The sequence below is a fragment of the Meridianimarinicoccus aquatilis genome, from assembly GCF_004358675.1.
GTDB lineage: Bacteria > Pseudomonadota > Alphaproteobacteria > Rhodobacterales > Rhodobacteraceae > Meridianimarinicoccus > Meridianimarinicoccus aquatilis.
The window spans coordinates 56896-113723 of record NZ_SMZO01000005.1 but is presented as its reverse complement, the minus strand read 5'-3'; the positions used below and the strand labels follow the sequence as shown (position 1 = coordinate 113723).

At 57.6% G+C, this 56828-nt stretch carries 54 protein-coding genes and 3 pseudogenes (2 of these 57 only partly in view); 34 read left to right on the top strand and 23 right to left on the bottom strand.

What is annotated here, in order from left to right; translation table 11 throughout:
- From E2L05_RS03725 to E2L05_RS21410, 5 genes and pseudogenes are all read left to right on the top strand, one after another.
- A protein-coding gene (locus E2L05_RS03725; RefSeq protein WP_133341545.1) for an ABC transporter ATP-binding protein crosses the window boundary here: on the top strand, positions 1-88 show its 3' end. 1802 nt of this gene lie to the left of the window's left edge; the window shows 88 of its 1890 coding nt (coding positions 1803-1890); its start codon lies beyond the left edge, outside the window; it ends in the stop codon at positions 86-88.
- Positions 85-624, top strand: a complete 540-nt coding sequence (locus E2L05_RS03720) for a ricin-type beta-trefoil lectin domain protein (RefSeq protein WP_133341544.1) — start codon at positions 85-87, stop codon at positions 622-624. The genes E2L05_RS03725 and E2L05_RS03720 overlap by 4 nt, the downstream gene beginning before the upstream one ends.
- A gap of 122 nt (positions 625-746) precedes the next feature.
- The gene (locus E2L05_RS03715; RefSeq protein ID WP_133341543.1) at positions 747-1283 is read left to right on the top strand and encodes a cytochrome b; all 537 of its coding nucleotides are present in this window, start codon (positions 747-749) and stop codon (positions 1281-1283) included.
- 140 nt (positions 1284-1423) lie between these two features.
- Positions 1424-1651, top strand: coding sequence for a hypothetical protein (locus tag E2L05_RS20960; RefSeq protein ID WP_208016216.1), 228 nt, complete (start codon positions 1424-1426; stop codon positions 1649-1651).
- 110 nt (positions 1652-1761) lie between these two features.
- A pseudogene (locus tag E2L05_RS21410) lies at positions 1762-1968 on the top strand (DDE-type integrase/transposase/recombinase); the annotation flags it as partial.
- 187 nt (positions 1969-2155) lie between these two features.
- Here E2L05_RS21410 and E2L05_RS03700 read toward each other — a convergent pair.
- The 3 genes and pseudogenes from E2L05_RS03700 to E2L05_RS03690 form a co-directional block, all read right to left on the bottom strand.
- Complete coding sequence (locus tag E2L05_RS03700; RefSeq protein ID WP_133341542.1) at positions 2156-2707, bottom strand: hypothetical protein; 552 nt, start codon at positions 2705-2707, stop codon at positions 2156-2158.
- 2 nt (positions 2708-2709) lie between these two features.
- Positions 2710-3897 (bottom strand): DUF3500 domain-containing protein, encoded by a 1188-nt coding sequence (locus E2L05_RS03695; RefSeq protein WP_243721853.1) that lies wholly within the window; start codon positions 3895-3897, stop codon positions 2710-2712.
- Positions 3898-4056: 159 nt separating this feature from the next.
- Positions 4057-4248 (bottom strand): annotated as a pseudogene (locus E2L05_RS03690) (IS5/IS1182 family transposase); the annotation flags it as partial.
- Positions 4249-4647: 399 nt separating this feature from the next.
- Here E2L05_RS03690 and E2L05_RS03685 point away from each other — a divergent pair.
- Both E2L05_RS03685 and E2L05_RS21320 read left to right on the top strand, forming a co-directional pair.
- A complete protein-coding gene (locus tag E2L05_RS03685; protein ID WP_133341541.1) occupies positions 4648-6573 on the top strand; it encodes a PhoX family protein in 1926 nt (641 codons plus the stop codon).
- Positions 6574-6618: 45 nt separating this feature from the next.
- On the top strand, positions 6619-6864 hold the full coding sequence (locus E2L05_RS21320; protein ID WP_394346533.1) for a 3'-5' exonuclease: 246 nt from the start codon (positions 6619-6621) through the stop codon (positions 6862-6864).
- A gap of 43 nt (positions 6865-6907) precedes the next feature.
- Here the strand turns inward: E2L05_RS21320 and E2L05_RS03675 are convergent, their stop codons facing one another.
- The gene (locus E2L05_RS03675; protein WP_133341539.1) at positions 6908-8053 is read right to left on the bottom strand and encodes a Fic family protein; all 1146 of its coding nucleotides are present in this window, start codon (positions 8051-8053) and stop codon (positions 6908-6910) included.
- A gap of 314 nt (positions 8054-8367) precedes the next feature.
- On the opposite strand from E2L05_RS03675, the pseudogene E2L05_RS03670 reads away from it, so the two are divergent.
- Positions 8368-8574, top strand: a pseudogene (locus E2L05_RS03670) (transposase); the annotation flags it as partial.
- A 62-nt stretch (positions 8575-8636) separates the two neighbouring features.
- Here E2L05_RS03670 and E2L05_RS03665 read toward each other — a convergent pair.
- Genes E2L05_RS03665 through E2L05_RS03655 form a run of 3 tightly spaced genes read right to left on the bottom strand, consistent with a single transcriptional unit; the run spans position 8637 to position 11864 of the window.
- Positions 8637-9806 (bottom strand): hypothetical protein, encoded by a 1170-nt coding sequence (locus tag E2L05_RS03665; protein WP_133341538.1) that lies wholly within the window; start codon positions 9804-9806, stop codon positions 8637-8639.
- A 24-nt stretch (positions 9807-9830) separates the two neighbouring features.
- Positions 9831-10934 carry an NAD(P)/FAD-dependent oxidoreductase gene (locus tag E2L05_RS03660; protein WP_133341537.1) on the bottom strand — a complete coding sequence of 368 codons (1104 nt, stop codon included), beginning with the start codon at positions 10932-10934 and terminating at the stop codon, positions 9831-9833.
- A gap of 36 nt (positions 10935-10970) precedes the next feature.
- Entirely contained in the window at positions 10971-11864 is an 894-nt protein-coding gene (locus E2L05_RS03655) for a pirin family protein (RefSeq protein ID WP_133341536.1), read from the bottom strand.
- Between the two features lie 103 nt (positions 11865-11967).
- On the opposite strand from E2L05_RS03655, the gene E2L05_RS03650 reads away from it, so the two are divergent.
- On the top strand, positions 11968-12861 hold the full coding sequence (locus tag E2L05_RS03650; protein WP_165971680.1) for a LysR family transcriptional regulator: 894 nt from the start codon (positions 11968-11970) through the stop codon (positions 12859-12861).
- Positions 12862-13144: 283 nt separating this feature from the next.
- Here the strand turns inward: E2L05_RS03650 and E2L05_RS03640 are convergent, their stop codons facing one another.
- Entirely contained in the window at positions 13145-13666 is a 522-nt protein-coding gene (locus E2L05_RS03640; RefSeq protein WP_133341534.1) for a winged helix DNA-binding protein, read from the bottom strand.
- 170 nt (positions 13667-13836) lie between these two features.
- On the opposite strand from E2L05_RS03640, the gene E2L05_RS03635 reads away from it, so the two are divergent.
- Genes E2L05_RS03635 through E2L05_RS03610 form a run of 6 tightly spaced genes read left to right on the top strand, consistent with a single transcriptional unit; the run spans position 13837 to position 19252 of the window.
- Positions 13837-14808 (top strand): TRAP transporter substrate-binding protein, encoded by a 972-nt coding sequence (locus E2L05_RS03635; RefSeq protein ID WP_133341533.1) that lies wholly within the window; start codon positions 13837-13839, stop codon positions 14806-14808.
- Positions 14809-14867: 59 nt separating this feature from the next.
- Positions 14868-15416, top strand: a complete 549-nt coding sequence (locus tag E2L05_RS03630; RefSeq protein ID WP_133341532.1) for a TRAP transporter small permease — start codon at positions 14868-14870, stop codon at positions 15414-15416.
- Positions 15417-15427: 11 nt separating this feature from the next.
- Positions 15428-16723, top strand: a complete 1296-nt coding sequence (locus E2L05_RS03625) for a TRAP transporter large permease (protein WP_133341531.1) — start codon at positions 15428-15430, stop codon at positions 16721-16723.
- A complete protein-coding gene (locus E2L05_RS03620; protein ID WP_133341530.1) occupies positions 16720-17460 on the top strand; it encodes a 5-oxoprolinase subunit B family protein in 741 nt (246 codons plus the stop codon). Before E2L05_RS03625 ends, E2L05_RS03620 begins: the two co-directional genes overlap by 4 nt.
- On the top strand, positions 17457-18482 hold the full coding sequence (locus E2L05_RS03615) for a 5-oxoprolinase subunit C family protein (protein WP_133341529.1): 1026 nt from the start codon (positions 17457-17459) through the stop codon (positions 18480-18482). Before E2L05_RS03620 ends, E2L05_RS03615 begins: the two co-directional genes overlap by 4 nt.
- Entirely contained in the window at positions 18479-19252 is a 774-nt protein-coding gene (locus tag E2L05_RS03610) for a LamB/YcsF family protein (protein WP_133341528.1), read from the top strand. Before E2L05_RS03615 ends, E2L05_RS03610 begins: the two co-directional genes overlap by 4 nt.
- Here the strand turns inward: E2L05_RS03610 and E2L05_RS03605 are convergent.
- Positions 19218-20174, bottom strand: a complete 957-nt coding sequence (locus E2L05_RS03605) for a LysR substrate-binding domain-containing protein (protein ID WP_133341527.1) — start codon at positions 20172-20174, stop codon at positions 19218-19220. The genes E2L05_RS03610 and E2L05_RS03605 overlap by 35 nt on opposite strands.
- Positions 20175-20289: 115 nt before the next feature.
- Here E2L05_RS03605 and E2L05_RS03600 point away from each other — a divergent pair, with 115 nt between their 5' ends.
- From E2L05_RS03600 to E2L05_RS03580, 5 genes are all read left to right on the top strand, one after another.
- Entirely contained in the window at positions 20290-20943 is a 654-nt protein-coding gene (locus E2L05_RS03600) for a pyroglutamyl-peptidase I (protein WP_133341526.1), read from the top strand.
- A gap of 13 nt (positions 20944-20956) precedes the next feature.
- The gene (locus E2L05_RS03595; RefSeq protein ID WP_133341525.1) at positions 20957-22798 is read left to right on the top strand and encodes an ABC transporter ATP-binding protein; all 1842 of its coding nucleotides are present in this window, start codon (positions 20957-20959) and stop codon (positions 22796-22798) included.
- Between the two features lie 40 nt (positions 22799-22838).
- The gene (locus E2L05_RS03590; RefSeq protein WP_208016215.1) at positions 22839-24374 is read left to right on the top strand and encodes an ABC transporter substrate-binding protein; all 1536 of its coding nucleotides are present in this window, start codon (positions 22839-22841) and stop codon (positions 24372-24374) included.
- An 85-nt stretch (positions 24375-24459) separates the two neighbouring features.
- Positions 24460-25386 (top strand): ABC transporter permease, encoded by a 927-nt coding sequence (locus E2L05_RS03585; RefSeq protein ID WP_133341524.1) that lies wholly within the window; start codon positions 24460-24462, stop codon positions 25384-25386.
- A 1-nt stretch (position 25387) separates the two neighbouring features.
- Entirely contained in the window at positions 25388-26263 is an 876-nt protein-coding gene (locus E2L05_RS03580) for an ABC transporter permease (protein ID WP_133341523.1), read from the top strand.
- A 506-nt stretch (positions 26264-26769) separates the two neighbouring features.
- Here E2L05_RS03580 and E2L05_RS03570 read toward each other — a convergent pair.
- Positions 26770-28194, bottom strand: a complete 1425-nt coding sequence (locus E2L05_RS03570; protein WP_133341521.1) for a helix-turn-helix domain-containing protein — start codon at positions 28192-28194, stop codon at positions 26770-26772.
- A gap of 146 nt (positions 28195-28340) precedes the next feature.
- Here E2L05_RS03570 and phbB point away from each other — a divergent pair, with 146 nt between their 5' ends.
- From phbB to E2L05_RS03550, 4 genes are all read left to right on the top strand, one after another.
- Positions 28341-29066: an acetoacetyl-CoA reductase gene (phbB, locus tag E2L05_RS03565; protein ID WP_133341566.1), complete on the top strand. Its 726-nt coding sequence runs from the start codon at positions 28341-28343 to the stop codon at positions 29064-29066.
- 24 nt (positions 29067-29090) lie between these two features.
- Positions 29091-30986 (top strand): propionyl-CoA synthetase, encoded by a 1896-nt coding sequence (locus E2L05_RS03560; protein WP_133341520.1) that lies wholly within the window; start codon positions 29091-29093, stop codon positions 30984-30986.
- A 20-nt stretch (positions 30987-31006) separates the two neighbouring features.
- Entirely contained in the window at positions 31007-32188 is a 1182-nt protein-coding gene (gene bktB / locus E2L05_RS03555; RefSeq protein ID WP_133341519.1) for a beta-ketothiolase BktB, read from the top strand.
- Between the two features lie 69 nt (positions 32189-32257).
- On the top strand, positions 32258-34036 hold the full coding sequence (locus tag E2L05_RS03550; protein ID WP_133341518.1) for a PHA/PHB synthase family protein: 1779 nt from the start codon (positions 32258-32260) through the stop codon (positions 34034-34036).
- A gap of 309 nt (positions 34037-34345) precedes the next feature.
- On the opposite strand, the gene E2L05_RS03545 is transcribed toward E2L05_RS03550, so the two are convergent.
- A complete protein-coding gene (locus E2L05_RS03545) occupies positions 34346-37138 on the bottom strand; it encodes a bifunctional aconitate hydratase 2/2-methylisocitrate dehydratase (protein ID WP_133341517.1) in 2793 nt (930 codons plus the stop codon).
- Between the two features lie 138 nt (positions 37139-37276).
- On the opposite strand from E2L05_RS03545, the gene E2L05_RS03540 reads away from it, so the two are divergent.
- Entirely contained in the window at positions 37277-37489 is a 213-nt protein-coding gene (locus E2L05_RS03540; protein WP_133341516.1) for a Xaa-Pro dipeptidase, read from the top strand.
- A 130-nt stretch (positions 37490-37619) separates the two neighbouring features.
- On the opposite strand, the gene E2L05_RS03535 is transcribed toward E2L05_RS03540, so the two are convergent.
- From E2L05_RS03535 to E2L05_RS03520, 4 genes are all read right to left on the bottom strand, one after another.
- Positions 37620-38675 carry a cytochrome-c peroxidase gene (locus tag E2L05_RS03535; RefSeq protein WP_243721852.1) on the bottom strand — a complete coding sequence of 352 codons (1056 nt, stop codon included), beginning with the start codon at positions 38673-38675 and terminating at the stop codon, positions 37620-37622.
- 93 nt (positions 38676-38768) lie between these two features.
- Positions 38769-40301: a DUF1254 domain-containing protein gene (locus E2L05_RS03530; protein WP_243721851.1), complete on the bottom strand. Its 1533-nt coding sequence runs from the start codon at positions 40299-40301 to the stop codon at positions 38769-38771.
- Positions 40302-40747: 446 nt separating this feature from the next.
- Entirely contained in the window at positions 40748-41785 is a 1038-nt protein-coding gene (locus E2L05_RS03525; RefSeq protein WP_133341515.1) for an Ldh family oxidoreductase, read from the bottom strand.
- 24 nt (positions 41786-41809) lie between these two features.
- Complete coding sequence (locus E2L05_RS03520) at positions 41810-42445, bottom strand: helix-turn-helix domain-containing protein (protein ID WP_133341514.1); 636 nt, start codon at positions 42443-42445, stop codon at positions 41810-41812.
- Positions 42446-42539: 94 nt separating this feature from the next.
- Here E2L05_RS03520 and E2L05_RS03515 point away from each other — a divergent pair, with 94 nt between their 5' ends.
- Positions 42540-43499 carry a dihydrodipicolinate synthase family protein gene (locus E2L05_RS03515; protein ID WP_133341513.1) on the top strand — a complete coding sequence of 320 codons (960 nt, stop codon included), beginning with the start codon at positions 42540-42542 and terminating at the stop codon, positions 43497-43499.
- Complete coding sequence (locus E2L05_RS03510) at positions 43490-44404, top strand: 4-hydroxyproline epimerase (protein ID WP_133341512.1); 915 nt, start codon at positions 43490-43492, stop codon at positions 44402-44404. The genes E2L05_RS03515 and E2L05_RS03510 overlap by 10 nt, the downstream gene beginning before the upstream one ends.
- Before the next feature lie 318 nt (positions 44405-44722).
- Here the strand turns inward: E2L05_RS03510 and E2L05_RS03505 are convergent, their stop codons facing one another.
- From E2L05_RS03505 to E2L05_RS20690, 5 genes are all read right to left on the bottom strand, one after another.
- Positions 44723-44995 (bottom strand): type II toxin-antitoxin system VapC family toxin, encoded by a 273-nt coding sequence (locus E2L05_RS03505; RefSeq protein WP_133341511.1) that lies wholly within the window; start codon positions 44993-44995, stop codon positions 44723-44725.
- A gap of 457 nt (positions 44996-45452) precedes the next feature.
- Positions 45453-46496: an AI-2E family transporter gene (locus E2L05_RS03500; protein WP_165971679.1), complete on the bottom strand. Its 1044-nt coding sequence runs from the start codon at positions 46494-46496 to the stop codon at positions 45453-45455.
- Positions 46497-46530: 34 nt separating this feature from the next.
- A complete protein-coding gene (locus tag E2L05_RS03495; protein ID WP_133341509.1) occupies positions 46531-46713 on the bottom strand; it encodes a hypothetical protein in 183 nt (60 codons plus the stop codon).
- 166 nt (positions 46714-46879) lie between these two features.
- Entirely contained in the window at positions 46880-47458 is a 579-nt protein-coding gene (locus E2L05_RS03490; protein WP_133341508.1) for a YqaA family protein, read from the bottom strand.
- Between the two features lies 1 nt (position 47459).
- Positions 47460-47603 carry a hypothetical protein gene (locus E2L05_RS20690; protein WP_165971678.1) on the bottom strand — a complete coding sequence of 48 codons (144 nt, stop codon included), beginning with the start codon at positions 47601-47603 and terminating at the stop codon, positions 47460-47462.
- Between the two features lie 157 nt (positions 47604-47760).
- Between E2L05_RS20690 and E2L05_RS03485 the strand changes: the two genes are divergently transcribed.
- The 4 genes from E2L05_RS03485 to E2L05_RS03470 all read left to right on the top strand — a co-directional run bounded on the left by E2L05_RS03485 (position 47761) and on the right by E2L05_RS03470 (position 49908).
- Complete coding sequence (locus E2L05_RS03485) at positions 47761-48426, top strand: flavodoxin reductase (RefSeq protein ID WP_133341507.1); 666 nt, start codon at positions 47761-47763, stop codon at positions 48424-48426.
- Positions 48427-48503: 77 nt separating this feature from the next.
- A complete protein-coding gene (locus tag E2L05_RS03480; protein ID WP_133341506.1) occupies positions 48504-48704 on the top strand; it encodes a CsbD family protein in 201 nt (66 codons plus the stop codon).
- 233 nt (positions 48705-48937) lie between these two features.
- Positions 48938-49291 carry a hypothetical protein gene (locus E2L05_RS03475; RefSeq protein ID WP_133341505.1) on the top strand — a complete coding sequence of 118 codons (354 nt, stop codon included), beginning with the start codon at positions 48938-48940 and terminating at the stop codon, positions 49289-49291.
- Positions 49288-49908, top strand: coding sequence for a DedA family protein (locus E2L05_RS03470; protein ID WP_133341504.1), 621 nt, complete (start codon positions 49288-49290; stop codon positions 49906-49908). The genes E2L05_RS03475 and E2L05_RS03470 overlap by 4 nt, the downstream gene beginning before the upstream one ends.
- 84 nt (positions 49909-49992) lie before the next feature.
- Here E2L05_RS03470 and E2L05_RS03465 read toward each other — a convergent pair whose 3' ends face one another.
- Positions 49993-51045 carry a LysR family transcriptional regulator gene (locus E2L05_RS03465; protein ID WP_133341503.1) on the bottom strand — a complete coding sequence of 351 codons (1053 nt, stop codon included), beginning with the start codon at positions 51043-51045 and terminating at the stop codon, positions 49993-49995.
- A 19-nt stretch (positions 51046-51064) separates the two neighbouring features.
- Here E2L05_RS03465 and E2L05_RS03460 point away from each other — a divergent pair, with 19 nt between their 5' ends.
- Genes E2L05_RS03460 through E2L05_RS03450 form a run of 3 tightly spaced genes read left to right on the top strand, consistent with a single transcriptional unit; the run spans position 51065 to position 55369 of the window.
- Positions 51065-52723: a GMC family oxidoreductase gene (locus E2L05_RS03460; RefSeq protein ID WP_133341502.1), complete on the top strand. Its 1659-nt coding sequence runs from the start codon at positions 51065-51067 to the stop codon at positions 52721-52723.
- Positions 52713-53921, top strand: a complete 1209-nt coding sequence (locus E2L05_RS03455; protein WP_133341501.1) for a mandelate racemase/muconate lactonizing enzyme family protein — start codon at positions 52713-52715, stop codon at positions 53919-53921. The genes E2L05_RS03460 and E2L05_RS03455 overlap by 11 nt, the downstream gene beginning before the upstream one ends.
- Positions 53922-53938: 17 nt before the next feature.
- The gene (locus E2L05_RS03450) at positions 53939-55369 is read left to right on the top strand and encodes an aldehyde dehydrogenase family protein (protein ID WP_133341500.1); all 1431 of its coding nucleotides are present in this window, start codon (positions 53939-53941) and stop codon (positions 55367-55369) included.
- Between the two features lie 92 nt (positions 55370-55461).
- Here E2L05_RS03450 and E2L05_RS03445 read toward each other — a convergent pair whose 3' ends face one another.
- Positions 55462-56613, bottom strand: coding sequence for a TauD/TfdA family dioxygenase (locus E2L05_RS03445; RefSeq protein WP_133341499.1), 1152 nt, complete (start codon positions 56611-56613; stop codon positions 55462-55464).
- 25 nt (positions 56614-56638) lie between these two features.
- Positions 56639-56828 carry the 3' portion of a class II aldolase and adducin N-terminal domain-containing protein gene (locus E2L05_RS03440; protein ID WP_133341498.1) on the bottom strand. Its footprint extends 563 nt past the window's final position, so the window shows 190 of its 753 coding nt (coding positions 564-753); its start codon lies off the right edge, out of view — the gene reads right to left on this strand; it ends in the stop codon at positions 56639-56641.

Below are 56828 nucleotides of genomic sequence, written 5' to 3'. Positions count from 1 at the left end.
ATACTGGCAGCTCCAGAGCGGGGCGCAGGGTCAGGCTTCGCCATACATCCCTGAGCCCCTCAACACCCTGAAAAGGACTCACCAATGACAAACAGCACCACAATCTACACTGCCCTCATTGCCATTGCACTGGGCCTGACCATCCCCCAAGTTTCGCTTGCCGAGGCTCCGACCATCCAGACCCAAGGCCCGGTGATTCACCTCGCCGACAACCTCGGCGAGGAAGCCATGCTCGGATGGTGCATCGACACCGAGGGTCGGGGCTTGAGCGACCAGCTTCACGCCCATTCCTGCAAGCCGACCGGAGACGACGTGCTCTTCACGTTCACGGCTGACAGCGGCCTGATCCAATCGGCGACGTACGCGGACGTGTGCATGGCCTATAACGCGCCGAACAGTTCCGAAAACCCCTTCGGCCTCGTCGCCTGCGACGCAACGGATGACGCTCAGCTGTTCGCCTACGATGATACCAGCATGGAACTCTCTCTGGCTTCAGATCCGTCGCAATGCGTGACCGTCGCGCCGACCATCGACGACGCCGGCCCCTTCCAGTCACGCGATCTCATACTCGCGGCCTGTGCAGATCTGGACCCGGCCTTCAAGCAATGGGTCATTCAAGAGTAACCTTCTTTCGGTTTCCGGGGGCCGTGCGTTCAGTCACGGCGACCCAGCAACCAGTGGTGGCGTGACGGAAGTATCGTGCGACCGCGTATCAAATGAGACCTTTCAAAAGACGGACACATTCAATGACCAGATTGACCGACAGCCCCGACCGCTATGGCCTTATAAGCCGCGCGTTTCACTGGAGCATGGCCGCATTATTTGCCGCACAATTTGTTTCAGCCGCTGCACATTGGGCCCTGCCGCGCGAAAACGCCCTGCGCGAAACGCTTTGGACGTATCACGTGGATCTGGGCGTGACGCTGCTCCTGCTGGTGCTGTTGCGCGGTGTGTGGGGGCTTTGGAACCTGAGCAAGCGCGCGACGGAGTCCGGTCCGATGGGGTATGCGGCTAAGGCCGGACATGCGGGATTATATGCGCTCATGGTGATCGTCCCTGCGATCAAGATCATTGGGGCCGCTGGCGGCACGCGGGGCTTTAGTTATCTTGGCATCCAGGTCTTTCCGGCGCGCGACGTCGCAATTGCCTGGACGAAGACGATCTCGGAATGGCACGGCACATTGGGGTGGATCCTTGCCGCGTTGGTGATTGGACACATCGCAGCCGCGGTGATCTGGCATCACTTCATCAAGCGTGATGATGTCCTTGCCCGGATGGCGTGACGGGGAAAGCGAAATCACGGCGTCAGCCGAAGTGGTGTTGGAGTTCTCTAAGATCGCTTGTCGGTCCGACGTCGTGTCACCTGTCGCGCAAGCCAGTATGATTTGATCCAGTTCAGGGCTTTCAACCAAGCATGCAGCGCATGTCAAAAGCCCTCGCTGCGCTGGCCGCCTCTTTCGTTGGTTTTGTCGTTGTGGCGCGGGTTATTTTCCCTTTGCCCGACATCTCGCCACGCGAAGTCAGTGCCGCTATTCCCGCTGATCCGGAAACGCATCTTGGTGCTTCCTTTGTGGATGCAGCCGATCGGCAGCCCGGCTTGTCTGGCGTCATTCCCCTCAAAGCGGACAGGATGCGCTTGCAAGCCGGTTAGAGCTTGCGGCTGTCGCTGAACAGTCGTTCGACGCCCAGAATTACATTTGGCATGACGAGACGTCTGGTATCATCTTGCTGAACGCGTTTTGGATACGCGTCGGTGGCATGTGGCGTAACAATCGGATCGAAAGTGATCACGCGGCCATGAAACGGCTGCTCGGGTATTGACTGAGCCCTCGGTCATTGTGATCAGCCAAAGCGACCCTGAGCGGGATTGAGACAATCCGAACAATCAAACGTCGCCACGTTCATCAAAAGCCCCCCGGCGTTCCGGGCGATATCCAGTTTATCAGCGAGCTTTTGCAATCCGTGTAATCCTACCTTTGCAAGGCCCCACAAGTTAAGGCTAACAACTTGGCATACCCAACGCGGAAATTGCTGCCGTTCGCTGCATCGAACACCAAGGCCCGTTTTGATGGAGCGAACATGCCCGCTCTACACCTGCCGTTCGCTTGAGGCTTTGTCGATCCGAAGGACGACGGATCCCGGATCTGGGTCTCGCTCACTCCGAACCAACCGCGGGCGGTTGGAGCGGAATACCATTGGCTGCGCCGAAGTAACCGAACTCTGAAATCTGGCGCGATTCTCCGTTTTGTTCAATCCAGTGAACCGCGGCGCGGTGATTGCGCACCTCGTGCATCACCGCGTCGTATGTCAGTATCAGAGGCGTTGAGCGATCCCCGGCACCCGTCATCTGCCACTGGCTGACGACTAGGGCAAAGTCACCGAGATGGTCATGGTATGTGGATTGAACGCGCGCATCGGTCATTGTCAGGTCCAAAGGGGAAGTTTCTTTTGTCACTGCAAGGTGGCGCCCGAGATAGCGCGCCAACGCCGCGGCCAGTTCCTGCGGCAACGGCTGGCCTGACGGCAACCCCTCCAAAGCAGAAAGTTCGGGTGCCGCGATGATCAGGTCGTCCACCGGGAACTGGACGGTCAGCTGCAACGCCGATCCTTGCTGGCGCAGCAGAAGGACACTCCCGGGCAGGGCATGTGCCAGAACAGCCCCGGTACCGCAAATGAATACCGCGAGCGCGAGCAGGTTGGAGCGCAAGATCACTCTGTCTGTCCGCCGTAATCGTCCGTCAGATCGCGCCAGACCGAATGCGGGTGGTTCCCCACCTTCTCGGTGGACTTGTTCGACTGCAAAGAAAACTCGATCCAGAGCGACGGCCCATGCACCCGCACATAATCGTCCTCCGCGCTCAGCTGCGGCGTGCCGGAATAGCCAAGATAGGTTTCGGGAAGCTCGGATGTGTATCTTTCCATGTAGGCTGCTGCCTCGGCTTCGGAAATATCGCCGACATAGGTCTCTATCGCGGCCAGAAGCAGGGCGGTCTGATCGTCGTCCAACTCGGAGGCGGGCAAGCCTTCGAAGCTTTCAGGAATCGCGTCATCGGCCTGTGGCCCGGCGAGGATGTCGCGGTAGGTTCCTTCCAGTTCGGCAACTGCGCGTTGATCTTCCGACAGTGCGCTGAGCAACGTGGCAAAGGCGTCGCGTTCCTGCGTGAGAGGTTGGTTCACCCGACCGTTCATTTCGAAATAGGGGAAAGGCTCGACGCCCCGGAAGGACGGGGTGGCCCCTGCAAGCTCCCCGTCGACATAGGTATTGGCAAAGGCCATGTGGTGCCCGCCATAGTAAAGCTCCCAGACACCGGTCGGCCCGGGCGTGCCCAGGAAGGCAAACTTGGTGTTGTAGGAGGAATACCCGGCCTTGTAGTCGGTGCTGACGGTGTTGATGTAGTCATCTGCGTTCAGGGTCTGGACCATCTCGTCCCAACCTTCGTCGATTTCACCGCTTGTGGCTTCCATCATGATCGCTTTGACCAGCCCGCGCTGTTTGGTGTTCAACTCGCCCAGCAGAACGCCCGGCCGCTTCGGAAAAGCCCCGGCAGGTAGGTTGCTCCAGTATTCCGCCTCGGTGCGGGAATAGTCCAGTTGCAGGTGTCCGAGGACATCCTCCGACACGTCAGCCTTCAGCAGGTCAATCAAGCACAGCATCCGCCCGTAGCCCGGGGTCTCTCCGCACTCGGCGGCGTCGTCGGGGATCGGTGAGCTTTCCATCAGGGTACTGGTGTCGCCCATACGCGCCTGAAGCGCTTCGCTCAGTGCCTGATCCTCCTCCGACATCGGCGGCGGACCGCCGTCACCGGGCGGCGGGCCATCGTGACCTTGTGCAAAGACCGGTGAGATCAGAAGAGCGGCCAGCGCAGCGACGCCGGCAAGTTCAAGGTGATGAGGCATTGGCGATCCATTTGTTGAGTCACTGTGTTCAGCCCTCAGCATCTGGGGAACCAACAAGAAAAGCAAGGTGATGCCAGGCCATCCACAACACACACCACGAGCTACTAGATCCTACTCAGGCCGACATGGAACGGTTCACGATCATCACCGCACGGGCCTTCGAAACCGCCGATAGCGCGCTGTACCCTTACCGGTCGGGCCACGGTTTAGATCGGAATAGTTCCGGCGCAACTCTTTCAGCTCTCGCCCCTCAGGGCAGACGAATTGGTCATTCTCGGCGTCCCACTCGAAGACCGGAATGTGCGGAGCGATCTTGCGATCGACCAGCCAGCCCAGCATCGCCGATCCTCCCACCCATTGGCCGAATTGAGTCAGGATGATGCTCGTCAATTCAACAAGGGTTTTTCAAAAAATATGCCCAAAGCCGACCTTGGCGCGTCCTCACCCATGCCGCTGTGCGGTTCGTCATTGCCGACATTCGCGGCGACTGCAAAGCCGTAGCATCAGCGAACTCACGCTTCACGGGACATTGCTGCCTCTCGATTTCAGTCGTTCAACGGCCGCTTCGCTCGCATTGTGCATTTGGCAGAGTTCATGCGCGATCGTCACACATGTACGGCAAACACAAAGGTCCATTTCGGCGAAGCCGGTTGTTACGAAACTGATGATCAATTTTCGTAAAAGCTTCACGGGCCGCGTTTATCCGATGCTCCAGCCAGGCCAATTTTCCGGTTCCAGCAGGAGTATGAGATGACCCAAATCAACTATGATGAACTGTCTTTTGATGATGAAGACGAGATGAAGTTCCCCCGCGCCGAAGTTCAAGACTTTGACCGAGTGGTTGAACAAGCGGTTTCGCGGCGCGGCTTTCTGGGTGGTTTGCTTGCCTTTGGATCTGGTGCTGCGGTCATGGGAACGGGCCTTTTGAACGGATCCTCAGCCATTGCACAACAAGCCTCTCGCTTTGCCTTTGAACAGCTTGCGCCACAGACTGACGGAACAGTCCATGTGCCGTCAGGATATACGTGGGATGTGCTCGTGCGTTGGGGTGATCCGTTGTTCAGCGACGCGCCCGCGTTTGACCCGAAAACCGGAATTCCCACAAAGGGCTCCGACCGCGTATTTGGCGAAAACACGGACGGAATGGAGTTGTTCCACAAGCGCGGCACCGAGCTGCTTGTCGTGAATTCGGAATACGTCAACGCGAAGATCAACTTGCCAGCTGAACAAGACGGTCAACCTGCGTCGGCCGACGACGTCACACGCCTTCAGAATTTCCAAGGCGTCACCGTGATGGAAGTTGCCGAAGGCGAAAATGGTTGGGACGTGGTTTTCGACAGTCCCTACAACCGCCGCATCCACCACCGGACACCGATGGCTATCGATGGGCCTGCCGCAGGCCATGACCTTCTGAAAACCGCAGCTGACCCAACTGGGACGCAATCGCTTGGTACCTTCAACAACTGCGGTTCGGGGCGGACCCCGTGGGGCACTTATTTGACCTGCGAAGAGAACTTCAATAGCTACTTCGGAACGACCGAAGAGCTGTCGTTGTCAGATGTCCATGCGGCAGGGTTCAAACGTTACGGCGTCTCAACCAAAGTTGATCCGGGCCGGTATAACTACCATGGCTTTGACGCCCGCTTTGACATTTCTCAAAACCCCAACGAGCCGCACCGCGCAGGGTATATCGTTGAGATTGACCCGTGGAATCCGGATGCGACGCCAGTGAAGCACACGGCCCTTGGTCGGTTCAAGCATGAGAACGCAGCCTATGCGCTCGCGCCAAATGGGCAGGTTGTCGTCTATATGGGCGATGATGAACGTGGCGAATACATGTATAAATGGGTAAGCCGCGACGTCTATGTCCATGGCGGTGATACCTCTACGCTTCTCAGCGAAGGTCAGCTTTTTGTTGCCAAGTTCAACGACGATGGCACTGGCACATGGTTGGCCTTGACACCGGAAGATACGGGAATGACCGAAGCCGAGATTGCGGTCTTTACCCGCATGGCCGGAACGGCGGTCAGTGCGACGACCATGGACCGGCCAGAGTGGATTGCTGTCAATCCAACGGCGGTTGAGGCCTATTGCTGCCTGACCAACAACTCCCGCCGCGGCGCCCTTGATGACGATGGCAACATCCGCACCAACGCCGCAGGAGAGCCCATGGTGCCAAACGCGCCAAACCCGCGTGACGTGAACCGCTATGGTCAGATCGTCCGCTGGCGGCCGCATAATGATGACCATGCTGCGTCGACATTCGACTGGGATCTGTATGTGATGGCCGGCAACCCGGAGGTTTACACCGATGGGCTCTATGCTGGAACGGCCAACATCAACGCGGGCAACATGTTCAACTCTCCCGACGGGATGCAGTTCGACAGCACAGGTTTGATCTGGATCCAAACCGATGGCGACGACGACAACGAAGGCGACTTCCTCGGGATGGGGAACAACCAGATGTTGGCGGGCGATCCGGTGACTGGCGAAATCCGTCGGTTTCTCACCGGGCCAAACGGTTCCGAAGTGACAGGCCTCACATGGTCTGCGGACCGCCGCACGATGTTTGTCGGTATCCAGCACCCGTCGGCACCGTTTCCCGATGGAGAGGGCGCGTTGCCACGGTCCACTATTGTAACGGTGAAACGTGCCGACAACGCGTTGGTCGGATAAACAAGAACGTGCCCCGGGCGGCTTACGCCTGGGGCATGGCACAGCATATGTGTCACGACCATGCACCGCGCAAAGGGATTTAAGTTTTCCGCTGTCGTTAGCCCATTCTTCTCTGACTCAGTCTTCCCGCCGCCAGACGCCTTGAAGGCCGCTGTGGACGCTGCCGACCGAGAAGGTTTCGTCACCCAATATCAGTTGCTTTTGTACGTCGCAGCGACGCGGGCAAAGCGGGCGTTGCGGATTTCTTGGTCTGGCGCACCATCGTCACTTTTGAATATCTCCACGGATTGATGCTTAAAAATCTGAGGGCTCACATAGAGAAGCAATTTTTCAGCTATCGCTCGTTTCTGAGCGCGCGGAGCCGTGGGTCGGGTTCAAGTCTTATGTTCAGCCAGTACCTTGTATGGCGTCGATCACCGGTTCGGCTGAGCGCACCTTTCTCGACTAAATCCTGCAGATCGCGGGTCGCGGTTGCGCGTGAAGTTCCGGTAATCTTGAGGTAGTTGTCGGCGCTAAGGCCGCCTTTGAAACCGCCATGGCCTTCCTGAAACATTCGAGCGATGGCCTTGGTCTGGCGTTCGTTCAAGTGGGCTCTGTAACGATCGTAGAAGTGTGCCTTGCTGATGAAAAAGCCGACGCGGTCGAGTGTTGCCTGTTGGGCCTTCAAGACAATTTCCCCGAACCACACAAGCCAATCTGTCACGTCGAGCGTTTTTTGATGCTGCTCGAGCTGGTCGTAGTATGCTTTGCGCTCCTTCTCGATGGTGAAGGCGAGCGAGATGAGGGTCGGCTGGCCAATGTTCTGCGCCAGCGACTTTTCAGCGAGGGCGCGACCCAAGCGGCCGTTGCCGTCTTCAAATGGGTGGATGCTCTCGAAATAGAGGTGGGCTAGCCCTGCGCGCGTCAGCGCTGGAAGCGGCTCTGCTCCCCCCGGCCCGGTTTTGTTGAACCAATCTGCGTATCGGTCCATCTCAGGTGTGACTCGCTCTGAGGGAGGCGCTTCGAAATGGATCGTGGGCCGGTCGAGGCGACCGGAAACGATTTGCATAGCCTCGGCGTGTTGTCGGTAGGCCCCGATGGTGTCCAACCCACGGTCATGGGACAGGAGCATCCGATGCCAGCGGTACAGTGTCTGATGGGTCAGCGGCTCTGCAAAACTGGAATAGACGTCGACCATCATTTCCGCGACGCCCTGTTCGCGCGGTTTGGCAGGGTAGCTGTCTGGATCAAGGCCCAGATGGCGGCGCAGCGAAGATTGCACACTGAGCCGGTCGAGGATTTCACCCTCGATGGCGCTCGTCTGCATCGCTTCCTCGCTAAGCAGTTCGATGCGGAGTTGCTCGCGCTCCGGCTGGCTGACATGATGGACCGCGCCGAGGATTTCTCCGGACGACAGCAAAAACGTCTGCTCGAACGGCTCCAGAGCGGAGGCGTCGTACCGAAAATCCGGCCAACCGGGCAGCGTCCAGTTCCATGGCATGAGGTATAGGCATCCTTTCTATAACTCATACATAGATCAATTTTGAGGCATAGAAGTCAACTCTATCGCTCAAAGGCCTGCGGGACGGGATCACCCGCAAACCGACGCGAGGCCTTGAGCTAGGCCTGTTCCATGTGCGTCAGATCCTGCTGACGCGGTCTGGGGATCTTCGGATCGAAAGGGCTTTGCTCGGCCTTGTCGCAGGGATCGTTCCAAGGCCGATATTGACGCGGTTTGTTCCCATCAGGGTGCTTTGACTGCCGCACAAATTCAACGCTTATCGCCCGGTAATTATCCCCAAGCAGAAGCATCGGGTGACGAATTGGGCGGCGTACACCGAAAGCTTGCGGCGGTGCGGGGATCTAACGGTTTGCATCAGTGAAGACGCACTTGCCCAACGGCCTGCGCCGCGCCGAACAACGCGTGGCAGACAGCCGCGCTACGCTGATTTGGCGATTGAACTTTGTCTGACCTTGGGCCTGCTTTTCAAGCAACCACTTCGCCAAACTCAAGGCTTGAGGCGCTCCATTAATCCGGTGCCGCCCCCCCTTGTGGCGAATGCGCGCAAGGGGGGAGCTTGGACCTATAGCAGCCAGTTTGCTTCCGCTTTTGGGATACTTTCTGAGAAGGACATCTCGTGGATGATGTTGCCGGTTGCGACCTCTGTGCCACCTGCAAGTGGTACCGTCACCCTGATGTCGCCGCCAAGACGGATATAGCCTGGCCGTGCGGTTTCGTCATCCGGTTGCTGGTCGGAATTGAGCGCGTCGCTCAAGAGGTGATTGCCCGAAATCTCGATACGGATCATGTCACCGTTGTAGGGTGCTTCGATCAGGAAGCCGTCAGGCCAGCCGTTGCCGGACTGCGGGCCGACATGGATTTCACCAACGAAACTGTCCTCGAATTCACCCGTGCTGAGCAGGATTTCATTGTCTTTTGCCAACATGAACTTGCAGACGACCTTATTGCCGTAATCTGCGTTGTGTTGAATATACGAGAAGTTCAGCGTGAAACCGCCACATTCCGCACGGCCCCAGTGCCACGCCTTGAGAACACTTTCGATACCGGCATTGCCCCAATTGTGGTCGTGATAGCCGTGACCGTCCTTGATAGCGATGGTTTCGCCCGCGACTTGAATGGTGCCATTCACAACTGCGCGCGGCGCGGGCACGACATGCGCGTTAAACACCGTCAGCGCCTCATCGTAATACATCGCACCCGATCCCGCACGCCACGATTCAACTGTCGCGACAAGCCCAAGGTCGACGACCACATCATCATGCTCGGCGTGAAGCTCCCAATTCGGGTAGCGGCCTTTACACCAGTTGGTGCCAAGCTTTACGTCGCAATGCTCCTTGGATGCGATGAAGTCCATACCGGGGAACGGCACCTGAAAATCGCGGTTGGTGCCATCGGGGAGTTCGACGTTCAACATCAACATCGGCGGAAGATCAGGGTTGTCCAACATGATCAACGGGCGGTCCATCAGGATCACCGCGGCCTTGAGGCCTGACTGGGTGAACAGATCAAAATACCACCACTCGTAATGGCGCGGGTTTCCGTCATTGTGATAGCCGTCGTCGCGGTCTGTCACGATTTCCTGGGCGGCCTGATCGTAAAGGCCCGGTGCCTCGTAGTTGCCAATGACAAGTTTGGCCGTCTGGGCATTGGCCGCAGAGCGCAAGCCAGGCACAAGCAGGAACCCCGCTCCGAACGCGGTTGACGTCAGAAGGGATCTTCGAGAGATTGTCATGGTCTTTCCTTTTGGAAATTTGGGTCAGTCGTGTTCTGATCGGCTTTCAGGCCGGTTCAGCAGCTTTGCGTATTTCTTGAGAAACAGGTCCGCGCCCTTCATCTTGCTGGTCAGGAAGTCCCCGGCGGTGAAGAAGCCGAGGAAGGAATTCCCCTGTTTCGGGCCAAGCGGCACAAGGATCGGTGCCTTGCTGCCCCATGGCTTGTAAGGCTTCATGTCTTCGATCGCTTTGCCCTGTGCCAATCCGGACAGGGTCGCCTTGAGCCAAGGCAGTTGGCGGCTGATGGCGACGATGGTCATCCCGTCGCCTGCATCTGCGACATCGCCGGCCGCGAAAACATTGGGCAACGAAGTCGGGCGCATCCACGGGTCGACCTTGATCCGATGTGCCGTTGATTTCTGGACACCGGCCAGCGTTTGAAGCACCTCGGAATGCGCGCGCGATCCGATAACCGGAAAGATCAGGTCGAAACCGTGCTGTGACCCATCGGTGAGTTGCAGGGTTCCCGCATAGGGCTCGGTCAAGCTTTTCAGGTTCTCCGCCCTCTGGCCAAGAATGAGCGTAACGCCAGCCTTGCGCAGTTTCGCGGCCAAAGAGGTGCCCAGCTTCGACGGCATCGCCCCGAACAACGCCTCGTCGCTTGAGATCAACGTCACCTTCTTGTCCGGCATGGCATGGGCGATTTCGCCCGCAAGCTCGGTGCCAACGGCACCAGCCCCGACAATGCCGATGCTTCGCGCCGCTTTGAGTTGCTGGTGAATGCGCTGGTTGTCCGCCTTGAGGCCCGCGATATCGGCGCCTTGGGGCTTGAAGGGCATGGCGTTTCCGGATCCGGTGGCAACAACGATTTGATCCGCCTCTACCCGAGTGCCGTCTTCTAACGTGACGCCGTTGGCGTCGATGCCTGTCGCCTTGGACGCGATGACCCTGCCGTTCGTGAGCAGCCGATCATAGGGAATGAGAGCGCGATCCAGCAGCGACGGGTCGACAACCGCGCGGATCATGGCCGGCGCGTGAACGAAGTGACTGCGCGGCTCGATCAACGTGACGTCCGCGATGTCGTCGAGAGATTTCGCAAGTTCGGCGCCAACGTAGCCGCCGCCGACAATGGCGATTTTCTGTGACATGATATCAAACCTTCTTGGGGGCCTTGCGGCGTTATTCTATGATTTGTGTGCGGCGTGATCGGCGGGATAGGTGATCTGTCCGAATGTCCCGGCGCGATACGCGCGGAACGCCTCGGTCAGCGCGCCGTCGCTGTTCATGACAAACGGGCCGCGCATGGCGATGGGGTCAGTGATCGCCTCACCGCCAAACAGCAGCAGATCGAGCGGTTCAGCCGCCGGGTTGGTTATCTCCAACGTCCCACCCCGGGCGTCCAAACCGATGAGGGTATGCGCGTCGATCTTGGCATCACCGACCATGGCCCCCTGCGTCGGCAGATATCCCGCGACAGGCAGACCGGCGTGCAAGGCGATATCGACCGTCGCAAGCGGCTCGATCCTGACGTGCCAGATGAATTCGCCCGCGTAGGTGGGGATGGGCGAGGAGTGCCCATCATACCCGCCAAGCAGAACTTTGACCTCCCCACGCCCACCCGCGAGCATTACAACGGGCAGGTCCGGGGATGAGACGGGCATGTATTGCGCAGGCTCGATCTTGTTCCGCGCGGGCAGGTTGATCCAGAATTGAAAAGAATGCAGCGGCCCGCCATCACGGCGCATGGGCGTCGCGAGCATTTCGTCATGGATAATACCGTTGCCCGCGTTCATCCATTGCACGCCTCCGGCCGTGACGGTGCTGTTGTTTCCCAGACTGTCGAAATGGGTCATGGTCCCTTCCATGACATAGGTGAAGGTTACGATACCCGCATGGGGATGGGCGAAGCTGCCATCGGGCTCGGGCAACTCATCGGCAGCAATTTCGCGCCTTGGCAGATGATCGAAAAGCAGGAATGGACCGACCGCCTTCACAGCCCGGTTCGGAAGGGCACGTGCGATAGTAAATGTACCGACCCGATCGGGTTGCGCTTGTTCTTGGAAAGAAACGTGTTTCATTGAATCGCTCCGCTTGTCGATCGGGTGATAGGCGAAACAGAACTTGGTTGATATTTATACTTTTTTAGCATCAACATAAATTATCATTATGTTGTGGTGCCTGATGAAACTCGATCAGCTGAACGTCTTGCGCGCCGTCGTTGAAACCGGCTCGGTCAAAGCGGCTGCCGAACGCCTCAATCGGACGCAGCCAGCGATCAGCCAGACGTTGAAGGCGCTGGAATTCCAGACGGGAACCGAATTGTTTGACCGGTCGGGGTATCGGCTTGAACTCACACCCGTCGGCAAACGGGTCTACCTTCAATCCCTGCGCGTTTTGACGGAGGCAGAGGATCTGGGTCAGTTGATCCAGCATTTCGAGAAAGGGCAGGAAGAAACGATCACGATCGCAGTCGATACAAGCACCAACCTCAACACGCTGGCCCCCATCTTATGCAAACTGCAAACGGACTTTCCCGAAACCCGTTTGGTCTTGCGCCCCGAGGTTCTGTCCGGCGCCATCGAGGCCGTAAAAACGGAAACCGCGGCAATCGCGATTTCGCCAATGTCTTCGATCATGCTCGAGGAAGAGGGTTTCGACTACATCCCCCTCGGGACATCGACGTTGCGCAATGTTACGTCACCATCCCTTTGGGCTGAGATGGACAATCCCAAGCGGCTCTCTGACATGCGGCGCTTCCATCAGGTCATTGCAAGCGACAGCGGGCAAGCCGGAGGGCTGTTCGACCGCGAAATCGGTGTCCAGAAAGGCCAGCGCCGCTGGTACGTCAGCGACCTCCACACAAAGAAGCACCTTCTGATCGCGGGCCTTGGTTGGGGCCGTCTGCCAGAACACATGATCGCGGAAGAGTTGAAGCAAGGGCGGCTGTGCGAGATAGATTTGCCACACACGCATCTTGCCTTCGACGTCACCATCTATGCGTTTCGCCAGTCCAAACCAATCGTCCGCGCCGTAGCGGAATTGCTTTGGAGTGAATTTGAAGCCCATGCTGCGTAAGGCATGTGTATCGCGGGTATTGTCAGGGTGTCGGCGCTCGGGCAAACCTTGGCGGGAGCAGCGTCACTCAGACGGCCGTTGCCGCAGCTTAGCCGGCCCACAGTGGGTACGCATCGGATCTGGCAGGGCAGCAGCCTTGTTGCGGCGCGACTGGACCAGAATGTCGAGCACACCACCATTAGCGTCGACCGCGCGCGAACGGGTGCTTTTCCACGGAATCGGCGGTAAGCGGCCTGCGAAGATGGCGGCAGGGCCGCTCTTGATCGTGGCGCGACCTCCGATTTCAAAGCGATGCGGCGGCGCGGCTGGCTTGGTCATAGTGACCGGACAGAGCCCGCAGCATACGGGCCAGTTCGCGTAGTTCAGCGCCGCTCATTTCCGTCGGGGGTAGTCCATCCAGCAGACATTGTCGCCGCACATCACGATAGGCTTTGCACAGCGCGACCCCGTCTGCCGACGTGCGGTAAAACACTTCCTTGCCCCTCTTTTCTGAGTCCAGCAGCCCCGCCTTTAGCAATTTGCGCAGGGCGTAGTTCACCGTATGGGTGTCTTCGATATTGAGCAGAAAGCTGATGTCAGAGAGCCGTTTATCTCTGTCCCGATGATTGACGTTATGCAGGATCAAGATCTCGAGCGGGCTGAGGTCGGGGTGGCCTGCTGCCGCCATGCAGCGCGTCACCCAACGCGAAAAAGCGTTGAACCCCACGATCAGGCCGAACTCAAGCTCTGACAACTCCCATCCGTCGCCTTCTGCCAGATGGCGGGATGAAACGATTCGGCGATCAGCGGTGGTTTTGTCGGTCATCGATAGCCCTCTTTATGCACAAGTCGCTATTATTTTCCGCATATGATGTCGATATTTCCCCACTATTTCAACAGCTGCAAACCCTGCCAGTCGCCAACGATTATAAAACGTTGACGATTTATAAACATAGTGCAAGCCTGTTCTCATCCAACATCAGGAAGGAGAGCACGATGCTCATTTCACGAATTCTTGGCGGAGCTACCGCCATTCTTGCGGGTCTGGCCATTAGTGCGCAGGCTGAAACCTGGGATATGCCAACGCCTTATCCAGACGCGACCTTCCACACGGTCAACATCACCGAATTTGCCGCAGATGTGGCTGCTGCCACAGATGGCGCGCTCGAAATCAACGTCCATTCAGCGGCGTCGCTTTTCAAGCACCCCGAGATCAGCAGAGCCGTACGCAGTGGTCAGGTGCCGATTGGCGAGTTTTTCCTCTCGCTTCTGGCCAATGAAAACCCGGCCTTTGGCGCGGATTCGCTGCCCTTCCTTGCAACCAACTACGATGACGCGGAAAGGCTCTGGGCCGCTCAGAAGGAGGTCATTGCCGGGTTGCTGGAAGACCAAGGCATGATGGTGCTTTACGCCGTTCCGTGGCCGCCTCAGGGGCTTTATACCACGAGCGAGATCACCTCGGTCGACGATCTCGTCGGCCTTAAGTTCCGCACCTATAACGCCACACTCGAAGAGTTCGCAAACCTTGCAGGTGCCGCTCCGACGCAGGTTGAAGTGCCGGATATTCCGCAAGCGTTCAGCACCGGTCGTGTTGAGGCAATGATCACGTCGCCCTCGACAGGCGTGAACTCCAAAGCGTGGGACTTCCTGACCCATTACACCGACATTCAGGCCTGGATCCCCAAGAACGTTGTGGTGGTTAACGCCCGTTCTTTCCGCCGTCTGGATGACGCCACACAGACCGCTGTTCTTGAAGCTGCCGCTGCGGCAGAAGCCCGCGGTTGGGAAATGAGCCGTGCCGAAACCGAAGCGCAAACTGCTGTTCTGGCTGAAAACGGCATCATCGTTGTCGCGCCATCCGAGGACCTGATGACAGGGCTGCGCGAGATTGGTGCGCAGATGCTGGAGAGCTGGACCGCCGAAGCAGGCGAAGCCGGTGCCGCGCTGCTGAGTGCTTACGGCAAGTAACCCATACGGTCGGGCGCATCACCGCGCCCTACCTAACCCCAACCTGAAAGGAAGCGACCATGCGGCGCGCCTTGGACAATCTTTACCGAATATCTGGCGGGCTGGCTGCCGCTTTCATTGTGGCCATCGTTGCTGTCGTCTTTGTGCAGGTCTGCCTCAACCTTGCCGACAAGATCGCCGCTGCCATGTTCGGAACCGGTTTGGGGCTGACAATCCCGTCTTATGCTGATTTCACCGGCTTCTTTTTGGCCGCCTCTACCTTTCTGGCGCTGGCCTATGCGCTGCGGGCAGGGGGGCACATCCGCGTGACGCTGTTGTTGACCCGCCTGCCAGAGCAAGCCCGGCGCGGCGTTGAAATCGTCGTCGTCGCTATTGCTCTGGCGATGAGCGCCTATGCAAGCTGGTATATCATCCTGCTTGTCTATGAGTCCTTAGAATACGGTGACCGGTCATCCGGCATGGTCTCAGTTCCGCTTTGGTTGCCGCAACTGCCTGTCGCGTTTGGCCTGATTATTCTCACCATTGCTTTGCTTGACGAACTTGTCGGCCTCTTGCGCGGTCGTCCTGCGTCTTGGGACGGCAAGGGCGAAAACCTGCTGAGCGAATAGGAGCCTGAACCATGTCTGTCGCTGTCCTTTCGGTCATTCTGATTGTCCTTCTTTTTGCCTTTCTTGGTACTGGGCTTTGGGTAGCCCTTTCGCTGCTGGGGGTGGGTATTGCCGCCATGGCGCTGTTCACTGATGCGCCGCTGGGTCTTGTCATGGCGACGACCATGTGGGGCCATTCCAATTCATGGGCTTTGGCCGCGCTGCCGCTGTTCATCTGGATGGGAGAAATCCTGTTCCGGTCTCGCCTTTCAGACGACATGTTCACCGGCCTGTCGCCGTGGATGAACCGCCTGCCGGGGCAGCTTCTGCACGTCAACGTCTTTGCTTGCGGAATCTTTGCCGCGGTGTCCGGATCATCAGCGGCAACGGCCGCGACCATCGGCAAACTCTCGATCCCTGAACTGTCGCGGCGCGGCTATCCAGAAAAGATGGTGATCGGAACGCTGGCAGGGTCGGCGACGCTTGGGCTGCTGATCCCGCCATCGATCATCCTGATCGTTTATGGTGTGGCGACGGAGCAATCCATCGCGCGGCTGTTCATCGCGGGCGTTCTGCCTGGTGTGCTTTTGGTGACCCTCTTCGTGGGCTATGTCGCCATCTGGGCCATGATGAACCGCGACACGCTGCCGATAGAGGATGTCTCCGCCAATTTCCGCGAGAAGTTACGTCGCTCCCGTCGTTTGCTTCCGGTCATGTTGTTGATCGGCGGGGTGATCGGCTCGATCTATGCAGGCATTGCGTCGCCAACGGATGCCGCCGCCGTCGGTGTGGTCCTGGCGTTGATCCTGTCGTGGAGCTCCGGCACGCTGACCCGCGCGAGTTTTGTAGACGGCCTCATGGGCGCAACCGTTACGTCCTGCATGATCGGCTTCATCCTTGCGGGTGCATCTTTCCTCACCGTTGCTATGGGTTTTACCGGCATCCCTCGCATTCTAGCCGAATGGATTGGGACCATGGACCTGTCGATCTTTACCTTGTTGGCCGCGCTGACAGTGTTTTTCGTGATCCTTGGCTGCTTCCTTGACGGTATTTCGGTTGTGGTGCTGACCGCCTCGGTCGTCATGCCGATGGTGCAACAGGCTGGCATTGATCCGCTGTGGTTTGGCATCTTTCTGGTGATCGTGGTCGAGATGAGCCAGATCACCCCGCCGGTTGGTTTCAACCTCTTCGTGCTTCAATCGCTGACGGGGCGCGATATTCTGACTGTCGCCCGTGCCGCGCTGCCGTTTTTCTTTTTGATGATCGTCGCGTTGGTTCTGATCGCGATCTTCCCATCTATCGTGACCTACCTGCCGGAGCAGATGTGACCAATCCATCCCTTGAATATCCGATCATCCGCACCGGTGGTGTGGACGGTCTTTTGGTCAATTTTGGTGACAGATTAAGCGAGCCCGCCAATCGTGCCGCATTGGCTTTTCGTGCTGCGATCGAGGCCGAAGGCTGGGACGGTGTCGAGGAGACTTCCTCGACACTGGTGTCCTGCTTTATCCGCTTTGATCCCTTGCACCTGCCCCATGACGTAATGAAAGCGAAGCTCGAAACCTTGGTCAAAGGCCGCAACTGGTTCGACGCGGCTCTGCCGACGGGGCGGCGGTATTGGCGCATTCCAACCGTTTATGGCACCGATCTGGCACCGCAACTTGCACAGGCCGCTGCGGCAGCGGGGATGAGTGAAGCGGAGGCTGTCACCTCTCTTTCAGACGCGCGCGTGCGTGTGCAGGCGCTCGGCTTTGCGCCCGGCCAACCCTATCTGGGCGAATTGCCGAAGGCCTGGGACATTCCCCGCCAAAGCCAACTGACCGAACGCGTCCCGCAAGGGGCGCTGGTCGTGGCGATCCGGCAATTTGTGCTGTTCGGTGTGTCTGCCCCGACCGGCTGGCAACACGTCGGTCAGACGGCCATCAAGCTGTTCCAACCGGAAGCCGACGAACCGATCCTTTTGCGCCCCGGTGACGAGGTGCAGTTCGTCGCCACGGATGCGGCATCATTGAACAATATGCGCAGCGACCCCAACGGCGGCGCAACCTACGAGATGATTAAATGAGTGCCCAACTAAAGATCTTGCGCGCCGGTCCCAGCATGACATTGCAGGACATGGGGCGCCCCAGACATCTGGCGCTTGGTCTGTCGCGAGGTGGGGCAATGGACAAGCTGGCGCTGGCCGAAGGCGCGGCACTGCTTGGCCAACTCGCCGATACGCTGACGCTTGAAATGGCAGCACTCGGTGGGGAATTTGAGGCGAGCGAAGACGTGCGCATCGCACTGACAGGCGCGCCCATGCGCGTTTCCATCGATGCTGAAGCGGTCGTATGGAACGCGTCGCACTGGCTGCCTGCTGGCGCACGTTTGTCCATCGGCGCAGCCACGGCGGGGTGTTATGGGTATCTGCATGTCGGCGGCGGATTTGCTGCAGATCCGTTTTTGGGGGCCGCATCTGCGCATCTCTCTGCCGGCATTGGCGCGTTGTTACAGGCTGGCGAAACACTTGCCATTGGCACCGACACGGGGCGTGAAATCAACAGGGTAATTGAACCCGAAGACCGTTTTCACGGTGGTGCGATTCGCCTTACCCCCAGTTTTCAAACCCACCTTTTCGGCAAGGCCGAATTGGACCGATTGCAAGCCGAACCGTTGCACCGTGCCGCTCGGGCAAACAGGATGGGTGTGGCGATGACCCCCCAAGGCGGGGGCTATTACATCGAAGGCGGGCGCAACGTGGTGTCAGAAATTGTGTTGCCGGGCGACATCCAGATCACCGGTGATGGCATGCCTTTTGTGCTTATGGTCGAATGTCAGACAACCGGTGGCTATCCACGGATCGGAACGGTTCTGCCCTGCGATTTGCCACGCGTGGCGCAGGCACCTGCGGGGGCGGAACTGCGGTTCCGCTTTGTCGATCTGGAAGAGGCGGTGGAACTGGAACGCGCCGAGGCCAAACGGCGCGCGGAGCTGGGCAAGTCTTGCCGTCCGTTGATCCGCGATCCGCGCTACATGCGCGACCTGCTATCGTACAATCTGATTGGTGGTGTCGTTGCCGGAAACGAAGAGCTTGAGGAAGTAACATGACCCAAACAGTCGACCTGAATGCCGATATGGGCGAAAGCTACGGTGCTTGGAAAATGGGCGATGACGCTGCCCTGCTGGATATCGTAACTTCCGCCAATGTCGCCTGCGGGTTTCATGCGGGCGATTGGGATGTGATGGCTGCAACAATGAAGGCGGCGGCGCAAAAAGGCGTCGGTATCGGCGCGCACCCGGGCTTTCCCGATCTACACGGGTTCGGGCGGCAACGCATGAACGTTGCGACTGGCTCACTTCAGAATTTGGTGCGGTATCAGATTGGTGCAGCACGGGCGATGGCAAGGGCCGCTGGCAGCTCGGTGCGCCATCTTAAACTACATGGCGCATTGGCAAATATGGCATCCGAGGATGAGGTGATGGCCAAGGTCTGCTATGAGGCCGCACTCGATATCGCCCCCGATCTTATCATCATGGTCTTGGCTGGCACCGCCCAGCAACGTGCTGCTTCTGCTTTGGGCTGCAACGTTGCTTGCGAGATTTTTGCGGATCGGGCCTATAATGATGATGCAACGCTGGTTGATCGCGCGCTACCCGGCGCCGTGATCCATGACCCGGACGTGGCTGGCCGCCGCATGGCCGAAATGGTCCGCGAAGGCGCTATTATCACCGAAAGCGGTAAACACATCGCAACGCGCATTGATACGATCTGCCTACACGGTGACACCCCGACGGCGGTCCGCATTGCATCTGAGGTTCGCCGTGCATTGCTGGATAATGGCGTCACCCTTGCGCAGTTTGACGGGCAACCTGTTTAGACGCGGGGGATCGCTCGCCGTCGAGCCCGGCTGTGCCAAAAGACACAGCGGTTTCGCGCAGGATGGCTATGAATTCTTTCACCAAACGTGAGACAGGCTGAAATTCTGGCAGGGCGACCACATAAGTATAATCCACCCGTGGTTCGAACGGGCGGATCACAACGTTATTGCGAAGCCATGAATGCGCGGCGAAAGGCTCGATCAACCCGACGGCAAGGTTTTCTGCAATGAGAGCATACCCGGTGTGAGAGCTCTGCGTGGCGATATTTGAATAAAACCGAACGCCGTAGCCTTCGAGCACACCTGTCGTCGCATCCCAGTCCACGTCTGCTTCGGGCAAAATGCGCAAAACGTTCTCGCCCTCAAGGTCCTGCGGGATGATGACGTCTTTAGCCGAGAGCGGATGAGACTCGTGCATGGCACAGACATGGGGCACGGACAGCACAGGTTCTTGCGTCAATCCAGGCAGTTCTGGGAAGGCATGAGTGATTCCCAAATTGGCTTGTTGCGTTCGAAGTTTTAGTGCGATCTTCCAATATGATGCGGATTCAAGCTCGATTGCAACATTGGTGTGCAGTTTGCGAAAACGCGAAATAGCCTTTGGCACAATACTTGTCGACAATGCGGGCGTCGCGCTGATCTTGAGTGGAGTCGCAGACTGATTGCGCAATTGTTGGGCAGAGTGCTCCAGTTGCTCAATCCCGATGAAAAAATTATCGACCGCCGCATAGAATTGCGTCGCCTCTGCAGTGGGGTGGAGCCGCCCCATGCGACGCTCGAACAGTTTGAATTTCAAATGATATTCCAAGTCTGCGACGAGTCGACTGACTGCGGGTTGGCTCACGGACATCAACTTCGCAGCCTGCGCTGTCGTACCTGTCTGCATCACATACCGGAAAGCTTCGACCTGCCTATGCTTCATTGACCGGCCTCACTTCCTATAACATTTACGCATACATCAATGTATCAAAATGACTTGATTGCATCAACTCTGTCGCGAAAAAACCCAGCTAACGTTTGGTTAGGAAGGACGCAGGGTGCAGCTACCACGAATTCTTGTCGCCGGTTATGGCGCTTGGGCGAAGGCCGAAATCAACCCCGCAGCGCAAGTTGTCGGTGAGCTGGGCAAGCGTGACTGGACCGGGTGCGAGGTGATCGGCCATGTCATGCCTGTTCACTCGGACGATCTATCAAAAAGTATTGAAACGTTGTTGGACACGCACCAACCGGACGCTTGGGTTGGCATCGGCGTTTCAGGTGCCGCGATCATTCAGACCGAAATGGTGGGCGTGAATTGGCTGCATTTTGATGTACCAGACGCTTCCGGTGCACACCGCAACCTTGCGCCTATCGTATCCGGTGGGCCGGTGGCGTATAACGCGACACTGCCCAATGCTGAAATGGTCGAAGCGATGAATATCGCGGGCATTCCGGCAGCGGTATCCTTCAGCGCTGGCACGCACCTTTGCAACCAGATGCTTTATACCACGGCACATGTGATCGAAAAGCGCGGCCTGCAAACGCTGACCGGATTCATTCACGTCCCCCAGACGCCCGCCAATGTCGCCCAGATGCAAGATCGCAAACGTCAGTCCGCTTCTATGAGTTTGGCCGTGACAACCGATGCTATCGCAATTTGCATCGAAACCCTCACGGCTGCCTTAACCGCGCGACCTGCTCAGGCCGTTTGAGAAAGTAACTCCCATGACCGACACGACCGCTTCGAAAACACCATTGCTTTGCGTGCGTGACTTGAGTGTCACCTTCGGGGATGGCCCGTCTGCCGCGCGTGTTGTCGATGGTGTGTCTTTTGATCTTGCGCACAATCGAACCCTCGCCATCGTCGGTGAATCCGGTTCGGGCAAGTCGATCACGTCTTTGGCGATCCTTGGCTTGTTAAAGCACTTGGGCGGGCGCATCGCGGGCGGTGAGATGCTGTTTCAAAGTGACGTTCTGGGGCGGCGCGTCAATCTCGACCAACTGACAGAGAACGAGCTTCGTCAGGTGCGCGGAAACGAGATCGCGATGATCTTTCAGGAACCGATGACATCGCTCAATCCGGTCTACACCATTGGCTCGCAAATGGGTGAAACACTTGCCCTGCACCAAGGACTGTCGCGCAGTAATGCACGCCAGAAGGCGCAAGAGTTCCTCGACCTCGTGCGTTTGCCGAACGCCAAGCGGTTGCTCGACTCATATCCGCACCAGCTATCAGGGGGTATGCGCCAGCGGGTGATGATTGCCATGGCGCTGTGCTGCCAGCCGAAAATCCTGATTGCCGACGAGCCGACGACCGCACTCGACGTGACCATTCAGGCGCAAATCCTGCACATCATCCGCGACCTACAGGCCAAGATGCGAACCTCGGTGATCTTCATCAGCCATGACATGGGCGTGGTGTCGGAAATGGCCGATGACGTGCTGGTAATGAAGGCGAGCAAGCCCATCGAAGCGGGGGGCGTGAAAGAGGTGCTGAGCCACCCCAAGGCACCCTACACGCAAGAGCTTTTGGCTGCTGTGCCACGGATTGGTTCAATGACGGGCACCACCATGCCCAAGCTCTTCGATATCCCGGGTCAGGAGTTCGCGCCGGAAACGGTGCCCGCCAAGCCAGTGGATCGCAGCAAGCCGGTGCTGGAGATCGAGGATTTGACGGTTCGCTTTGACATTCGGGGCGGGCTCCTCAGCCGTGTAACCCACCGCGTCCATGCCGCCGAAAAAGTGTCGTTCAATATCTACCCCGGCGAAACGCTGGCGCTTGTCGGAGAGTCCGGCAGTGGCAAGTCAACCGTCGGCAAAACGATCCAACAATTGCAGGATCCGGTGTCCGGCGCGATGCGCTTTCACGGGCAGGATATCTTTTCGCTGCCCGCCGACGACCGCAAAGCCTTTCGCAAGCAAACACAATATGTCTTTCAAGACCCCTACGGCTCGCTTAACCCGCGCAAGACAGTCGGTGACAGCCTGATTGAACCAGCCTTGGTCCACGGTCTTGTGACATCAAAAGCCGAAGCGAAGGACAAGATCGCAGATTTACTGGTAAAGGTCGGGCTGCCCGCAGACCACGCCGGGCGCTATCCGCACCAGTTTTCCGGCGGGCAACGTCAACGCCTGTGTATCGCCCGCGCACTGGCCTGTGATCCCAGCCTGATAATCGCTGACGAAGCCGTGTCGGCGCTTGATGTCAGTGTGCAGGCACAGGTGGTCAATCTCTTGATGCAGTTGCAGGCCGAACAGGGCCTGTCCTACCTCTTCATCACCCATGATATGGCTGTGGTCGAACGTATCAGCCACCGTGTCGCGGTCATGTATTTGGGTCAGATCGTCGAAATCGGCAGTCGCCAACAGGTTTTCGAAAATCCGCAACACCCCTATACCAAAAGGCTTTTGTCTGCTGTGCCGGTTCTCAATCCCGGCGTTCGTCCAACGCGCCCGCCACTTGAGGGCGAAATTCCCAGCGGCATGCGGGCTGTGGGCAACGAACCGGCCCCCGTAACCCTTAAAGCGGTGAGCGACGGGCACTTCGTAGCCGAGCAAGCCTCGTGAACCCAAACCAATAGATCAACCATCCAACAGGAGACATGAGATGAAAAATCGTCCCAACCTGATTGCAAAGGGCGCTCTGCGTTCAGCGCTGCTGGCAACGTGCTTCGCACTTGCGGCGCCTGCCGTTGCGCAAGACACGACCCTGAACGTTGCCCAACGTCAAGATCCACAAAACCTTGACCCAATTGACACGTTCCGTCTGTCTTGGGGCTCGATTGGCAGCAACGTTTTTGACGGGCTCGTGTTCCGCGGCGAAGACCTTGAGCTGCAGCCCGGGCTGGCAACAGGCTGGGAATTCCTCGACGATGAAACACGCATCCGTTTTACCCTGCGTGAAGGCGTTGAATTCCACAATGGTGAACCATTCAATGCCGAGGCCGTGAAATACACCTTTGACCGTCTTCTGGGCGAAGAAGGTGAAAAAGGCCCGCAGCGCAGCAACTACACCTCTATCGGCGAAGTCGTCGTGGTGGATGAATTCACCGTCGATTTCATGATGGAGCGCCCTGATCCGGTGCTGATCACCAAGCTGGCCGGCTATGGCGCAATGATCGTTCCACCGATGTATATCCAGGAAGTCGGAGAAGAAGCATTTGACATGCAGCCCGTCGGCACTGGCCCCTTCCGCGTGGTTGAATACACCCCCACCGTCGGTGTGACGCTGGAAAAGTTTGACAATTACTGGAACGGCGAAGCGCAGGTTGACGAGGTAAACATCCGCTTCATCTCGGAAGACGCAACGCGTATGGCAGAGTTGCTTTCAGGCGGTGTTGATATCGCCCTGAACATACCGACCCCGTCCGTAGAGACCATTCAGAACCACCCTGATGTCGATCTGGTTGCCGTAGATGGCCCGACTGTTGTTCTGACGCGTTTCAACACGGCGAACGGCATTACGGCTGATCCACGCGTGCGCCAGGCGATCTCCATGGCGGTTGACCGCGTAACAATCGTCGAAGCATTGCTGGGCGGCTTGGCCAGCCCGATCTCCAGCGCGCAGGGCGCCAAGTCCTTTGGCAATGACCCAGAGCTTGAAGCCTATCCCTTCGATCCGGAAGCTGCGAAGGCGCTTTTGGCTGAAGCTGGCGTTGTGCCGGGCACAGAGATCACCCTTGATATGCCCAACAACGACGAAACCTTCCGCGAAGTGGCTCAGGTTATTTCCGCCTTCCTTGGTCAGGTTGGTCTAAACGTGAATATCCGCACCCATGAGCGCGGCGTCTACTTCAACGACATCATCGAGAACGGCAAAACCGGCGAGATCTTCTACTACGGCTGGGGCGGTTGGACCTTCGATTTCGATAACACGGCCTACATCCTCTACCACACCGGCGAGCGCTTCAATCCATATGTGTCGGATGAGAAACTCGACGAGTTGCTCGACGCGCAGCGCCAGACCTATGACCGCGACGTGCGCGAAGGTGCGTTGCAAGAAGTTGCACGCTACGCCCACGAACAGGCCCTTGATCTGCCGCTTTACAACACGGCGACAATCTATGGCGTTAACACCAGCGTCGAAGGGTTCGTTCCGGCACCCGATGACCGTGCGCGCTACATGAACGTCACGCTTGACTAAACCACGTCCGGCCTCCGCAACACAGCGGGGGTCGGATTATCCACCCAGCAGCGGCGTGATACGCCGACTATAAGAGAGGTCCCGCATGCCCGTATTCCGCTTTATTCTGCAACGCGCTTTGCAGGCTGTCCTTGTGACATTGGCGGTGACGCTCTTTGTTGCCCTCGCTGTGCGCTTGACCGGTGATCCGGCCGTGATGATGACCGCTGAATCCAGCAGCGTCACAGAAGAGGACCTTATCCGTATTCGCGAGGCTTTGGGTCTGAACCAACCGTTTTATGCCCAGTATCTCGATTTCCTCAAGGGCCTGATCACCTTTGATCTTGGCAATTCGTTTTTCCGCGGTTCGATCGCAGATCTGATCAGCATTGCCCTTCCGTCGACCCTCATATTGGCGGTGGCGTCTATGGGCATCTCGATTCTCATTTCGATCCCTCTTGGTATCCACGCGGCGCTGCACAAGGGCGGTATCTCGGACCAGATCATCCGCGTGCTGTCGCTCGTGGGTCTTTCCTTTCCGAATTTCTGGCTTGGCATTATGTTCGTGCTGCTCTTGTCGATCACCTTTCCGATCCTGCCTGCGTCAGGGTTTGAAACATGGTCAGCTCTAATCCTGCCCGCGTTGACGATTGGCATCATCCTGACCGCGACCAATGTGCGTCTGGTGCGAACCCAGATGCTTGAAACGCTGTCTGCGCAATACGTGATGGTGGCCCGTGCCAAGGGGCTAAGCGAATGGTCAGTGATCTATAAACACGCCTTGCGCAACGCCGCCATCGCCATCGTTACCTTCCTCGGGCTGCAATTCGGCAACCTGATCGGCGGGCTCGTAGTGGTAGAACTGGTCTTCAATTGGCCGGGTATGGGTACCCTGTCGATCGAGGCAATCGCACAGCGTGATTACCCGCTCCTGCAGGCAACCGTGACTATCTTGGCGATCATGATTGTCGCCGTGAACCTTGCTGTGGACCTCGTCTATGGCTTGATTGATCCTCGCATTCGGGTGGCTTGATATGACTGAAGCAACACAAAACCCCACCGCGTCCCGATTTCAGCGCTTTCGCAAAAGCCGTTTCGCAAAGTTCGAATTTGTTGCCGGAGTGACATTGACCTGCGTCCTGACCCTGCTGGTCGTGTTCTCAGGAGTCCTCTTTCCAGGCGGCGGTTCAGAGGTGAACCTGCTTGCGAGGCTGTCCGAGCCGTTTCAAAGCTGGGAAAACCCGCTTGGCACGGATCCACTGGGCCGCGATATCCTTGCCCGCATCGTCCATGGCGGACGCATTTCGTTGACGGTCGGTCTTTTGTCCGCGCTTGGATCGGTGGTGTTGGGCACGGTGATCGGGCTATATGCAGGGTACTACCGCGGCATCCTCGACAGTTTTGTTATGCGTTTTGCTGACGTGCAACTGGCCTTGCCGTTCATCTTGCTCGCCATCACGGTCATCGCGATCGTCGGGCCTGGTATCGACCGGATCATCATCCTCATGATCGTCTCGCAATGGGTGCAATATGCGCGCCTTGTTCGCGGATCGGTATTGAGTTTGCGTGAACGTGAATTCGTGCAAGCGGCGGTCAGTTACGGCCTCCCGAACTGGAAGATTATTTTCAGCCACATTCTACCCAATGCGATGGGGCCGCTCATCATTCTGCTAACGCTGAACGTGGCCAACAACATCCTGCTCGAAAGCAGTTTGACCTTCCTTGGCCTTGGTGCAGACCCGCAAACACCGAGCTGGGGTGGGATGTTGTCCGAAGGCCGCAGCTATATTCAAACGGCATGGTGGATCACGGTCTTCCCGGGGATCGCTATCATGCTGACGGTGCTGGGGTTGAACCTGCTCGGTGACTGGCTGCGCGACGAGCTTGATCCCCTGAGCAAGACCCGCTGATACGCGCCCCTTTCGCAAACGCTAGTGTAGTTTACCGAGCCGGATCTCAACCATATATCGGTAAGGCGTACGGGCCATAACGGCATTGTCAGGGTGTTGACGCTGGGCAAACCTTGGCGGGAGCAGCGTCACTCGGACGGCCGGTTCCGCAGCATAGCCGGCCCACAGCGGGTCCTCCCCTTGATGCGGATCACGACGTCATCAAGATGCCATTTGTCGGTCGGCGTCGGCGGATTTTGGCGGAAATCGGACGCCCCTGATCCGGGACAAAGGTTCGATGTTCAACATGACGGCGACCCACCCTGACGTTTTGACGTCAGCAACCTGACAATGCCTTTCGTTGTACGCCGCCCAATTCGTCACCCGATGCTTCTGCTTGGGGATATGTGCCCGGCGATGAACGTTGAACTTGTGCGGCACTCACAGCACCCTGATGGGAACAAACCGCGCCAATATCAGCCTTGGGACGATCCCTGCAACAAGGCCCCTGACATCCTGTTCAATCGTCAGTCCACCTGAAACGGCACGACATTTCGAGAATGGTGGTCCACCTTGATATCGCGGGCGAGGGGGGGCACCGACCGATGTCCGCAATTCGAACGTTCGCAGATGCGGCATCCGGTGCCAATCGGTTCAAACCGCTGCGGGTCTGAAACGTCCAGATCATCGGCGTAAACGAGTTGCCCGGCATATTTTGCTTCACATCCAAGGCCAATCGCGTACTTCCGCGAGGTTTTGCCGAAAGCAGAGCTTTGAATGGTCTTGCTGAAGGCAAGGCACACATAGCGAAGCCCGTCAGGCGTGCTTGCCAATTGACGCAGGATTTCGCCGTGGCCTTCAAAGGCTGCGTGGATGTTCCACAGTGGGCAGGATCCTCCGAAGCGGGTGAATTGCAGGCTGGTCGCACTGTGCCGTTTGGTAATGTTGCCGGCCCGGTCGATGCGCAGGAAGTAGAACGGAACCCCCTTTTGACCGGGTCTTTGCAACATGCTGAGACGGTGGCAAACCTGTTCGCGGCTGGCATCAAAGCGAAATGCCAGGCGATCCAGATCATGCCGCATCTCTGATGCGGCTTCCACAAATTCCTTGTATGGCAGCACGACCGCGCCCGCGAAGTAGTTTGCAAATGTCATGCGACAGACTTCTCGGGCACTCTGGGTGTGAAAGCCCGCCTCGTCCAACAGCTTTTCGATCAGCGCGCCCTGCTCTAACAGCCCGACTTGATAGGCCATTTGAAAGTAGTTGGTGGCTGCGGTCGATGTGGCGCTGAGATGCAGCGTTTGAGTAACAGGATCAAACCTTCGAATTGCACCGGCCTCGGCCGCACTTTTCGTTTCGACCACTCGAATACCGTGGGCATCGCTTAGGTAATCGGCGAGAAGGGTGTATCGCTGTCTGTCGGTCTGAGAAATCGTCCGCGCGAATTTTTCGGCTTCGCGATCCAGCTCGTCGATATAGTTGTCCTTGTAGTGAAAGTAGTCTCTCACCTCTTCATATGGCATTGGTGCCACGCTGGCTTCGGTTTCGGTCAGGGTCGTATCAAGGTGGCCCAACTGCTCACGGGATTTCTGGAATGCACGGTGCAGGCCAAGAAAAGCGCGCACCATATTTGGGGTGTTTAACACGGCGATTTTCAGTTCTTGCGGCATGATCTTGGTGTCAGCAAAAACCGGATCCGCAAGAATTTCACCCAAATCAACGGCGATCTTGCCTGACTCGTCGAGAGCGAGATCAGAAAGGTCGAAGCCAAACCTGTTGAACAATGCCAGGATTACCGAGGCTGACAAAGATCGGTTATTGTTCTCGATCTGGTTCAAGTAACTTGTCGAAAGTCCGAGGTTTTCCGCGAACTCGGCTTGTGTCATTTTCTTCGTTTGGCGCAAGTGACGGATGCGGGCACCAGCAAAAACTTTCCGAAGATCATCGCTCATTTGCTTTTACACATTTTGCATTTTCTGTTTTGCGAACGCTTACAATGTAACACGTTCAACCCTCGACCGCTATGTATTTGGTCATGTAGCGTCCTATGCAGCACGAGGCACTGCACGGTGCAGCACGCTTTTGGGAGGTTCTGGAAATGGGCAAAGTGGCATTGGTCACCGGTGGCACGCGCGGAATTGGTGCTGCGATAAGCAAGGCACTTGACGCAGCCGGATATTCCGTTGCCGCAAATTACGCCGGTAACGATGAGGCTGCGGCGCAGTTCTCGTCAGATACGGGGATCGCGACCTACAAATGGTCGATCGGGGATTATGATGCCTGTGTCGAAGGCGTCGCTCAGATCGAAGCTGATCTGGGGCCGATTGACATCTTGGTGAACAATGCCGGCATCACCCGCGACAGCATGTTCCACAAGATGACGAAAGAGAAGTGGGACGCGGTCATCAACACCAACCTGAATGGCCTGTTCCACATGACCCATCCGATCTGGGCGGGCATGCGAGAGCGCAAGTTCGGGCGCGTGATCAACATCTCGTCGGTCAATGGGCAGAAGGGACAGGCGGGGCAATCCAATTACTCGTCTGCCAAGGCAGGTGATCTGGGCTTCACAAAGGCATTGGCGCAGGAGGGCGCGCGCGCAGGGATCACAGTAAACGCGGTGTGCCCCGGCTACATCGGAACAGAGATGGTCCGCGCCATCGATGAGGATGTTCTGAACAAGCACATCTTGCCGCTCATTCCGGTTGGCCGGCTAGGGGAACCAGATGAAATCGCGCGCTGCGTTGTGTTTCTGGCCTCGGATGATGCTGGGTTCATCAACGGGTCCACGATTTCCGCCAACGGCGGCCAGTTCTTTAGCTGACATGATTTAGGGAGGAGACCACTTATGAGTACTTACGCAGAGGTGTATGCTGGCTGGAGAGCCGATCCAGAGGCATTTTGGGCCGAAGCGGCAAAGGCCGTGGATTGGGATCGGGCGCCAAGAAAGATACTCGATGACAGCGACGCACCGCTCTACCGGTGGTTCGCAGATGCACAAGCCAACACGTGCTATAACGCGGTTGATCGACACGTGGATGCGGGCCGGGGCGATCAGGCCGCGATAATCCACGACAGTCCCGTGACAGACAGCAAGACGACGATCACATATGTGCAGTTGCAAGACCGTGTCGCCCGTCTGGCCGGCGTTTTGGCAGCACAAGGCGTCGCCAAGGGCGACCGAGTTTTGATCTATATGCCGATGATCCCAGAGGCTTTGGAGGCGATGCTGGCCTGCGCCCGGATCGGCGCGATCCATTCGGTTGTGTTCGGCGGCTTCGCGGCACACGAGTTGGCCGTTCGGATAAACGATGCGACCCCGAAAGCCATACTCAGCGCGTCCTGCGGGATCGAAGGCAAGCGGGTGATTGCGTACAAGCCGCTGCTTGACGATGCGATTGGGCAGTCGGATCACAAACCGCAGGTCTGTGTTGGTTTGCAACGTCCTCAAGCCGAAGCTGTCATGATCGAGGGCCGCGATCTGTGCTGGGCTCAAGCCACCGCAACGGCTACGCCTGTTGGGTGCACGCCCGTCGGCGGTGCGGACCCGCTTTATATTCTCTACACCTCCGGTACGACAGGCCAACCAAAGGGCGTTGTGCGCCACACCGGCGGGCACATGGTCGCCCTGCTGTGGACAATGAAAAATCTGTATAACGTGAAGGCCGGAGATGTGTTCTGGGCGGCGTCGGATGTGGGTTGGGTCGTCGGACACAGCTACATTTGTTACGGACCACTGCTTGCAGGCTGCACGACGATGGTGTTTGAGGGCAAGCCTGTTGGCACCCCCGACCCGGGAACGTTCTGGCGCATCATTGAAGAGCACAACGTCAAAGTTCTGTTTACCGCGCCGACCGCGCTGCGTGCGATCAAGCGGGAAGACCCGCAAGCCAGTTATGTCGCCAAATATGATCTGAGCGGGTTGCAGGCCTTGTTCCTGGCGGGTGAACGCGCCGACCCGGACACGATCAAGTGGGCTCAGACCCATTTGAAGAAGCCGGTTGTTGACCACTGGTGGCAAACCGAAACCGGCTGGGCCATCGCGGCCAATCCACTTGGTATCGAAGAGTTGCCGATCAAGCCCGGCTCACCGGCCGTGCCGATGCCCGGCTATGACATTGAAATCTTGGACGACGCCGGTCACCCGGTGGCGCCGGGCACACTTGGTGCAATCGCCATCAAACTGCCGCTACCGCCGGGTACGCTGGGCACGCTTTGGCACGCCGATGATCGCTTCCGCAAAAGCTACCTCGATGCCTTTCCAGGGTATTATGAAACTGGTGATGCGGGGATGACAGACAATGATGGATACGTTTACATCATGGCGCGCACTGACGATGTCATCAACGTCGCCGGGCATCGCCTGTCGACCGGCGCAATGGAGGAGGTACTGGCGAGCCATCCGGACGTCGCCGAATGTGCTGTGATCGGGATCGGGGACACACTCAAGGGCCAGTCGCCGCTTGGTCTTGTGTGTCTCAATGCCGGAGCAGAGCGCAGCGAGGAAGATATACAGTCTGAATGCGTGAAACTGGTTCGACAGGAAATCGGCCCAGTCGCTGCATTCAAACAGTGTATCGTGATCGATGCCCTGCCCAAGACCCGGTCAGGCAAGATTCTGCGCGGCACAATGGTCGCCATCGCTGATGGGACTGCCTGGAAGATGCCTGCCACGATCGACGACCCTTCGGTTCTCGACGCCATAGCCGACCGAATTGCCGGGCTTGGTCACCCCACTGCCTGAGTTAAAAGAGAGGAAACACCATGAAAGACGTCGTTATTCTTGACGGAGCCCGTACTGCCATCGGCACCTTCGGAGGCTCGCTTGCGGGCTCAGCGCCCACGGCCTTGGCCACCGCCGTGTCAAAAGAAGCCATGTTGCGCTCGGGGGTTGAGCCGGGCCAGATAGGGGCCTCGATCTTTGGACATGTGATCAATACCGAACCAAAGGACATGTACATGGGCCGCGTCGCCGCGGTCGATGCGGGCATCCCGGAAGAAGCCACAGGTCTGACGGTCAACCGGCTGTGCGGCTCTGGCGCGCAGGCCATCGTGAACGCCGCGCAACACATCATGCTGGGCGATGTGGACTTTGCGCTTGCTGGCGGAGCCGAATGCATGTCGCGCTCGCCCCATTCGACGCAGTCGATCCGTACTGGCCAGAAGATGGGGGACGTTTCTTTTACTGATATGATGATCGGTGCCCTGAGCGACCCGTTCGGTGTGGGCCACATGGGTGTCACTGCTGAAAATGTGGCCGCCGAGAACCAGATCACCCGCGAGCAACAAGACGCCTTTGCTGTCGAAAGCCAACGTCGCGCGGCAGCAGCGGTTGAAGCTGGCTATTTCGAAAGTCAGATCTTACCGATTGATGTCCGGGTGCGCCGCGAGATGGTGCCCTTTGCCATTGACGAGCATATCAAGGCGTCCACCACCATGGATAGCCTTGGCAAACTGCGCCCGGCCTTCAAGAAAGACGGCTCTGTGACCGCTGGGAACGCCTCTGGCATCAATGACGGTGCGGCGGCCCTTGTGCTCGCGTCCGCAGACGCGGCCGAAGCCGCAGGCCTTAAGCCACGTGCCCGCCTTCTGGGCTATGCAATTGCCGGCGTGCGCCACGAGGTCATGGGGATCGGGCCGGTTCCAGCGGTGACAAACCTGCTGAAAAAGATAGGCATGACCGCCGACCAATTCGACGTGATCGAAAGCAACGAAGCCTTTGCAGCACAGGCGTGTGCCGTGAACGCCAGCCTTGGTTTTGATACCAGCAAGGTGAACCCCAACGGCGGCGCGATTGCGCTTGGTCATCCGATCGGGGCGACCGGCGCGATCATTTCTATCAAAACCTTGTATGAGTTGGAGCGGATTGGCGGCAAGTATGGTCTTGTGACCATGTGCATCGGTGGAGGTCAAGGCATCGCGCTGGCATTCGAACGCATGAACTGATTGCTTTCGGGGCGTCGGTCACGGCGCCCCGTTTGACTGCAAGGCCGATGGCCAGAGGAGGAGATAGGAATGTCTGAGTCGAAGGTGAAATACACCGCCCCAGATGCCACCGTAGTGGCCAAAAGAATGATGACGCTGACACAGCGCTCGCTGGCGGCAGCGTCAAAGGTTCAAGCGCGATCCATGGCGAAGGCCTCTGGCTCTGAATACTCGTTGATGGATGCGTCGACGCTTGCCAAAGCCTATGGCAACGTCTGGAGCCGGGCATTGACCCATCCCCAAGACCTTTGGGCGGCACAGATCAAGGCGGCCACGGATATTTCAAAAGTCTGGACCAGCATTCTGGTCCCACAGGATGCGCCGGTAAAGGATCGGCGCTTCAAGGATACGACTTGGTCTGACGATCCGGTTTCTCGCACCTACCGGGACGCGTTTCTGGCGTTTGAGGATGCCGTCGAGGGTTTGATCGACACTCTGACCGAGAATGGGCGCGATGATCTGCGGGTCAAGTTTTATACCCGTCAGGCGATCAGCGCTCTGTCCCCGGCCAACTACCTGCCGACCAATGCCGCAGCGCGCGCGAAGTTCATAGAGACTGGGGGCCAAAGTGTCCTTGATGGGATCGAGAACCTGCTCAACGATCTGGACCGGGGCGACGGGCGCCTCGACATTGCGACCAACGACGCCGAGGCCTTTGAGGTTGGCGTCGATCTGGCCACGACCGAGGGTGAGGTGGTTTTCCAGAACGAGTTGATGCAGCTGATCCAATACCACCCGCGCACGGAAACCCAGCACAAGGTTCCGATGCTGTTCGTGCCTGCGTGGATCAACAAGTTCTACATCATGGACATGCGCCCGCAGAATAGTCTGATCCGATATGCGCTGGACCAAGGTCATTCTGTGTTTGTGATTTCATGGGCCAACCCCACAAAGAGCCACGCGGACCTCGACTTCTCTGACTACATGAAGCTTGGTCCATTAACCGCGCTTGATGTGATGCGGGATATTACCAAGGAAGACAAAGCCAACGTGCTTGGCTTCTGCATCGGCGGCATCCTTGTGACCGCGATGCTTGGCTACCTTGCTGCCAAAGGCGATGACCGGATCAACAGCGCGACAACGCTTGCCACGATGGTTGATTTCAAGGATGTCGGCGAAATCGGTGTTTTCATCGACGATGACCGGCTGAATGTGCTGCGCGAACATATGGAAGAAAAGGGTTACCTAGAGGCATATCACCTTCAGGATATGTTCTCGATGCTGCGCGAGAATGATCTGATTTGGTCGTTCTACGAGGCCAATTACCTGCGCGGCGACAAACCCCGGCCCTTTGATCTTCTGTTCTGGAATGCGGACTCGACCCGGCTGCCGAAGGCAATGTTGCTGTGGTATCTGGAAGAGGTCTATTTGCGGAACAAGCTGCGCGAACCGGGCGGGCTGGAAATGAACGGTGCGAAAATCGACATCACGAAGATCAAGGCACCAATGTTCATTCTTGCGACGCGCGATGACCACATCGCGCCGTGGACGTCGATCTACCCTGCAACCAATATCCTGAAAACCAACGTAGAATTCGTTCTGGGTGGCTCGGGCCATATTGCTGGGGTTATCAATCCGCCGGATGAACGCTGCAAATATGGCTATCTGACGTCGCCCGATTATCCCGCGACGCCCGATGCGTTCGTAGCGCAAGCGGAAAACCATGTGGGGTCGTGGTGGCCACATTGGGCCAAGTGGCTCACTGAAAAAAGCGGTGACCAGGTTGCGGCGCGGAAAGTTGCAAAGCGCGGAAAGTACAAGTCCCTGGAGCCAGCGCCGGGCAGCTTCGTGACTGAAACACCTGATTGAGTTGGCTTTTTCAGGTTCCGGTTAAAGGAACTGTTCCTTGGCTGCCTGAGGGGCGCAGGGCGCATGCACATCTTTGGTGCGTGCGCCCTGTGTTTGTGCGTAGACAAAGCCACTTCGGGCCAGCTCCAAACAGTCAGTCAGGGCGGTGCAGCGGTCGATGGTGAAGTCGCATCCAAGGTATCAACGGCCATGATCGCATTGCCGTCTTCTTGTCGTTCACACAAATTGGCATTGCGGAGGCGACGAACGAAGGAAAATGGCGGCAGGCACGGGGATCAAGGACCGTGATCTGCCGCCAAGCAGGGTGATTTAGAAGTGAGCCGACGCCGTGCTAAGTGGCTTTTGCAGCGGCGGTGCGAACTTGGTCAGGTCGATCCCTTTTACAGCGACCTTGTATTCCTCAAGCGTCGGCGTGCGGCCAAGGATGGCGGAAAGAACGACAACAGGCGTTGAGGCGAGCAGGGATTCACCTGACTTTTCATCGCTATCTTCAACGACCCGACCTTTGAACAGGCGCGTCGACGTTGCCAGAACGGTGTCGCCTTTCGCGGCCTTTTCTTGGTTGCCCATGCACAGGTTACAGCCAGGACGTTCGAGGTAGAGAATGTTCTCATACTCTGTCCGGGCTTTTTCCTTCGGGGCGTTGTCGTCGAATTCGAAGCCGGAGTACTTCTGCAAGACCGTCCAGTCGCCTTCTTCCTTCAACTCGTCGATGATGTTGTACGTCGGTGCCGCGACGACGAGAGGGGCCTTGAATTCGACCTTGCCGTTCTCTTCTTCGAGGTTGCGCAACATTTGAGCCACGATTTTCACATCGCCCTTGTGGACCATGCAGGACCCGACAAAGCCAAGATCGACTTTCTTTTCTGCCCGGTAGTGAGATATTGGGCGGATCGTGTCGTGGGTGTACCGCTTCGAGACATCCGCGTTCGTGACGTCCGGGTCCGCGATCATCGGTTCAACGATGGCATCAAGGTCGACAACAACTTCGGCAAAGTATTTCGCGTTGTCATCGGGGGTCAGGGCAGGTTTCTCGCCCGAGCGGATTTGCGCGATACGTGTATCTGCGATTTCGATCAGTCTTGCGAGCATGCCGTTTTCATGCTCCATCCCTTTATCGATCATGATCTGAATCCGGGACTTGGCGATTTCCAGAGATTCAATCAGCGTGTCATCTTCAGAGATACAGATGGACGCTTTTGCCTTCATCTCGGCGGTCCAGTCCGTGAAGGTGAACGCTTGGTCGGCGAGCAGTGTGCCGATGTGAACTTCGATGATGCGGCCCTGAAAGACGTTGTCACCGAACTGCGCCAGCATTTGCGCTTGGGTTGCGTGCACCACGTCACGGAAATCCATGTGGTCCGCCATTTGGCCTTTGAACGTCACCTTGACCGATTCCGGGATCGGCATGGAGGCTTCGCCGGTCGCAAGAGCCAGAGCCACTGTGCCGGAGTCTGCGCCGAAGGCGACGCCTTTGGACATCCGCGTGTGGCTGTCGCCGCCAATGATGATCGCCCAGTCGTCAACGGTGATGTCGTTGAGAACCTTGTGGATCACGTCGGTCATCGCGTGATATTCGCCTTTGGGGTCACGCGCTGTGACCAGGCCGAATTTGTTCATGAACGCCATGAGACGCGGTGTATTTGCCTGTGCCTTGAGGTCCCAAACAGATGCAGTGTGGCAGCCTGACTGGTATGCGCCATCCACGGAAGGCGACAGCACGGTGGCGGCCATCGCTTCCAGTTCCTGGCTGGTCATCAGGCCGGTGGTGTCTTGCGAGCCGACAATGTTGACTTTCACCCGAACGTCGGACCCGGCATGCAGCACCTTGCCCGGCGTGTTGCCGCGTGCATTGGCATTGAAGATTTTCTCAACGGCGGTCATGCCCTGACCTTCGTGCGAGATTTCCTTGGACGGTGCGAAGGCTGATTTCAACTCGATCCCAAGGGCTTCACAAGCGAATGTCTGAAGCTTCTTGCCAAAGACAATGGCGTAAGACCCGCCAGCCTTCATGAACTCGGCCTTCTGCGGCGTGAAAGACGACGCCATATCAACCAACTCTTCGTCGCCGGCTTCATTGTACAGCTTTTTTGTCTTGGTGTTGATCTTCAACACAGTGCCGGTTTCGACAGAGTATTTCTGCTCAAGGATTGGGTTGCCGTCATTGTTGAGGATCGGCTTGCCGTCTTCGTCCAGCTTCTTGACCCAGTTCTTCAAGTCAACGCCAATACCGCCAGTCACGCCAACAGTGGTCAAGAAGATCGGCGAAATGCCGTTGGTGCCCGCGACGATTGGGGCATAGTTCACGAACGGGACATAAGGGCTGGCTTGCTTGCCGGTCCACAAAGCGACGTTGTTGACACCGGACATCCGCGACGACCCAACACCCATCGTGCCTTTTTCCGCAATCAGCATGACGCGCGCATCGGGGTGCTGAAGCTTCAGGGCTTGGATTTCCTGCTGGGCACGTTCGCTGATCATGCATTTGCCGTGAAGCTCACGGTCGGAACGCGAGTGCGCTTGGTTGCCGGGCGACAGAAGGTCAGTCGAAATGTCACCCTCGGCGGCGATATATGTGACGACTTTGATTTCTTCTTCGATCTCGGGAAGCTTGGTGAAAAACTCGGCGTCGGAATAGCTTTCAAGAATTTCGCGTGCGACCGGGTTGCCGGCGTCAAGCGCGGCCTTAAGCCGGTCGGTGTCGGCTTCGTACAGGAAGAACTGGGTTTTCAGAACTTCTGCCGCTTGGGCCGCGATATCGGCGTCATCACCCAAAGCCAGATCAAGCAGAACCTCAACAGACGGCCCACCCTTCATGTGGGACAAAAGCTCAAATGCGAAGGGGACGGTGATCTCTTCAACCTTGGCTTCACCAAGCGCAATTTCCTTGAGGAACTTGGCTTTGACACCTGCCGCGCTCGTTGTGCCGGGCAACGTGTTATAGATGAAGAAATTCAGCGCTTCGTCCCGATGCGGGTGCGCGGTGTCCCGAATGATCGAGATGATTTCGGCCGTCAGGGGGCCGTCGTCGATCGGCTTGGGGTGCAAGCCTTGCTCTTTACGTGCTTCGATTTCTTCGCGGTATTCTGTATAAAGGCCCATGACGTCTCTCCTCGGCGCAATCTCATTCGGGAGTGCGGGCATCGAACCGGTTTTCGACCATCAAATCTCGAGGCGCCGCTGTTGTATACCGACGTATACACTTCGTATTGCTACCGCAACCGTGTTTAGAGTGACGTGATGTCTCAGCGCGGTGATTTGCATCCATACGTCATGCGGCCACTGCTTCCGTACCAGCAAGGGGCGTTTGGCGTGATTGCTGAAGGTGCCAATGCAGATCTTATTCTGGTTGATTGTAATCCGCTGGAAGATATCGATCTTGTTGCTGCGCCGCATGAGAATTTCGACCTGATGATCAAAGATGGTATGATCTGCAAAACCGAAATCGAGTGACCGGCACAAACAGGCGGGAAAGAACTGTCTGAATGGCACATGCACATCTTCGCCGCGTCGATGGCGCCGCCATCAAAGCTGTCTGACTTTGATCATTAATCCGTGAAAGTTGCCGACGCCCCAAGGCGCGTTAATACGGGAGCACTTCTTCGCTTGGGCGCGGGGTTGTTGAGGTCTCAACAGGTAGAAGCGGATATTCTAACGGAATGAACGTACCTGTCAGGGATTTCAGGAACGCCGTGATTTTGCTGACTTCAAGGTCGGTCATTCGCTCGCCCAACTGCGTATCGGCCATGATGCCCACGGCGGCCTCAAGTTCCCAAACAGAGCCGGCGTGGAAATATGGGGCGGTCAGAGCAACGTTGCGCAAGGGCGCTGCTCGAAACACCCGGTCGTCCACGACCGTTTCCGTCACCACAAAGCGAGCGCGGTATCCAATGGCCTGTGCATCCGCATCGGGATCTTCGAACACGCCAAAGGGATAATAGTCATGCCCGCCGAAATTGATGCCGTTGTGGCAAACTGCACATCCCTTGTCGATGAACAGGGCCAGCCCTTCTATTTCCTCGGGGCTGAGCGCGCCTTCTTCCCCGTTCAGATAAGAATCAAAGCGCGAAGGTGTGATCAATGTGGATTTGAACGCCTCAATGGCTCGTGCGGTATTTTCAAAAGATACGGGACCGGCTTCGTTGGGGAACGCCGCCGCGAACCAGTCCACGTATTGCGGCATCGAGCCAATCGTCCTTTCGATTTGATCGACAGTGTTGGACAACTCGACACCGGTGCGCACTGGGCCCATGGCGCGTCGTTCCAGATTGGCCACTGTTCCGTCCCAGAACCGCGCTTCGTTAAAGACAGAGTTCAAAATGGATGGCGCATTGCGAGGGGCGGATTGCCAGCCATGGCCGACCGAGTCTGCGCGGTTGTCATCACCGCCCAAAGCAAGGTTGTGGCAAGAATTGCAGGAATGCGTGCCTGACGCAGAAAGGCGTGGATCAAAATACAACGCGCGACCGAGGTCGATCCTGTTTTGATCGATGGGATCAAGTTGCGAAGCTTCCTGCGCGCTTTCCGGTAATGCCTTGAATAGGGCCCTTGCCCTTGTGAGCGTCTCATCCGCGTTGGCAGAGGATGCCAACACACAAAAGCCAAACACTGCGACGCTGTTTATGAGATGCGTGGCCAAGGTCGTTTTTTCCTTCAACGTCGCGATACGCAGTAAAGCGGGCGAAAACGGCCGGACCACATAAAGTGGCCCGCTTGTCAGCCATTTGGCGCGTTACTGTTCGATGAGTTCGATCTCGCCAGGACGCCATGTTTGATCGAACCATGGCTCGAGCGGACCATAAAGCCTCAAAATTGTGTTCCAGCCTTTGCCAGGCACGGTTTGGAGCCAATTGCTTTCTTTGCCCTCGGGCGCTTCAGGTCCAAAGTAGATATCGACCGACCCGTCCTCGTTCGGCTGGACACCTGCGTCATTGCTTCCAAGGGCAGGGAATTGTTTGTCAGTTTGAAGCATGGACCGGGTTTGGTTGTCATAGAGCGTGAATGACCAGAAGTCTTCCGCTGGCGGGTTCGCCGGAACGGTCATGATGTAACTCTTTGAACCGTCCAATGCATTTCCATCTGAATCGCGATAGGTGAACGCGTACTGTGACCCCTTTCCAACGGCCTTGATCGCCATAGCAGGCGTGATGCCCGTGGCATAAAAATGAAACGCCGTACGGAAATCTTGTAAAGTTACCCCATCAATTTCCCAAGTATAGGCTCCGCCGGGGAATGCATTCTGCCAATAGCTTTCCCCCGGATACCAATAGGCTCTTTCATCGATTGGTTTGGAAATCAGCGTTTTGACCGTAACCGCACCAGCGGCGGCGGCTTTTTTCAAGATCCCCTGCATACGGGCATCAGGCTCAAACGGCTGCCCTTTCACGATCCCAATCGCCGCGAGGTGGCCTAGCAACTCTGGGTTCTCCCCCATCAATGGTTCAGATTGAATGACGGTGTTGATCTCTTCGTACATCCGTTCGTCCATGACGTGGATTGTGTTGAATTCCTTGCCGGACACGTCGACGAACGTCATTTCAGGCGGGTTATCGGCCTCAGACAACCGATACATCCGGAATTTTTCTTGTGTTGCTGTGACCGCTGTCTCTGTTGAGCCGTCTTCCAAAAAACCGCGCCAAATTACCCAATTACCATTGGTGTTGGATGGCACGACAAAATAACCGTCCTCTGGAACGTCGCCGTCATAGCCCGGCGGAAGGATCAAGAATTTGCCACCTTTGCCTTCGTCAGGGCCGAGATTGCCGAAGTCGGTGACATATTTGAACCAACCGTCGTTCAAGAAACCAAGCACATTGGGCGGGGTTTCAATCACCATCGGCTCGTCGCCAAGATCCAGCCATGCCGTTTGATAAACGCTCGTCGTATTGGGCGTCAGGAACAGCGTTACGGAATCCATCAATCCTGCGAATTGAAGGACGGTGGAGTTGGCAGGGCCGAATTCGAGGATGCCGCGGCGCATGGCGTCCATCGATGCGATTTTCACACCATCAAGATAGGCTTGATAAGCATGAGTGAAATGAAGAAGGTTATAGACCTTTTCCGTCGTTTCCGCGTCTGGAACACCGTCAAAGAAGTTCAAATCACCCAATTGGGTTTCAATATTATCCGGCGTGGTAATCCCATCGGGCACATCGCGGGTCATTTTCATTGTAGGTGGTTCTTGAGCCGAGACAGACGTCAGGCCCATCGCTCCCAAAACTACCATCGAACTGGCCATCGCCGTCAGTCGGTTTGTCATTTTCATCGCGGTTTCCTGTCGTTTCGGTATTCTTGTCTGCGATAATTATTGCAATGGCTCGTAACTACACGACGGAATTGAACCAGGTCGAAACGCTCATACTGTTCTGCTTATAACATGAGAAATGCATACGGCACAGTTCGGCAATTTGACCCAGCACTGTGCGCGCGCAGATACCGCCAGACTATATGTGTGCCCGCCCATCAATGGTCTGCATGCGGTGACCACTCACCTTCCCTTACGCCGGTATTGTGACGACTTTTGTGCCGTCCAGAGGCATGTTGACAGCGAAACATTCGAACTTTGCGGTTATGAGATTGAGCTTCAACAGTCCGCGGCGGCTCAAGCATTCTCTACGCCGCGAGGGGCCGGGCCGACCTGTTCAACCCGGATTTGTAATTCTCCGATCTTTCGACCGCGTTCAATAGCTGCGCTCATGTCCGTTTTTTGCGTTACTCGGAAAGCGCAGCGAGGCCGTCTTTTTCAAAGCGGTCGAGTTGATCCATCTCGGCCGAGGTCAGCTGTATCCCGTTCTTCATGGCCGCGTCGCGCGCTTTGAACCGCCGTTGGGACGGCAACCGCGCCCCTTGGCCAGCTATTGCGGTCAATAGCTTTTCGCCTTCGGCAACAGGGTCACGACCGCTGCGCGCCGAGAATGTGGCTGGATCAAGGGCCAAAACCAATGCGCCGTGATGTGGCAGCAAACCATTACCGCCGGTGAATTCCAACGCTTCAAGGCTCATGAATTCGCCCAGCATTGCGCCAGCCAACAATTCGATCATCGTCGAAATGGCGGAGCCTTTGTGCGCCCCAAACGGCAGCATGGCACCCGCCAGTGCGGCGTCTGGATCTGTTGTTGGGGTCCCGTCGCGATCCACGGCCCAGCCTTCGGGGATGGGTGTGCCGGACCGGCGGTGCAACTCGATTTCGCCGCGCGCAGCAACGCTGGTCGCAAAATCGAACACATACGGATTGGTGCCGCTGCGTGGCCACCCGAACGCCAGTGGGTTGGTGCCCAGCAATGGTGTGCTGCCGCCGGCCGGGGCCACAAAGGCGTAGCTGGGACACATGGACAGGGAGGCGAGGCCCTTTTCGGCCAGTGCTTCCACATCGTGCCAAAGCGCTGAGAAATGCAGACAATTGCGGATAACGAGGGCCGCAAGACCGATTTCCTTTGCGCGCTCTGCAAGCCTATCCACCCCAGTCTCAAAGGCCGCCGGGGCAAAGCCACCATGGGCGTCCACTTCAATCACGGCTTTGCCTGCGTCGTGCAGTTCAGGCACGGCGTCCGGCATGACCTTGCCGGCGGCCAGAACGCGCAGGCACCCCTCAATCCGATAAAGTCCGTGGGATTTGCAATTGTCCCGCTCCCCGGCGACGATCACATGCGCCACGGCATTTGCGCTTTGTGCGTTCAGCCCGCAACGGCTGAAAACAGAGACCACACGCTGGTGCAGGTCTGGGACCGAAATCGGGGCGGGATCGGGCATGGTGACGGAGTCCTTTCGCGGGGGTCAGTTGGCCACGTCTGTGTATGTGCAAGCCCAGAAGACACGCGTTTCGGTGTCGTCAAGCGCGCGCAGGCCATGCTTCAAAGTACTGTCAAAATAGACGCAATCCCCCGGATGAAGCACAACAGGTTCATAATGTTCGACCGTCACTTCGACCTGCCCAGACAGAACAAAGAGTGTCTCTTCGCCGGTATGGGCTTCCATATCAGCGGGGCCGAGCGGTTCGCGCCGTTCAACGCGGGTCACAAGAGGGATGATTTTCTTGTCGGTAAGAGCGTTGCAAAGAACTTCGTATTCAAAATTCTTGGTGCGCACCGTCCGGCCCATCCCGGCCCGCGTGACGGTCATGCGCGTGGTCTGGGGGGACTCGTGATCGTCTGAAAACAACCGTTCCATCCCGACGTCATAGGCGCGGGCGACGCGGACAAGGTTCTCATAGCTTGGCGAGACGCGTCCATTCTCGATCTTGTGGATTGTGGACAGGGCAAGCCCACTGCGCTGTGCCGCAGCATCAAGCGTCAGACCACATTCACGGCGAACCGCTTTCATCCGGGCCCCTAGTGCGCGGCGAAGGTGTTGACGCTGGACTTCCCAGTCGTCGGGTTCTTGCGCGGGGGCGTAGCTATCGAGGTCAGACATATTTTTCTTTTATTACCAGTCGTGCTTGTTTAAGCACAAAGGGGCGCTTGGCGCAACTGAGGCCGCGCCAGCATGCCTGCAAGAGGAGCTTTGCATGAACCTTGATGTCTTTCACGGCACCATCCCAGCACTTTTGACCCCCTTAAAACCTGATCGGACGCCAGACTTTGACGCGTTGGTGCGCACAGGGAAGGAGCTGATTGAAGCGGGTATGTCTGGCGTTGTGTATTGCGGGTCTTGCGGAGACTGGCCGCTTTTGACCGATGCCCAGCGGATGGAGGGCGTGGAGCGACTGACCAAGGCGGGTGTTCCGGTTATCGTGGGCACTGGTGCGATCAATTCGAAGTCCGCGGTGGCCCATGCGGCTCATGCGGCATCAGTTGGCGCGGCGGGCCTTATGGTCATTCCGCGTGTGCTGTCGCGGGGCACATCGGTGCCGGCGCAGCGAAACCATTTCAAGGCGATCCTTGCGGCGGCTCCGGATATTCCGGCGATCATCTATAACAGCCCCTACTACGGCTATGCCACACGGGCGGACCTGTTTTTTGACCTTCGCGCGGCACATCCGAACCTGATCGGGTTCAAAGAGTTCGGCGGCAAGGCGGATCTGAGCTACGCGGCTGAGAATATCACGTCGCAGGACGATGACGTGATCCTCATAGTCGGTGTCGATACCGAGGTGTACCACGGGTTCGTCAAATGCGGCGCGGTCGGGGTCATTACCGGCGTCGGGACTATTTTTCCGAAAGAAACACTTTTGCAAGTTGCGCTGTCGCGGCGGGCGGCACAGGGCGACGTCGAAGCCGACATGCGTGCGCGTGAACTGGCCGAAGCCTTTTCTGTCCTTGCGAAGTTCGACGAAGGTGTGGATCTCGTGCTGTATTTCAAGCACATGATGACGCTTCGGGGTGCGGCTGAATACAGTCTCAACATCTATGACTCCGATGCGCTGTCGCCCTCTCAGGCCGGATATTGCACCGCACAGTTTCACCAGTTCAATGCTTGGTTTGCCAACTGGTCTCGGCAGGGCGGTGTAATCGACGCATGCATGTGATCGACAGCCACACAGGCGGTGAACCGACGCGCGTTATTCTGGACGGTGGCCCTGATCTTGGCACGGGGCCGCTAAGCCAGCGTGCCGCCCGGCTGGCGTCAGACTATGGCGATTTCATGCGATCCGTGTGCTTTGAACCGCGCGGGCAGGTGGCAATGGTTTGTGCCTTGCTCGTGCCGCCATGTGACCCGACCTGCGCGGCGGGTGTGATCTATTTCGATGCGGCCGCAGTTCTGGGGATGTGCGGTCATGGGACAATCGGTCTGGCGGTTACACTGATGCATATGGATCGGGTCGGTCCGGGTGCGCATCGGTTGGAAACGCCGGCGGGTGTGGTCGGTGTGGACATCATTGATGCAAATACTGTGACGGTTACCAACATTGAAAGCCGTAGAACCCAGGCTGGTGTGACAGTCGACGTTCCGGGTCTTGGCCGGATCACGGGCGACGTGGCTTATGGCGGGAACTGGTTCTTTTTAGTCGAAGAAAGTCCCGTGCCCGTGCGGTCATCTCACATTCGCCCGTTGACCGATGCGGCGATCGCGGTCCGCGCGGCTGTGGTCGGCGCCGGGATCGACGTGGATCATGTGATCTTTTACGGCCCGGCCGACGGGGCAGCGGCGCACAGCCGCAATTTTGTGCTCTGCCCCGATGACGCCTATGATCGATCGCCTTGTGGCACCGGCTGTTCGGCAAGGCTTGCCTGCCTCGCCGCTGATGGGCGATTGGCCGTGGGCGAAGATATCATTCAGCAAAGCGTCATTGGCAGCACATATCGGCTTTCGTATCGCAGGGGGTCGGGTGGCGGTGTGATCCCGCAGATTACAGGGCAAGCATTTGTTACGTCCGAGGCAAAGTTGTTCTTCGACCCCAACGATCCGTTTCGGGGCGGCATTATTTTGTGATCCTTCCAGAAAGTTGCTGTCGTCGACGGACGCGGCAGGGCAGTCACGCCATCGGACGTGTCGTTCAGACTGTCCGTAAAGCAGAAACCAAGACGCCCCCTGTGTGTATCCGGATTTTTCGGAGATTTGGCGCAATTGGCTTTGTGCCGTCGCCTGACCCGTTTGCCTTAGTCCGGCAACATCACGGACGATGACCGCCTTCAGCACAAGCAACGCACCCTCCGCGTTGGAGTGCCGACGTTGCCAAATCGTTGGCCCGTTGCCTGAGCGAGGGGCGGGGGGTGTTAACCGCCGATAAGAAAGCCCTACCGACACGCTTTAGACAACAGCCTCAGCCCAAACCCGACTCGTCGTCACACCGTCAAATGCCACGTCAAAGGAGACCAAAGGCAAGGCTTCTTCCTGTGCTACCGCCGCGATGATCCGGTCAAGCGGGTTGCGATGACGCCATGGCAAAACAGAAGAGGCCAATGCTGCGGATGCGGTGAGGGGCAGCAATTTAAACCCATCGCCGCGCGCCGCTTGCGGAAGGCGGGGATCGTCAGTCAGGACCATGGCAAAGGCATGTGTGTCCAGCAGAACCGCCTTCATGTGCCTTCCCAATCGCCCAACTCGTCCTCGCCAAGTGGGTCAAAAAATTTCGCTGGCGGGGGTGGCACAACGCCCTTGGGTCCTCCGAACCGAACCTTGCTCGCCCGAGCCGGCACAAGTTCTGCCGCTCGAACACGTGATGCGTGATGACGACCCGCCCTCTTCAATCAACGGCTTCGAGCAAACGAGACAGATTGGTTTTGGCCTCGTGGACAGAAGCTTGCATGCTGGACACCCACATAACAAATTTGACTAAGCTGTAGCCAAGCCAATTCCAATTACAAATCAATGAGCTTGGCGCACGTATGACGATGTACAACTGGTCGCGTCAATGCGCCCTTTGGAAACGAGAACTTTCGCCCCGCCTTTCTGTGCCGACGTCCGACCCAGAAAGGCGAGGTGCGTGTTCGATTTTATACCGATCAAGGCGGCCTGTGCTCTTGGGCGGCAGTTCGGCTTAACGAACTGCCGGGGCGGCGGGTGGCAGGGGCTGTTCTTCATACCAAGACACCAGACCCGCTGCCGCGAGAACCCAGACCAACAGCGGCAGGGCGACGATCCCGCCGACTATGCCCCAAAGCCAAAGGCCGAGTGCCAGCGCCAGAAAGATCACCAACGGATTGATCCGCAACCGATGACCGACAAGACTGGGCGTCAACAAGTAACCTTCGGTGAAATTCATCGCGAGAAACATCACCATAGGCCCGAAGCTAAGGAGCCCTTGAAACTGAATATGGCCCATCACAAGAAGGGCAATCGCGAACGCGGCGGGCCCGAGGTAGAGCACATAGTTCAGTAAGAACGCCGCCAGACCCCAACTCACGGGCCAAGGGGCGCCGAAAATGTAGAGCCCGACTGTCACGCACAACCCGAGAATGATGTTGATCGCGGTGATGGTCATGAAATACCGCGAAACAGACCGATCAGCATTGCGAATAACCGACTGCACATCCTTGCCGTCGGACGTTTTGGAAAAGAGGCCGCCTGCCCAGACATAGATATCTTCGCGCGTCAGAAGAAAGAAGAAGAGGGTGCCAAGAAAGATCAGGGCCTGGCCCATGATCTGCGGCGCAAACAGGGCCGCATCCATCGCCGACGGCAAATCGGCAGAAGCCACGGCCGCGTCGCCGGTTTCTGTCCCCAGAACCTTCCCGACGTCTTGCGTGACCTGATCGATCCCTTGACCAAAAGCTAATAGCCCGTCGAGCGTTCCTCGCATCGCAGCAGCCGCACGAGGGATTTCAAGCAGGGCTTGTTCAATCGCCGGAGCCAGAAAGGCCAAGCCGCCGACAATTGCGGCGATGCTGCCAAGGGTTGTGCCAGCCGCAGCAATCGCTACGGGGATTTTCCGGCGCGTCGCGGATTCAATGACCGGTGACAGTATGACCCCGACAACCAGCGCAAGCAAAATTGGCGCGCTGAGAACTTTTGTGACTTTCAGCACCGCAAGCGCGACGAGTACAACCGCGAGGGTACGCAAAAGCGAATTGCTGATCCTCATTGCGCTCCCCCCGGTTGGTGTTTGCGGCGTATCTTCAATTGACAGTCGACTGTGTTGCGGCAGGAGCGTTAGGTGTGTCGTCTTGCCCATCTGCGGCGAAGAAAGTCAGGTAGCCAAAGAACAGCACGAGAGCCGTCGCGACGGACAACGCGATGCCGACAAGCGGACCTCGGTGGCGACGGGTTTGGCAGTCAATATTGGTGTTTGATGCACTCATTTTGTGATCTCCTTTAGTCTGTACAACGATGTTGCGCCCAGTTTGTTCCACCGTGTCTATTCGGCCACCGTGTGCCGGGCGTTGCCGAAAGCGCGAAAGTCATCAAGCGCGTTCAGCGCTGGGGCGCGTTTCGGATCGCTGTTTGCCAACGCAGAGACGGGTTTTGTCAAAAGATCAGAACCCCAAGGGCTATGAAAACAACGATGCTCACCGCAACTGCCCAAGGCGGCAATGACATCCCGTTCAGGCGCGGTCCAAAGGTTTTGGCCAGCAGGGAAAGGCCCAAATACCGAATGCCACGCGAGGCGATCAGCGCAGCCACAAAAATCAATGGTGATGCGCCCACAACTCCGGCGCCAAGAGTTGCGAGTTGCATTGGGGCGGGTGAAATCGCGATCACGAAAACAGCAAGAAAGAGACTGCCGTCCTGCAACCGGTCCGTGATATCAATGAAGTCCTGTGTCGCGCCAAACCACTCCAGTGCCGGTTTCACGACGGGGTCTGCAAGCAACGCCCCAAGACTGTAAAAGACCAAGCCGCCCAAAACACAGCCAATCAAAGCCGCCAGTCCGATTTGAAGGGCGCGCGTAGGCCGGGCGACCATAACGGGGATCAAGATCGCTTCGAGTGGCACCGGCAGTACGGTCGATTCCAACGCTGACAGCACTATGATCCCGATCCGGCTGTGAGCCAAGCGGGTGACCCAGTCAGGCTGAACCGAAGAAGTTTGCTCAACGCTAGACATGTCAGCGCACATCCGCGCGGTGTTGTGTGAGCCGTGCACAGGTGGCCAATGTGCGGACTTGGGCCATGGTCCCAATATGATAGATGCGGGAAGGCGTGTGTGCGATCTTGACGCGCCGCCGCGCGCTTTGATCTGTGTCTGGCATTTGGCTGGACTCCTCGTGAGTGTATGGCAACAACGCCGACGCGCGTGGGAATGTTCCGCCCTGTTTGTTAAGCGCATTGCACTGTGCAGGAACCGACGCTCTTTTTGCACGTTGTCCTTTCAAACGCGCCCTTTTGCGCTGTTGAAAGGAGAACCACATGCGATACGAGATTTTTCTGGAAGAGTTGGAGTCTTTAACGCCCAGCGTCCGTCGGCTTCGGTTCAACAAGCCCGATGATTTCACGTTCGAGCCGGGGCAGGCGACGGATCTCGCGCTTACGCGGGATGGGTGGCGGAACGAGGTACGCCCGTTTACCTTCACAAGCCTTCCAAGCGACCCCTTTCTGGAATTCACGATCAAATCTTATCCCTCTCACGATGGGGTCACCAAACAGATCCCACATCTGGAAAAAGGCGAGAGTGTCACAATTGGAAGCCCTTGGGGTGCGATTGCTGACAAAGGTCCGGGTTTCTTTATCGCAGGGGGCGCCGGTGTGACGCCGTTCATTCCGATCCTTCGAAACCGGTCGATCGACCGCAACCTTGACGGCTGTACGCTCGTTCTGGCTGACCAGTCATATGATGCATTGATCTTGCGGGACGAGTGGCGCGCGATGACGGGCCTGCGCACGGAATTCGTGGTTTCGGAAGGGCCGAGGGAAGACAGTCACAGCGGTAAAATCGATGACGCGTTGTTGTCAGATTTGGGCATTCCCAGTGATGCGCGCGTGTATCTTTGTGGCCCGCCGCCCATGGAAGATGCTGTCGCGGGGTCCTTGAACAAGATCGGGATTACCGAAGGTCAGATCATTCGTGAACAGTAAAAAATCGCAGAAATCCGGAACCAATCTGTAGGGCGCGCGTTCCTTATACACAACGCAACAGCGAAAGGAGATATCAGATGAACTGGGATATTATCAAAGGCAACTGGAGTCAGTTTAAAGGTCAAGCTCAGCAAGAATGGGGTAAACTGACCGATGACGACATGGCCCGCGCCGATGGCGACCGTGAGGAATTGAAGGGCCTGATCCAAGAGAAATATGGCTTGGCTAAAGACGAGGCCGAACGCCAAATCGACGATTGGATGAAAAAAGCGTCGTAAAATCAACAGCGCTTCGGACAACAGTTTTCCCTCATGACACCTGTCCGATGTCAATTGCCCTCGCCAAATTTGGCGGGGGCAGTTTCGTTTTGGGCCTTTGATTGTTGTGTTCTGCTGAAATGCTGTGATCTTGTCCTTACAGCGCGTTTTTTTGGCCGATGACTTTGCACTGTTGCAGTGCTCAGTGTTTTCGTAACTCAAACTGCGCCGAAGATGCCAAGAAAGGGTGCCGTATGCACATTGGACCATTGGTCAAGTTTGCGAGGGCAAATTGGCCTGCTCTTTTGCTTCTTGGCGTATCTTCTTTGGCGCTGCTTTGGTTCGCGCTCAGTTTTGTGCTGCACCTGATCTATTTCAACGATCCCAAACATCAGGATGAGGCGCTCAAGCCATGGATGACGCCGCGCTATGTGGTGATGTCGTACGATCTGCCCAAGGATGTTGTGGCAGAGGTGCTGAACCTGCCCGAGTCCGGCCCTGGCCGAAAGAAGCTTGGGGTGATCGCTGATGATATGGGGGTGACGCTTGAAGAGCTTACCCGGCGTGTGCGCGAAGCGGCGTTTGTCTTTCGGGCAGAGACTCCATGACTGACTATGTGTTGGGCCTGATCCCTGAATACGGACTTTACGTCGTGTTTATCGTGGTTGTCCTAGCCTGCCTTGCAGCCCCGCTGCCTGCGTCTTTGTTGGTCCTTGCGGCTGGAAGTTTTTCCGCCGCCGGTGATTTGGTGCTGTGGCAGGTCCTTGCTGTGACCTGCCTTGCCTTCATCATTGGAGACCAACTGGCCTTCAGAATTGCTCGTACCGCTGGGCCGAGTGTTCTTCGCCTGTTGCGGCGCGACAAGAAGATGGGCGCCCTTGTTGCCCGGTCCGAGGCGCTTTTGCAGAAAAGGGGTGGCGCGGCGGTGCTTCTCAGTCACACCATCGTCAGTCCGACATGTGCCTATGTCAGCTATCTATGCGGTGCAGGGGGTATGCCCTATGGCATGTTCAGTGCCTATGCGGGAATTGGGGCGCTGTTGTGGAGCCTCGCCTATGTTGGGCTCGGATATGTCTTTGCGGGCCAACTCAGCCAAGTGTCCGACGTCCTCAGCAACTTTTCTGGCCTCGTTGTCGCCGGCGTGTTTGTCGTAGGAAGCATTGCGTGGCTTATTCGGCGGTGGAAGATGCGCGAAGGCTCTTCGGCGAAGCCGCCTCGTCATTGACCGACTGACCAAGCACTAAACAGCCAAAGACCCTCCGCAAATGGGACAGGGCACACGGGGGTCCGGGGGCAATGATGCCATTTGCTAAGTTGCGGGTGCAGTCGTTTCTATGATCCATTTTCGCAATGCATCAACGTCGTGATAGTCGCCAAAGCCTTCTCGCGCGACGAGGAAATAAGATTGCTTGATCGGTAAGCGATGGCTGAGAAGCGACACAAGACTGCCCCGTTCAAGAAACGGCCTGGCAAAACTCTCATGGATCAATGCGGTCCCGAAACCGGCTGAAATTGTTTGCAAGGCCACCAGTGATGAGTCCGCTTTGAGCCATATGGGCGGCGTGCCGAAGCTTAAGTCAAAGTGGTCTGAATAGCGCGCCCATTCCACTTCTGACCCTAAAATGGGGACGGTCCCGGCAGCCAAGATGTCGTGGATCTTGTTCTTGCCGCCAAAGCGGTGGGCATGATCGGGGTGGCATACAAGAAGCGCGAATTCTTGGCTGAGTTGCCAGATATCGCGATCCTCCCAATGACCGGTTCCGTAGCGAATATCGAGATCAATGGTTTCGTCATCCATCCGATCAGACCAAACCGCTGTGGACAACTCAATCTCGATCTCCGGGTGCAGATCGTGAAAGTCTTTCAGGCGTGGCGCAAGGATGAGGGTCGCATAGCTGATGGAGGCCCGAACGCGGACCTTGCGTTTGCTGCGGATCGTAAAAAGCCCTTCGGTGGCATCCTGCATTTCGCTGAACGATTTGCGGATCGGAAGGGCATAGGCCTGCCCCACATCCGTCAGAGCTACCCCGCGCGGCAACCGGCGGAACAACTGAACGCCAAGATGTTGCTCAAGCAGGCGGATCTGCTGGCTGACAGCGGCGGGGGTCAGGAACAGTTCTGCGGCTGCGTCAGAAAAACTGCTGTGGCGCGCCGCAGCTTCGAAGGCGCGTAACCATGTGACATGAGGAATTCTGATGGGGCACCTATGAGTTTGCCCGGCGCAGGCCGTGTGGTGCGAAACTGGGCGCAAAGCCCGGCGACGAAGGTCATCATTTCGCGAAAGCCTTAAGCGAAACCGCCCCAATGCCGCAAGAGCGGTTGTTTGAAACGCGCGCTGCTTTGCGGTGACATCTACCGGCAAATACAGGGCTGGCAGCGGTATGGATGGCGCGGTTTTCGATTACATAATCGTGGGTGCAGGGTCTGCCGGATGTGCGCTGGCGGAACGGCTCACTCGCGATGAGCGCAACCGAGTTTTGTTGATCGAAGCAGGCGGATCCGACAAGCGGTTCTGGATCAAGGTTCCCATCGGGTACGGCGTGACCTTTGCCAATCCGCACGTGAATTGGGGATACCACGCCGAACCCGACCCGGCGCTCAACGGGCGGTCCATTTATTGGCCGCGCGGCAAAGTGATCGGGGGCTCCAGTTCGATTAACGCCATGGCATATGTCCGGGGTCTTCCGGTCGATTTTGACGGCTGGGAAGCACACGGCGCGCAGGGCTGGTCATGGAAAGATGTGCGCCCGGCCTTTGAAAAAATGGAACGGCATCTGGAGCGCGACGCCACAGGGGCGCTGCGCGAACGCGGCGACGGCCCGCTGACTGTCAGTGATCTGCAAGATCAGATGAGCCCATTTTCAGGCCGCTTTCTTGCCGCCGCACGGGAATGTGGCTGGGCGTATTGCGATGATCTCAGTTCAACCACGCATGAGGGCGTCGGATTTTATCGAAGTACCGTTCGGAACGGGATGCGTTGCTCGGCGGCAGACGCATTTTTGACGCCCGCGCGGCGACGCGCAAATTTGCAGGTCGTGTCGCTTGCAACCGTGCATCGGATTACGTTTGAGGGCCGCCGCGCCACGGGCGTGGTCTATGCGTGCAGGGGTCAGACTATTGTTGTCCGCGCGGAGCGTGACGTGATCCTTAGCGCGGGCGCAGTCAATTCGCCCAAGCTGTTGCAACTTTCGGGCGTTGGTCCGGCGACGCTTTTGCGCGGGCTTGGGATAGGCGTTCACAGCGATTTGGGACAGGTCGGTCAAGGGCTGCAAGACCATCTGGCGATTTCGCACCTGTACCGGGCGACTGAACCGACACTGAACAACATCCTCGGCCGCGTCGCGCCGAAACTGCTGGCCGGGCTTCGCTATGCGTCGACGCGGCGCGGCCCGCTTGGTGTTCCGGTAAACCAGGTTGGAGGCTTTGTGCGGTCGGCCAGTGACGTGGCAGCCCCTGATCTTCAGATCTACTGTAACCCTCTGTCCTATTGGATGACCCATGCCGGGAAGCTTGTTTTGGACCGTGATCCGGGGTTCATGTTGTCGGCGCAGCTTTGCCGACCGGAAAGCCGCGGATCCATTGCCATTGCATCGGCCGATCCAGATAAGGCCCCGGCAATCCACCCTAATTCCCTGGCGACAGAGCATGATCGCATCGGCGCGCGCCGGTCGCTTGAGATCATCAACCGGCTGGCGGGCGCACCATCGTTGTCCGGTGTGCTGAACCAACGGCTTGCTCCTGATCCGTCAGTGATTGGCATGGAAGCCATGATGGAGGATTTCCGCGCGCGGGCCTCCACTGTTTTTCATCCGACATCCACCTGCCGAATGGGGCACGGTCCGGCGGATTCTGTTCTTGATGCGCGACTGCGGGTGCACGGTATCGATGGACTGCGCGTGGTGGACAGCTCGGCATTTCCATCTGTTACTTCGGGAAACACCAACGCGCCCACGATGATGTTGGCGACGCGGGCAGGCGAGATAATCCTCGAAGATGCCGCCGCACGGTCCAACCAAAAGGAACTGGCGTATGCGCCTTGAAAAGATCGAAACCTTCATCTTTGGAAACCCGCCGCCGCGCCATGGCGGGCGGTATTTTATCTTTGTGCGGCTGACCACAGCCTGCGGGATAACCGGGGTTGGTGAAATCTATAACGCGACTTTTGGGCCAGACCTTTGCGCCGCAATGGCCGAGGAAATGTTCGCGCGGCAGTTCGATGGCGCGGACCCGCATCACATCGAAGAGTTTTGGCGCAAAAGTTATGGGGCAGGCTTCACGCAGCGACCAGACGTTACTGTAATGGGGGTTCTCAGCGGTCTGGAAATGGCTTGCTGGGACATTATCGGAAAAGCCGCCGATCAGCCGGTGCACCAGCTTTTGGGCGGGCGGGTGCATGACCGCTTGCGGAGCTATACCTATCTTTATCCGCCCACTGGCGATGTGTACCCGGATCCGGGCGCGCCCAGTGTTTATGACGATCCGGATCTTGCCGCTGAGGCCGCTTTGCAGGCGGTTAATCAGGGGTTCACCGCCATCAAATTTGATCCCGCCGGGCCCTATTCGATCTATGACGGCCATCAACCCCGGCTGGAGGACCTTACCCGCAGCGAGATGTTCTGCAAACGCATCCGCGAGGCCGTGGGCGACAGGGCTGATCTGCTCTTTGGCACCCATGGTCAGTTCACGGTGTCTGGTGCAAAACGGATGGCGCGGCGGTTGGAACCCTATGATCCGCTATGGTTCGAAGAGCCGACAACCCCGGAAAACCCCGCCGACATGGCCGAAATTGCGCGCTTTACATCCATTCCGGTCGCCGCAGGGGAGCGTTTGTGCACAAAGCACGAATTTGCCCGCTTGCTCGAAGTCGGCGCGGCGTCGATCTTGCAGATGAACCTTGGGCGTGTGGGCGGTATCCTTGAGGCGCGCAAGATCGCGGCCATGGCGGAAACAAGGCAAGCTCAGATCGCGCCACACTTGTATTGCGGGCCGGTGGTCGCTGCCGCGAATATTCAGGTCGGGGCTTGTTCCCCAAACTTCTTGATCCTTGAAAGCATCGGCACGTTTGAAGGCTCCTATATGTCGTGCCTGAAGAGCGGGATCACTTGGGAAGATGGCTATGTTCTGCCCTCCACCGCGCCCGGTCTTGGTGTGGAACTGGATGATGCGGCCATCGCGGCCGCCCCCTTTACCGGCGATGAACTGCACCTCGGCATGGCGCAGACGCACGTCGTTCCCTGACATTTGAAAGGACTGAAATGCACACCATCGACAAGTTCTATATCGACGGCACTTGGGACGTTCCCGCAGGCACCGATACAATGCCGATCATGAACCCTGCCACCAACAGCCAGATCGGAACGCTCACTTTGGGCAATGCGCGCGATGTGGACCGTGCCGTTGCCTCTGCGTCGGCAGCGTTCGACAGCTTCTCGCGCACACCCAAGGCTGAACGACTTGTCCTTTTGCGGCGGTTGCTTGAAGTCACAAAACGCAGGCAGGGTGATCTGGCGAAGGCAATCACGGCGGAAATGGGGGCACCGGCAACCATGTCGCATGATGTTCAGGCAGAATGCGGTGTGGGGCATTTGGTGTCGTTCATTCAAGCGCTTGAGACGCAAGAGGACGAAGAAACGCTGGCCAATGGCGATATCCTGACCCGTGAGCCTATCGGGGTCGTTGGCATGATCACGCCTTGGAACTGGCCTATCAACCAGATCGCGCTGAAGGTCATCCCGGCGCTCGCGACCGGCGCGACCTGCGTTCTCAAACCGTCAGAGCACACACCGCTTTCGGCAAATATCTATGCTGAGATTGTGCACGAAGCGGGCTATCCTGCGGGCGTGTTCAACTTGGTACATGGCGACGGGCCGACCGTGGGGGCGGCACTGTCGCGGCATCCGGATGTTGCGATGATGTCGTTTACCGGATCGACCCGCGCAGGGGTTGAGGTGTCGCGCAATGCGGCGGAAGGGGTCAAGCGCGTGACGTTGGAGCTTGGCGGAAAATCCCCCAATCTGGTATTTGCCGATTGCGATTTGGAAAAGCGCGTAGCCGAAGGCGTCAGGGCCTGTTTCGACAATACCGGGCAATCGTGCAATGCGCCGACACGGATGCTGGTGGAACGCAGTTGCTATAATGTGGCGCTGGAGTTGGCAAAGGCGGCTGCGGCCGCCCAGAAAGTGGGTGATCCGGCGTTGCCGGGCGATCACATCGGGCCAGTGTTCGACAAGATCCAATACGACCGGGTGCAGGCGCTGATTGAGGTTGGCATCGCCGAAGGCGCGACGCTTCTTGCCGGTGGGCTTGGTAAACCGAACGGGCTGGAACAAGGCTGGTTCGTGCACCCGACGATCTTTGCGGATGTGTCCAACGACATGCGCATCGCGCGCGAAGAGGTCTTTGGCCCGGTGCTGGTCATTCTTCCGTTCGAGGACGAAGAAGACGCGATCCGTATCGCCAATGACACAGAGTATGGCCTCGCGGCCTATGTGCAAACAGGGGATGCCGACCGGGCGCGGCGCGTTGGCGACCGGTTGCGCGCCGGTGTGATTGCCGTGAACGGACGTGGGTCAGATTATGGTTCTCCATTTGGGGGTTACAAGAAGTCAGGGAACGGGCGCGAAGGCGGTGTCTTCGGCCTTGAGGATTATCAAGAGATCAAGGTGCGCGCGCCGTTCGCAGCTTGAGCGAATTGGTAAAACGAAAACAGCCCGCCAAATGGGTCGGCGGGCTGTTCTTTGTGGGCCGGTCAACGCCAGTCGTCGACTTGCGGCGTGTGTCAGGCGCGCGCCATTTCGTGTGCCTTAGAAGTGAGGCCGCTATAGCCCCGCTGCGCCAGCACGCGGTAGGTGGAGCGAAGGGCGCCGCGGTCGGTGTAGCATCCGCGCAAATGGCGCTTTCCACTTTCCGCCACGTACCCTTCGCGCCCATGCACGATGCGGTGATTGTCAAAAATTATACAGTTCCCGGCTTGTGATCTGAATCTGCACAGAAACCGGTCCTCTTTCATCATGCGGATAAACTTGATGAAGGCCGGGTAGTAGCGGTCGAGAACGTCCTGCGGAAGATCCATGTCGTCCTGCAAGTGCTGCGAGATGGTGACCCCGGTGACATTTCCCTCTGGGTCGGTTTCGATCACACGCTGGTGGGCGCGGTAATCCCAATTGTCGTGCCGGTAAAAAAACGGAATGTCGAAATCGGCGAGCATGCGAAACGCGTCTGGGTCCTCCTTGCGCAAAGCGTCGGCAACCGCGGCCCCGTCAAGGAACAGGGAAAGGCCGCCTTCGACGGTGTTCTCAAGGCAATGCAGAAACTGCACGCCGGGGGCTGTGTCTTCGCCCGGCAGGTCGGTGTGCATTTCAAGCGGACCGGCCGTAAAGGCGAGGTTGGTTGGTTCAATTTCGACCCGCACGTCAAAGAAATTTCCTTCGGCTGACGGTGTGATCGGGCCGATGGCGCGCGCCAATCGGGAAAGACTTTCTGAATCCCGCGCCATGTCTGTGACAATCGCAATGCCGTCTTCTAGAAGGGCGCGTGTGAGATGCGCGCGCATTTCCGGATCGGTCAAGACGGCCTCTTGTGAGACGTGCACGATGTTCGGGGTGAAGCCCGCGTACCATAAGCGGCGAGGAATATTTGCAGGATCGTCTTTGCGTGAAGGTCCGCCATAGGCCTTCAGTTTGTCCAATGGAATGTGGCTGATCAGGTCTTCGTCCGCCCAGTCCACCAACAGCGCGTCCCCTTCGATCCGGGCGGCTCTGGCGCGGGGCAAGTCGGGTAACGAGGTGACGTCGAAGACACGCTCGTGGGTTTGCGGGTCGATGCTGGACGGGCAGGCATCGCGCAGCCAGCAATAGTTGAAATAGGATTGGCCGGAACTCAAAGGAACAACCATGCCTGTTTCGCTCAGCGTGATCGGACGAACGGTCATATCGTGGGGCTTTCGTTACACGGTTTCAGGTGGCGTAGTCGGAGTTTTCGAAATCAAGAATTTCGCAAATGGCGGCGAGGTGGGCATCGGCTTGCCCCGGATACTCCTCGATCTCGCGGGCGCTTTTTTCGGCGATGTCGTCAGACAGAATGCGCAGCGGCTGGCCAGTCTGAAGCGCGCGGATATACGTTTCTGCAGCGCGTTCAAAATAATAG

Bases quoted from the DNA above. Each gene is read 5' to 3' on its own strand.
- E2L05_RS20690 (WP_165971678.1), bottom strand. From the start codon at position 47,603: ATGCCAGACACAGATCAAAGCGCGCGGCGGCGCGTCAAGATCGCACAC.
- E2L05_RS03530 (WP_243721851.1), bottom strand. From the start codon at position 40,301: ATGAAAATGACAAACCGACTGACGGCGATGGCCAGTTCGATGGTAGTT.
- E2L05_RS03455 (WP_133341501.1), top strand. From the start codon at position 52,713: ATGCGCCTTGAAAAGATCGAAACCTTCATCTTTGGAAACCCGCCGCCG.
- E2L05_RS03720 (WP_133341544.1), top strand. From the start codon at position 85: ATGACAAACAGCACCACAATCTACACTGCCCTCATTGCCATTGCACTG.
- E2L05_RS03450 (WP_133341500.1), top strand. From the start codon at position 53,939: ATGCACACCATCGACAAGTTCTATATCGACGGCACTTGGGACGTTCCC.
- E2L05_RS03655 (WP_133341536.1), bottom strand. From the start codon at position 11,864: ATGAAACACGTTTCTTTCCAAGAACAAGCGCAACCCGATCGGGTCGGT.
- E2L05_RS03715 (WP_133341543.1), top strand. From the start codon at position 747: ATGACCAGATTGACCGACAGCCCCGACCGCTATGGCCTTATAAGCCGC.
- E2L05_RS03590 (WP_208016215.1), top strand. From the start codon at position 22,839: ATGAAAAATCGTCCCAACCTGATTGCAAAGGGCGCTCTGCGTTCAGCG.
- E2L05_RS03545 (WP_133341517.1), bottom strand. From the start codon at position 37,138: ATGGGCCTTTATACAGAATACCGCGAAGAAATCGAAGCACGTAAAGAG.
- E2L05_RS03605 (WP_133341527.1), bottom strand. From the start codon at position 20,174: ATGAAGCATAGGCAGGTCGAAGCTTTCCGGTATGTGATGCAGACAGGT.
- E2L05_RS03650 (WP_165971680.1), top strand. From the start codon at position 11,968: ATGAAACTCGATCAGCTGAACGTCTTGCGCGCCGTCGTTGAAACCGGC.
- E2L05_RS03580 (WP_133341523.1), top strand. From the start codon at position 25,388: ATGACTGAAGCAACACAAAACCCCACCGCGTCCCGATTTCAGCGCTTT.
- E2L05_RS03445 (WP_133341499.1), bottom strand. From the start codon at position 56,613: ATGACCGTTCGTCCGATCACGCTGAGCGAAACAGGCATGGTTGTTCCT.
- phbB (WP_133341566.1), top strand. From the start codon at position 28,341: ATGGGCAAAGTGGCATTGGTCACCGGTGGCACGCGCGGAATTGGTGCT.
- bktB (WP_133341519.1), top strand. From the start codon at position 31,007: ATGAAAGACGTCGTTATTCTTGACGGAGCCCGTACTGCCATCGGCACC.
- E2L05_RS03485 (WP_133341507.1), top strand. From the start codon at position 47,761: ATGCGATACGAGATTTTTCTGGAAGAGTTGGAGTCTTTAACGCCCAGC.
- E2L05_RS03550 (WP_133341518.1), top strand. From the start codon at position 32,258: ATGTCTGAGTCGAAGGTGAAATACACCGCCCCAGATGCCACCGTAGTG.
- E2L05_RS03685 (WP_133341541.1), top strand. From the start codon at position 4,648: ATGACCCAAATCAACTATGATGAACTGTCTTTTGATGATGAAGACGAG.
- E2L05_RS03515 (WP_133341513.1), top strand. From the start codon at position 42,540: ATGAACCTTGATGTCTTTCACGGCACCATCCCAGCACTTTTGACCCCC.
- E2L05_RS03675 (WP_133341539.1), bottom strand. From the start codon at position 8,053: ATGCCATGGAACTGGACGCTGCCCGGTTGGCCGGATTTTCGGTACGAC.
- E2L05_RS03615 (WP_133341529.1), top strand. From the start codon at position 17,457: ATGAGTGCCCAACTAAAGATCTTGCGCGCCGGTCCCAGCATGACATTG.
- E2L05_RS03470 (WP_133341504.1), top strand. From the start codon at position 49,288: ATGACTGACTATGTGTTGGGCCTGATCCCTGAATACGGACTTTACGTC.
- E2L05_RS03475 (WP_133341505.1), top strand. From the start codon at position 48,938: ATGCACATTGGACCATTGGTCAAGTTTGCGAGGGCAAATTGGCCTGCT.
- E2L05_RS20960 (WP_208016216.1), top strand. From the start codon at position 1,424: ATGTCAAAAGCCCTCGCTGCGCTGGCCGCCTCTTTCGTTGGTTTTGTC.
- E2L05_RS03525 (WP_133341515.1), bottom strand. From the start codon at position 41,785: ATGCCCGATCCCGCCCCGATTTCGGTCCCAGACCTGCACCAGCGTGTG.
- E2L05_RS03625 (WP_133341531.1), top strand. From the start codon at position 15,428: ATGTCTGTCGCTGTCCTTTCGGTCATTCTGATTGTCCTTCTTTTTGCC.
- E2L05_RS03635 (WP_133341533.1), top strand. From the start codon at position 13,837: ATGCTCATTTCACGAATTCTTGGCGGAGCTACCGCCATTCTTGCGGGT.
- E2L05_RS03560 (WP_133341520.1), top strand. From the start codon at position 29,091: ATGAGTACTTACGCAGAGGTGTATGCTGGCTGGAGAGCCGATCCAGAG.
- E2L05_RS03505 (WP_133341511.1), bottom strand. From the start codon at position 44,995: ATGAAGGCGGTTCTGCTGGACACACATGCCTTTGCCATGGTCCTGACT.
- E2L05_RS03570 (WP_133341521.1), bottom strand. From the start codon at position 28,194: ATGAGCGATGATCTTCGGAAAGTTTTTGCTGGTGCCCGCATCCGTCAC.
- E2L05_RS03630 (WP_133341532.1), top strand. From the start codon at position 14,868: ATGCGGCGCGCCTTGGACAATCTTTACCGAATATCTGGCGGGCTGGCT.
- E2L05_RS03480 (WP_133341506.1), top strand. From the start codon at position 48,504: ATGAACTGGGATATTATCAAAGGCAACTGGAGTCAGTTTAAAGGTCAA.
- E2L05_RS03660 (WP_133341537.1), bottom strand. From the start codon at position 10,934: ATGTCACAGAAAATCGCCATTGTCGGCGGCGGCTACGTTGGCGCCGAA.
- E2L05_RS03610 (WP_133341528.1), top strand. From the start codon at position 18,479: ATGACCCAAACAGTCGACCTGAATGCCGATATGGGCGAAAGCTACGGT.
- E2L05_RS03495 (WP_133341509.1), bottom strand. From the start codon at position 46,713: ATGAGTGCATCAAACACCAATATTGACTGCCAAACCCGTCGCCACCGA.
- E2L05_RS03665 (WP_133341538.1), bottom strand. From the start codon at position 9,806: ATGACAATCTCTCGAAGATCCCTTCTGACGTCAACCGCGTTCGGAGCG.
- E2L05_RS03490 (WP_133341508.1), bottom strand. From the start codon at position 47,458: ATGTCTAGCGTTGAGCAAACTTCTTCGGTTCAGCCTGACTGGGTCACC.
- E2L05_RS03695 (WP_243721853.1), bottom strand. From the start codon at position 3,897: ATGCCTCATCACCTTGAACTTGCCGGCGTCGCTGCGCTGGCCGCTCTT.
- E2L05_RS03510 (WP_133341512.1), top strand. From the start codon at position 43,490: ATGCATGTGATCGACAGCCACACAGGCGGTGAACCGACGCGCGTTATT.
- E2L05_RS03640 (WP_133341534.1), bottom strand. From the start codon at position 13,666: ATGACCGACAAAACCACCGCTGATCGCCGAATCGTTTCATCCCGCCAT.
- E2L05_RS03585 (WP_133341524.1), top strand. From the start codon at position 24,460: ATGCCCGTATTCCGCTTTATTCTGCAACGCGCTTTGCAGGCTGTCCTT.
- E2L05_RS03500 (WP_165971679.1), bottom strand. From the start codon at position 46,496: ATGAGGATCAGCAATTCGCTTTTGCGTACCCTCGCGGTTGTACTCGTC.
- E2L05_RS03460 (WP_133341502.1), top strand. From the start codon at position 51,065: ATGGATGGCGCGGTTTTCGATTACATAATCGTGGGTGCAGGGTCTGCC.
- E2L05_RS03520 (WP_133341514.1), bottom strand. From the start codon at position 42,445: ATGTCTGACCTCGATAGCTACGCCCCCGCGCAAGAACCCGACGACTGG.
- E2L05_RS03595 (WP_133341525.1), top strand. From the start codon at position 20,957: ATGACCGACACGACCGCTTCGAAAACACCATTGCTTTGCGTGCGTGAC.
- E2L05_RS03540 (WP_133341516.1), top strand. From the start codon at position 37,277: ATGTCTCAGCGCGGTGATTTGCATCCATACGTCATGCGGCCACTGCTT.